Origin of the sequence: Allobosea vaviloviae (genome assembly GCF_001298265.1) — a bacterium.
Classification (GTDB): domain Bacteria; phylum Pseudomonadota; class Alphaproteobacteria; order Rhizobiales; family Beijerinckiaceae; genus Allobosea; species Allobosea vaviloviae_B.
Map to the genome: position 1 here is coordinate 162,207 of NZ_LGSZ01000040.1, position 55,224 is coordinate 217,430.

Annotated in this window: 59 protein-coding genes (1 of these 59 cut by a window edge); 46 read left to right on the plus strand and 13 right to left on the minus strand. The window is 66.9% G+C overall.

Annotated features, from left to right (window positions below; genetic code table 11):
- The 3 genes from AE618_RS12535 to AE618_RS29050 form a co-directional block, all read right to left on the minus strand.
- On the minus strand, positions 1 to 69 hold the beginning of the coding sequence (locus tag AE618_RS12535; protein ID WP_054209397.1) for a PAS domain-containing sensor histidine kinase. Its footprint begins 2,226 nt before the window's first position; 69 of the gene's 2,295 nt are visible here — the first part of the coding sequence; it begins with the start codon at positions 67 to 69; its stop codon lies beyond the left edge, outside the window.
- Positions 70 to 282: 213 nt separating this feature from the next.
- Positions 283 to 2,928 carry an aminopeptidase N gene (gene pepN, locus AE618_RS12540; protein WP_054209398.1) on the minus strand — a complete coding sequence of 882 codons (2,646 nt, stop codon included), beginning with the start codon at positions 2,926 to 2,928 and terminating at the stop codon, positions 283 to 285.
- A gap of 53 nt (positions 2,929 to 2,981) precedes the next feature.
- Positions 2,982 to 3,428: an IS5/IS1182 family transposase gene (locus tag AE618_RS29050; protein ID WP_054209399.1), complete on the minus strand. Its 447-nt coding sequence runs from the start codon at positions 3,426 to 3,428 to the stop codon at positions 2,982 to 2,984.
- A 194-nt stretch (positions 3,429 to 3,622) separates the two neighbouring features.
- Here AE618_RS29050 and AE618_RS12550 point away from each other — a divergent pair, with 194 nt between their 5' ends.
- On the plus strand, positions 3,623 to 4,999 hold the full coding sequence (locus AE618_RS12550; RefSeq protein ID WP_082365221.1) for a DcaP family trimeric outer membrane transporter: 1,377 nt from the start codon (positions 3,623 to 3,625) through the stop codon (positions 4,997 to 4,999).
- A gap of 87 nt (positions 5,000 to 5,086) precedes the next feature.
- Here the strand turns inward: AE618_RS12550 and AE618_RS12555 are convergent, their stop codons facing one another.
- Entirely contained in the window at positions 5,087 to 6,532 is a 1,446-nt protein-coding gene (locus tag AE618_RS12555) for a cation diffusion facilitator family transporter (RefSeq protein WP_054209401.1), read from the minus strand.
- Positions 6,533 to 6,669: 137 nt separating this feature from the next.
- Between AE618_RS12555 and AE618_RS12560 the strand changes: the two genes are divergently transcribed.
- The 27 genes from AE618_RS12560 to AE618_RS12690 all read left to right on the plus strand — a co-directional run bounded on the left by AE618_RS12560 (position 6,670) and on the right by AE618_RS12690 (position 31,060).
- Positions 6,670 to 7,119: a VOC family protein gene (locus AE618_RS12560; RefSeq protein WP_054209402.1), complete on the plus strand. Its 450-nt coding sequence runs from the start codon at positions 6,670 to 6,672 to the stop codon at positions 7,117 to 7,119.
- 55 nt (positions 7,120 to 7,174) lie between these two features.
- On the plus strand, positions 7,175 to 7,420 hold the full coding sequence (locus tag AE618_RS12565) for a type II toxin-antitoxin system VapB family antitoxin (RefSeq protein WP_156330241.1): 246 nt from the start codon (positions 7,175 to 7,177) through the stop codon (positions 7,418 to 7,420).
- A complete protein-coding gene (locus tag AE618_RS12570) occupies positions 7,420 to 7,851 on the plus strand; it encodes a type II toxin-antitoxin system VapC family toxin (RefSeq protein ID WP_054209404.1) in 432 nt (143 codons plus the stop codon). Before AE618_RS12565 ends, AE618_RS12570 begins: the two co-directional genes overlap by 1 nt.
- A complete protein-coding gene (locus AE618_RS12575) occupies positions 7,848 to 8,741 on the plus strand; it encodes a PfkB family carbohydrate kinase (protein ID WP_054209405.1) in 894 nt (297 codons plus the stop codon). Before AE618_RS12570 ends, AE618_RS12575 begins: the two co-directional genes overlap by 4 nt.
- Before the next feature lie 114 nt (positions 8,742 to 8,855).
- A complete protein-coding gene (locus tag AE618_RS12580) occupies positions 8,856 to 9,710 on the plus strand; it encodes an urease accessory protein UreD (RefSeq protein ID WP_054209406.1) in 855 nt (284 codons plus the stop codon).
- A 10-nt stretch (positions 9,711 to 9,720) separates the two neighbouring features.
- Positions 9,721 to 10,053 carry a hypothetical protein gene (locus AE618_RS12585; protein WP_054209407.1) on the plus strand — a complete coding sequence of 111 codons (333 nt, stop codon included), beginning with the start codon at positions 9,721 to 9,723 and terminating at the stop codon, positions 10,051 to 10,053.
- A complete protein-coding gene (locus AE618_RS12590; RefSeq protein ID WP_054209408.1) occupies positions 10,050 to 10,670 on the plus strand; it encodes an urease subunit gamma in 621 nt (206 codons plus the stop codon). Before AE618_RS12585 ends, AE618_RS12590 begins: the two co-directional genes overlap by 4 nt.
- 118 nt (positions 10,671 to 10,788) lie before the next feature.
- Positions 10,789 to 11,088, plus strand: a complete 300-nt coding sequence (locus AE618_RS28480; RefSeq protein WP_054209409.1) for an AbrB/MazE/SpoVT family DNA-binding domain-containing protein — start codon at positions 10,789 to 10,791, stop codon at positions 11,086 to 11,088.
- Positions 11,085 to 11,480: a PIN domain-containing protein gene (locus tag AE618_RS28485; protein ID WP_054209410.1), complete on the plus strand. Its 396-nt coding sequence runs from the start codon at positions 11,085 to 11,087 to the stop codon at positions 11,478 to 11,480. The genes AE618_RS28480 and AE618_RS28485 overlap by 4 nt, the downstream gene beginning before the upstream one ends.
- A gap of 9 nt (positions 11,481 to 11,489) precedes the next feature.
- On the plus strand, positions 11,490 to 13,226 hold the full coding sequence (ureC, locus tag AE618_RS12605; RefSeq protein ID WP_054209411.1) for an urease subunit alpha: 1,737 nt from the start codon (positions 11,490 to 11,492) through the stop codon (positions 13,224 to 13,226).
- Positions 13,227 to 13,300: 74 nt separating this feature from the next.
- On the plus strand, positions 13,301 to 13,552 hold the full coding sequence (locus tag AE618_RS12610) for a hypothetical protein (protein ID WP_054209412.1): 252 nt from the start codon (positions 13,301 to 13,303) through the stop codon (positions 13,550 to 13,552).
- A 116-nt stretch (positions 13,553 to 13,668) separates the two neighbouring features.
- Positions 13,669 to 13,977, plus strand: coding sequence for a putative quinol monooxygenase (locus AE618_RS12615; RefSeq protein ID WP_054209413.1), 309 nt, complete (start codon positions 13,669 to 13,671; stop codon positions 13,975 to 13,977).
- 26 nt (positions 13,978 to 14,003) lie between these two features.
- Positions 14,004 to 14,717 carry an urease accessory protein UreE gene (locus tag AE618_RS12620; RefSeq protein WP_054209414.1) on the plus strand — a complete coding sequence of 238 codons (714 nt, stop codon included), beginning with the start codon at positions 14,004 to 14,006 and terminating at the stop codon, positions 14,715 to 14,717.
- A gap of 29 nt (positions 14,718 to 14,746) precedes the next feature.
- A complete protein-coding gene (locus tag AE618_RS12625) occupies positions 14,747 to 15,421 on the plus strand; it encodes an urease accessory protein UreF (protein WP_054209415.1) in 675 nt (224 codons plus the stop codon).
- 87 nt (positions 15,422 to 15,508) lie between these two features.
- Positions 15,509 to 16,141: an urease accessory protein UreG gene (gene ureG, locus AE618_RS12630; protein ID WP_054209416.1), complete on the plus strand. Its 633-nt coding sequence runs from the start codon at positions 15,509 to 15,511 to the stop codon at positions 16,139 to 16,141.
- A gap of 22 nt (positions 16,142 to 16,163) precedes the next feature.
- On the plus strand, positions 16,164 to 16,745 hold the full coding sequence (locus AE618_RS12635; RefSeq protein ID WP_054209558.1) for a HupE/UreJ family protein: 582 nt from the start codon (positions 16,164 to 16,166) through the stop codon (positions 16,743 to 16,745).
- 69 nt (positions 16,746 to 16,814) lie between these two features.
- Complete coding sequence (locus tag AE618_RS12640; protein ID WP_054209417.1) at positions 16,815 to 17,399, plus strand: ANTAR domain-containing response regulator; 585 nt, start codon at positions 16,815 to 16,817, stop codon at positions 17,397 to 17,399.
- Positions 17,400 to 17,412: 13 nt separating this feature from the next.
- Positions 17,413 to 18,459: a CmpA/NrtA family ABC transporter substrate-binding protein gene (locus AE618_RS12645; RefSeq protein WP_054209418.1), complete on the plus strand. Its 1,047-nt coding sequence runs from the start codon at positions 17,413 to 17,415 to the stop codon at positions 18,457 to 18,459.
- Between the two features lie 307 nt (positions 18,460 to 18,766).
- Positions 18,767 to 20,101, plus strand: coding sequence for a CmpA/NrtA family ABC transporter substrate-binding protein (locus tag AE618_RS12650; protein ID WP_054209419.1), 1,335 nt, complete (start codon positions 18,767 to 18,769; stop codon positions 20,099 to 20,101).
- Between the two features lie 4 nt (positions 20,102 to 20,105).
- A complete protein-coding gene (locus AE618_RS12655; RefSeq protein WP_054209420.1) occupies positions 20,106 to 21,338 on the plus strand; it encodes an NAD(P)/FAD-dependent oxidoreductase in 1,233 nt (410 codons plus the stop codon).
- Between the two features lies 1 nt (position 21,339).
- A complete protein-coding gene (locus AE618_RS12660) occupies positions 21,340 to 24,045 on the plus strand; it encodes a nitrate reductase (RefSeq protein WP_054209421.1) in 2,706 nt (901 codons plus the stop codon).
- 41 nt (positions 24,046 to 24,086) lie between these two features.
- Positions 24,087 to 24,995 carry a nitrate ABC transporter permease gene (gene ntrB, locus AE618_RS12665; RefSeq protein ID WP_054209559.1) on the plus strand — a complete coding sequence of 303 codons (909 nt, stop codon included), beginning with the start codon at positions 24,087 to 24,089 and terminating at the stop codon, positions 24,993 to 24,995.
- A gap of 10 nt (positions 24,996 to 25,005) precedes the next feature.
- Positions 25,006 to 25,797, plus strand: coding sequence for an ABC transporter ATP-binding protein (locus AE618_RS12670; RefSeq protein WP_054209422.1), 792 nt, complete (start codon positions 25,006 to 25,008; stop codon positions 25,795 to 25,797).
- Positions 25,798 to 25,807: 10 nt separating this feature from the next.
- On the plus strand, positions 25,808 to 26,227 hold the full coding sequence (locus tag AE618_RS12675; protein ID WP_054209423.1) for a globin family protein: 420 nt from the start codon (positions 25,808 to 25,810) through the stop codon (positions 26,225 to 26,227).
- A gap of 21 nt (positions 26,228 to 26,248) precedes the next feature.
- Positions 26,249 to 28,048, plus strand: a complete 1,800-nt coding sequence (locus AE618_RS12680) for a NirA family protein (protein ID WP_054209424.1) — start codon at positions 26,249 to 26,251, stop codon at positions 28,046 to 28,048.
- 214 nt (positions 28,049 to 28,262) lie between these two features.
- A complete protein-coding gene (locus AE618_RS12685; protein ID WP_054209425.1) occupies positions 28,263 to 29,843 on the plus strand; it encodes a sulfite reductase subunit alpha in 1,581 nt (526 codons plus the stop codon).
- 74 nt (positions 29,844 to 29,917) lie between these two features.
- Complete coding sequence (locus AE618_RS12690; protein WP_054209426.1) at positions 29,918 to 31,060, plus strand: alpha-D-ribose 1-methylphosphonate 5-triphosphate diphosphatase; 1,143 nt, start codon at positions 29,918 to 29,920, stop codon at positions 31,058 to 31,060.
- On the opposite strand, the gene uxuA is transcribed toward AE618_RS12690, so the two are convergent.
- Positions 31,061 to 32,257: a mannonate dehydratase gene (gene uxuA, locus AE618_RS12695; RefSeq protein ID WP_054209427.1), complete on the minus strand. Its 1,197-nt coding sequence runs from the start codon at positions 32,255 to 32,257 to the stop codon at positions 31,061 to 31,063. It lies immediately after the preceding gene.
- Between the two features lie 117 nt (positions 32,258 to 32,374).
- Positions 32,375 to 33,070, minus strand: a complete 696-nt coding sequence (locus AE618_RS12700) for a GntR family transcriptional regulator (protein WP_054209428.1) — start codon at positions 33,068 to 33,070, stop codon at positions 32,375 to 32,377.
- A gap of 158 nt (positions 33,071 to 33,228) precedes the next feature.
- Between AE618_RS12700 and AE618_RS12705 the strand changes: the two genes are divergently transcribed.
- The 5 genes from AE618_RS12705 (at position 33,229) to AE618_RS12725 (ending at position 38,442) form a co-directional block, all read left to right on the plus strand.
- On the plus strand, positions 33,229 to 34,419 hold the full coding sequence (locus AE618_RS12705; protein WP_054209429.1) for an ABC transporter substrate-binding protein: 1,191 nt from the start codon (positions 33,229 to 33,231) through the stop codon (positions 34,417 to 34,419).
- Between the two features lie 85 nt (positions 34,420 to 34,504).
- Positions 34,505 to 35,572 carry an ABC transporter ATP-binding protein gene (locus AE618_RS12710; protein WP_054209560.1) on the plus strand — a complete coding sequence of 356 codons (1,068 nt, stop codon included), beginning with the start codon at positions 34,505 to 34,507 and terminating at the stop codon, positions 35,570 to 35,572.
- Positions 35,569 to 36,459, plus strand: a complete 891-nt coding sequence (locus AE618_RS12715) for an ABC transporter permease (protein WP_054209430.1) — start codon at positions 35,569 to 35,571, stop codon at positions 36,457 to 36,459. Before AE618_RS12710 ends, AE618_RS12715 begins: the two co-directional genes overlap by 4 nt.
- A gap of 4 nt (positions 36,460 to 36,463) precedes the next feature.
- Positions 36,464 to 37,294: an ABC transporter permease gene (locus AE618_RS12720; protein ID WP_054209431.1), complete on the plus strand. Its 831-nt coding sequence runs from the start codon at positions 36,464 to 36,466 to the stop codon at positions 37,292 to 37,294.
- Between the two features lie 116 nt (positions 37,295 to 37,410).
- The gene (locus tag AE618_RS12725) at positions 37,411 to 38,442 is read left to right on the plus strand and encodes a DNA topoisomerase IB (RefSeq protein ID WP_054209432.1); all 1,032 of its coding nucleotides are present in this window, start codon (positions 37,411 to 37,413) and stop codon (positions 38,440 to 38,442) included.
- A gap of 136 nt (positions 38,443 to 38,578) precedes the next feature.
- Here the strand turns inward: AE618_RS12725 and AE618_RS12730 are convergent, their stop codons facing one another.
- Positions 38,579 to 39,859: an NAD(P)/FAD-dependent oxidoreductase gene (locus AE618_RS12730; RefSeq protein ID WP_054209561.1), complete on the minus strand. Its 1,281-nt coding sequence runs from the start codon at positions 39,857 to 39,859 to the stop codon at positions 38,579 to 38,581.
- 259 nt (positions 39,860 to 40,118) lie between these two features.
- On the opposite strand from AE618_RS12730, the gene AE618_RS12735 reads away from it, so the two are divergent.
- From AE618_RS12735 to AE618_RS12750, 4 genes are all read left to right on the plus strand, one after another.
- A complete protein-coding gene (locus tag AE618_RS12735; protein WP_054209433.1) occupies positions 40,119 to 41,150 on the plus strand; it encodes a GSU2403 family nucleotidyltransferase fold protein in 1,032 nt (343 codons plus the stop codon).
- Positions 41,151 to 41,241: 91 nt separating this feature from the next.
- Positions 41,242 to 42,246 (plus strand): tRNA dihydrouridine(20/20a) synthase DusA, encoded by a 1,005-nt coding sequence (dusA, locus tag AE618_RS12740; protein ID WP_082365225.1) that lies wholly within the window; start codon positions 41,242 to 41,244, stop codon positions 42,244 to 42,246.
- 80 nt (positions 42,247 to 42,326) lie between these two features.
- The gene (locus tag AE618_RS12745; RefSeq protein ID WP_054209434.1) at positions 42,327 to 42,695 is read left to right on the plus strand and encodes an ArsR/SmtB family transcription factor; all 369 of its coding nucleotides are present in this window, start codon (positions 42,327 to 42,329) and stop codon (positions 42,693 to 42,695) included.
- 64 nt (positions 42,696 to 42,759) lie between these two features.
- Positions 42,760 to 43,164: an SRPBCC family protein gene (locus AE618_RS12750; protein ID WP_248310848.1), complete on the plus strand. Its 405-nt coding sequence runs from the start codon at positions 42,760 to 42,762 to the stop codon at positions 43,162 to 43,164.
- Positions 43,165 to 43,297: 133 nt separating this feature from the next.
- Here the strand turns inward: AE618_RS12750 and AE618_RS12755 are convergent, their stop codons facing one another.
- Complete coding sequence (locus AE618_RS12755; protein WP_054209435.1) at positions 43,298 to 44,539, minus strand: SMP-30/gluconolactonase/LRE family protein; 1,242 nt, start codon at positions 44,537 to 44,539, stop codon at positions 43,298 to 43,300.
- Between the two features lie 348 nt (positions 44,540 to 44,887).
- Here AE618_RS12755 and AE618_RS12760 point away from each other — a divergent pair, with 348 nt between their 5' ends.
- Together AE618_RS12760 and AE618_RS27980 are read left to right on the plus strand one after the other, a co-directional pair.
- Positions 44,888 to 45,721 carry a sulfite exporter TauE/SafE family protein gene (locus AE618_RS12760; RefSeq protein WP_054209436.1) on the plus strand — a complete coding sequence of 278 codons (834 nt, stop codon included), beginning with the start codon at positions 44,888 to 44,890 and terminating at the stop codon, positions 45,719 to 45,721.
- Between the two features lie 9 nt (positions 45,722 to 45,730).
- Entirely contained in the window at positions 45,731 to 45,874 is a 144-nt protein-coding gene (locus AE618_RS27980) for a hypothetical protein (protein ID WP_156330243.1), read from the plus strand.
- A gap of 4 nt (positions 45,875 to 45,878) precedes the next feature.
- Here the strand turns inward: AE618_RS27980 and AE618_RS12765 are convergent, their stop codons facing one another.
- Complete coding sequence (locus AE618_RS12765) at positions 45,879 to 46,076, minus strand: DUF1289 domain-containing protein (protein WP_054209437.1); 198 nt, start codon at positions 46,074 to 46,076, stop codon at positions 45,879 to 45,881.
- Positions 46,077 to 46,081: 5 nt separating this feature from the next.
- Entirely contained in the window at positions 46,082 to 46,966 is an 885-nt protein-coding gene (locus AE618_RS12770; protein ID WP_248310849.1) for an adenosylcobinamide-GDP ribazoletransferase, read from the minus strand.
- 84 nt (positions 46,967 to 47,050) lie between these two features.
- Between AE618_RS12770 and cobT the strand changes: the two genes are divergently transcribed.
- Entirely contained in the window at positions 47,051 to 48,070 is a 1,020-nt protein-coding gene (cobT, locus tag AE618_RS12775) for a nicotinate-nucleotide--dimethylbenzimidazole phosphoribosyltransferase (protein WP_054209438.1), read from the plus strand.
- Positions 48,071 to 48,222: 152 nt separating this feature from the next.
- A complete protein-coding gene (locus tag AE618_RS12780; RefSeq protein WP_248310850.1) occupies positions 48,223 to 48,726 on the plus strand; it encodes a hypothetical protein in 504 nt (167 codons plus the stop codon).
- A 10-nt stretch (positions 48,727 to 48,736) separates the two neighbouring features.
- On the opposite strand, the gene AE618_RS12785 is transcribed toward AE618_RS12780, so the two are convergent.
- The 3 genes from AE618_RS12785 to AE618_RS12795 form a co-directional block, all read right to left on the minus strand.
- Positions 48,737 to 49,378, minus strand: coding sequence for a peptidase S14 (locus tag AE618_RS12785; RefSeq protein WP_248310851.1), 642 nt, complete (start codon positions 49,376 to 49,378; stop codon positions 48,737 to 48,739).
- A 110-nt stretch (positions 49,379 to 49,488) separates the two neighbouring features.
- Complete coding sequence (locus AE618_RS12790) at positions 49,489 to 50,610, minus strand: D-alanine--D-alanine ligase family protein (protein WP_082365227.1); 1,122 nt, start codon at positions 50,608 to 50,610, stop codon at positions 49,489 to 49,491.
- Positions 50,611 to 50,704: 94 nt separating this feature from the next.
- On the minus strand, positions 50,705 to 52,222 hold the full coding sequence (locus AE618_RS12795) for a sensor histidine kinase (RefSeq protein WP_054209441.1): 1,518 nt from the start codon (positions 52,220 to 52,222) through the stop codon (positions 50,705 to 50,707).
- 86 nt (positions 52,223 to 52,308) lie between these two features.
- Between AE618_RS12795 and AE618_RS12800 the strand changes: the two genes are divergently transcribed.
- From AE618_RS12800 to AE618_RS12820, 5 genes are all read left to right on the plus strand, one after another.
- Positions 52,309 to 52,860: a thermonuclease family protein gene (locus tag AE618_RS12800; protein ID WP_156330244.1), complete on the plus strand. Its 552-nt coding sequence runs from the start codon at positions 52,309 to 52,311 to the stop codon at positions 52,858 to 52,860.
- 141 nt (positions 52,861 to 53,001) lie between these two features.
- Entirely contained in the window at positions 53,002 to 53,613 is a 612-nt protein-coding gene (locus tag AE618_RS12805; RefSeq protein WP_054209442.1) for a glutathione S-transferase family protein, read from the plus strand.
- Positions 53,613 to 54,095, plus strand: a complete 483-nt coding sequence (locus tag AE618_RS12810; protein ID WP_054209443.1) for a hypothetical protein — start codon at positions 53,613 to 53,615, stop codon at positions 54,093 to 54,095. The genes AE618_RS12805 and AE618_RS12810 overlap by 1 nt, the downstream gene beginning before the upstream one ends.
- A 14-nt stretch (positions 54,096 to 54,109) precedes the next feature.
- Entirely contained in the window at positions 54,110 to 54,580 is a 471-nt protein-coding gene (locus AE618_RS12815) for a hypothetical protein (protein WP_210166457.1), read from the plus strand.
- Positions 54,577 to 55,203, plus strand: a complete 627-nt coding sequence (locus tag AE618_RS12820; protein ID WP_054209445.1) for a uracil-DNA glycosylase family protein — start codon at positions 54,577 to 54,579, stop codon at positions 55,201 to 55,203. Before AE618_RS12815 ends, AE618_RS12820 begins: the two co-directional genes overlap by 4 nt.
- Positions 55,204 to 55,224 lie beyond the last annotated feature (21 nt).

The window sequence follows — 55,224 nt, forward strand, 5'->3', positions numbered from 1 at the left end:
CAGCGATCTCGCTACGCCCAGAATCGTGTCTGCGCGCACAGTTGCGCAACTCGCGTTGGCACGCGTCATGCCCGTCCCCCTTCGGATACTTTACCGTCAGCAGATCGGGAGACGTGCCGCATCCCCGCGAATCACGTTTAATAGAATCCGCGTGAGTCCCTTTGTCTAGCCTTGAGTTGAGTATCGTCGTGCGAATTCATCTTCAGGTTGCATGGCTGAGGGGGATGAATCCTGAGCGGGTAATGAAACGTTAACCTCGCGGACAGGTAACGGAATCGAGCCTCAGGCGAGGGCCCTTTCCGCGATGTCGGCGACGTCCCGGGAGAGGCCGGGTGTTTGCGCCACCATGGCCAGCTTCTGTTCCGCCAGCGCCTTGCGGGCGGGTTCCAGCATACGCCAGCTCTTGAACGAACCGAGCAGGCGCGAGGCGACCTGCGGGTTGGTTCGGTCGAGCGCGACGACCATGTCGGCGACGAAGGCATAGCCTTCTCCGTCGGGCCGGTTGAACTGGGTGAGGTTGGCGGCGAAGCCCCCGATCAAGGCTCGTACCCGGTTGGGATTGCCAAGCGAGAAGGCGGGGTGCTGCATCAAGCCCTTGACCCGGTCGAGCGTGCCGGCCTCGGCAATCAGCGCCTGCGCCATCAGCCATTTGTCGAGAACCAGCGGCTCGGCCGCATAGGTCTTGGCGAAGCGCGCGATCAGGGCCTCGCGGGCATCGCCGGGCACCAGGGTCATCGCCGCCAAGGCGGCCAGCCGGTCGGTCAGATTGTCGGCTGCTGCGAACTGCGCTTCGGCGAGACGCGCGCCGGCCTCCGGATCGGCCAGTGCGATCAGCCCCAGCGCCTCATTGCGCAGCGCGCGCCGGCCGGCGGAGGCCGCATCGGGGCGATACGCCGCCGATGTGCCCAGACGCTCGCGCAGCTCCATCAGGTGTGGGCGCAGTCGCAGGCCGATCTCGGCTGCGAGGCTGCGATGGGCGGCGTGGATCGCATCGGGATCGACGTCCCGGCCGATCTCCCGGGCGATGTCGGCAGGCACGGGCAGGCGCAGCACCTGCGCCGCGAAGGCAGGGTCGGCAGGCGCCTGGACGCGCAGGAAGCCGGCGAGCGCTTCGGCGAGCTCGCCCGCCGTCGCGATCAGGGCGTTGTGGCCGCCAGGCGAGCGCCCCGCGCTCACCAGCGCCCGGCTCGCCACGCTCTGCAGCGCCTGCCAGCGGTTGAAGGAATCGCTGTCGGCCGAGAACAGCCGCAGCAGATCGGCGTCCGCCAGATCGAGTTCCAGCCGCGCCGGCGCCGAAAAGCCGCGCAGCAGCGAGGGAATTGGCGGCTCGTCGACATCGCTGAACGCCACGCTGAGCGAGGGCTGGTCGAGCACGATCACCCCGTCGCCGGCATAGGCGGCCGAGCCGGTGACCAGCGGCAGGTCGCCAGCCTTGCCGACGAGGCCGAGCGCGACCGGCAAGACGACCGGCTGCTTGTCGGGCTGGCCCGGTGTCGGCGCCGTCGTCTGGGCGAGGTCGAGCGTATAGGTCCTGGCTGCGGCATCGTAGCGGCCCGAGGCGACGATCGTCGGCGTGCCCGCCTGCTCGTACCAGCGCGCGAACTGCGTCAGGTCCTTGCCGGAGGTCTCGGCGAAGCAGGCGAGGAATTCCTCGATCGTCGCCGCGGTGCCATCGCAGCGGTCGAAATAGAGATCCATGCCAGCCCGGAAGGCATCGTCGCCGACCAGGAGCTTGAGCATGCGGATCACCTCCGCTCCCTTCTCGTAGACGGTCGGCGTGTAGAAGTTGTTGATCTCCTTGTAGGCGCGCGGTCGGACGGGGTGGGCGAGCGGTCCCGCATCCTCGGAGAACTGCGTCGAGCGCAGCGTCCGGACATCGGCGATCCGCTTCACCGGCCGCGAGCGCTCATCGGCGGAGAATTCCTGGTCGCGGAAGACCGTCAGGCCCTCCTTCAGGCAGAGCTGGAACCAGTCGCGGCAGGTGATGCGGTTGCCGGTCCAGTTGTGGAAGTACTCATGCGCGATGATCGCTTCGATCGAGGCGTAATCGCCATCGGTTGCCGTCTGCGGGTCCGCCAGCACATATTTGTCGTTGAAGATATTGAGGCCCTTGTTCTCCATCGCGCCCATGTTGAAATCCGAGACGGCGACGACGTTGAACACGTCGAGATCGTAGTTGCGGCCGAAGACGCGTTCGTCCCAGCGCATGCAGCGCACCAGGCAATCCATCGCCCAGCCGGCACGTCCGGCCTTGCCCGGCTCGACATGGACGGCGAGCTCGACCTTGCGGCCATCGGCGGTGACATAGTCCTGGCGGACATGGTCGAGCGCCCCGCCGACGAGCGCGAAGAGATAGGCCGGCTTGGGGTGCGGATCGTGCCAGACGGCGAAATGACGCTCGCCGCCGGCCATCTCGCCGGCCGCCACGAGATTGCCGTTCGACAGCAGCACCGGCGCCTCGAGCTTCGCCGCCTCGAGCCGCACGGAATAGATCGACATGACATCGGGACGGTCGAGGAAATAGCTGATCCGGCGGAAGCCGTCGGCCTCGCATTGGGTGCAATATACCCGCGACGACCGATAGAGCCCCATCAGCTTCGTATTGGCGGAGGGGTCGACCTGGGTATCGATCGTCAGCGTGAAGCGCCTCTGCGGCGGCGCATGCAGCGTCAGCGCCTGTGCGGTCGCGCTGTAGGCGCTTTCGTCGATCAGCAGGCCGTCCAGCCTCAGCCCGCTCAGCGAGAGCTCGTCGCCGTCGAGAATGAGCGGCGCGCCCAGCCGTCCGGCCGGGTTGGGTCGCAGGCCCAGCAGCGCTCGCACCTGCGTCTTCTGGGGATGCAGGTTGATGTCGAGATCGACCGTGTCGATCAGCCAGTCCGAGGGACGGTAATCCTCGAGGCGGATCAGGGGGGTATCGTCGGCGCGCATCGGAATCCTGGGTCGTGACGCTGTCGGAGGCCGTGTGTAGCCCCTGGCCGATCTCACCGGAAGGGCGTTGGCACGGGAGCCTTGCGCGGGCGCTGCGTCAGCGGCCCGATGATGGCGAGGCGCTCGAACAGCCGCCGCGTCTCGGCGTCCGCCGCTTGCGGCCCGCACTCGAACGGCCGGACATGCTGCATCAGCGCGGCGAAGACGCCGCTGCGCGACCAGCGCTGGAAGCGCCGGTAGACACTGCCCCATTTGCCATAGCGGCCGGGCAGGTCGCGCCAGGGCTGCCCTGACGACGCGACCCAGAAAATCCCCTCGATGATGATGCGGTTGTTGCGCGGCGGCCTGCCGCGCTTCTCGGTCGCCAACGGCAGGCGCTGGCTCAGCCAGAGCCATTGCCGTTCCGACAGGATCGGCCCTCCCGCCTCGTCGAGTGATTCGGCCAGAGCCGCGATCTGAGGCGCCGATGCGGGCAGGTCGGTCCGGGCAGGCTTCAGCATGGCTGGCGAGCTCCATTTATTTGTCAACTTGAAGTCAGTATTCGGCGATTTTGATGAATGATTTTGTCAACACAAGAAAGTAACTATTTTGTGAATTTTGAGTGATGATCGTGTGTGACAGCGTCAAAAGCGCACGGGATAACTAATCAATAAATAAAGAATCGTTACGAACGTTTTTCGTGGAGGAATTCGGAATGTTTGTGCTGATAACAGGTAAGAAGAGTCTAGCAACCGCGGTGGTTGTCGGCGCTGTGCTCGTCGGCTCCGCAGCGTGTGCGAGTGCGCAGGACTCGACCGCGCAGCTGGAAAAGCTGATCCGCGAACAGCAGAAGCAACTGGACGCGCTACGGCGCGAGGTCGGCGCCATCAAGGGCCGGGAGGCACACCGCCCCGCCCCGGGCCAGCGCGGGACCGTCGCCGCCAAGGCTGCCGATGAGCCCTTTGTCCTGAAGGGCGGACTGCCGTTGAGCTGGCGTTTGCCTGGTACCGATGTCGACATCAAGATCGGAGGCAAGGTCAAGGCGGACGTGATCGGTCGCGTCGGCGGGCGCCAGTCCTCGGGCGCGCAGGATCTCTTTGCCGTAACAGGGATCGACACGCGCGGCACCCGCTTCGGGGACGATGCTTTTCGTATCCATTCCCGCGAAAGCCGGCTGAATTTCGAGATCAGCAAGAAGGACACGCCGCTTGGCCCATCGCGCGCCTTCATCGAGGGTGACTTCTTCGGAGCGGCTGGCAATCAGGTTGCGTCGAACTCCGACTCCTTCCGCTTGCGCCATGCCTTCGTCGAGGTCGGCCCGCTGCTGGCCGGGCAATGGTGGACGACCTTCAGCGACCCCTCTGCCTATGCCGAGACGCTCGATTTCCAGGGCTCCGGTGGTCAAGCCTTCATTCGTCAGGGGGTGGTCAGGCTCGAACACAAGTTCTCGAACGGCTTCTCCATCGCCGGGGCGATCGAGAATCCCGAGGGGCGCGTTCAGTTTGGCCCGGCGGCGCCGATCACATCGTCGCGCGATACGCTGCCCGACTTCGTCGGCCGGGTTCGCTATCAGGGCGCGCTTGGACATCTGCAGATCGCGGGCGTGGTGACGCGCATCAACGCTCCCAATGGCCTGGCGAGCGACGAGACCGGGTATGCCGGCACGGTCACGGGCCGTCTCAACCTGCCGCTCCTGGCACAGAAGGACAATCTGCGCTTCCAAGCGACCTATGCCAACGGCGCGACGCGTCATATCCAGGAGACGGCCGGCGTACTGCCGAGCGTGTTCTACAACCCCGCGACAGGGCAGTCGGAAAAGCAGAAGTCATTTGGCGGCTATGTCGCGTTCCAGCATTGGTGGACGAACGAACTGCGCAGCAACCTCGTCTACAGCTATGTCCGGGCCGACCTGCCGAGTTTCGCGCTCGCCAGCACGTTCAAGCACAGCCAGTACGCAGCCGCCAACTTGGTCTGGAGCCCATGGTCGGAGCTCGATCTGGGTATCGAGGGCCAATACGGCTTGCGTGAGGACCGGGACAATAGGCGCGGCCGCCAGACTCGCCTGCAATCGAGCGCGACCTATCGATTCTGATCGCATTCGCGCGTGAGGACGGCTTCTCCGTTTGCGCGAACGCCAAGCCGGCGCTGCATGCCCCCCGCAGCGCCGGCTTGGTCGTTGTCAGGCGACAGTTGTTTCCCGCGCCGGCTCGGCATGGCTGACGAGGCGGCAGACCTGCGGCCGCGCGATCCTGACCGCCCGCTCGATCTGATCGACGGCGGCGTGGACGGAGGCGACATCGAGCGCGGGATCGACTCGGCAATGATAGTTCACCACCAGGCCGTTGGGTGTCTGGCGCACCCTGACGCTGTGGATGTCGTGGATCGGCCCGTCGCATTTGGCGGTCTCGGTCGCCAGCGCCTTGCCGATGTCCTCGACGGTCTGCCAGGCCGCGTCATGGCCTGTGGGCGTCTCGGTCTCCATCGGCTCGATATGGGTTTCGACCTCGGTCTCGCCGCCGAACTCCGCCCGGATCGCCGCCTCCAGCCGGGTGGCGATCTCATGCGCCTGGCCGAGCGGCAGCTTTGAATCGACCTCCATGTCGAGGCTGACCGAGAGGCGCGGGCCGATGGAGTGGACGGTGACGTGGTGCACCGGGATCTTCAGCTTGAGCGCGATCAGCAGCACGCGCTCGAGCGCTGTCTCGTCATCGACCTGGACGGGATCGGTGGTGACCGCGATGTCGGCGCCGGGTTCGATGCGGTCGAATGCGGCGGCGAGTTCTTCGCGGATCGTCGCCACGCGCTCCAGTGGCAGGGTCCGCGAAACGCTGATCCCGATCTCGCCAAGCACCCGTCCGCCGGTCGGGCGAACCTTCAGCCAGTTGACGCCGGCCACGCCAGGCACTCCGTCGGCCGCCTCGCGCAGCCGCTCACTGACGCCCTGAGGCGCAGCGTCCAGCAAGGTGTCGATGGTGCGCCGCGCCAGCCTGTAGGCCGAGAGCGCGGTGAACGCGGCAATCGCGAAGGCGGCGATCGTGTCGGCCCGCGCAAGACCGTACCAGACACCCACCAGTCCAGCCAGAACCAGCGCCGAGCCGACGAAATCGGCAGAGAAATGCGTCGCCTCGGCCGACAGCGCTTCGCTGCCGGTCTCCTTCGCCACGCGTGTCAGGGAGCGCCAGCGAATGGCATCGACGATCATCGACAGCAGCATGATGCCGATGACCAGCGGAGTCACTTGCACCGACTCGATCAGCCCCGTCCACAGCCGGTTGCCGGCCTCCCAGAGGATCGCGCCGGCGAGCGTGAACAGGATCGCTGTCTCGACCAGTGCGGCCAGCGCCTCGACCTTGCCATGCCCGTAATGATGCTCGTCATCGGCCGGCTTGTCGGAGACACGCACGGCAAACCAGGTGAAAAGCGTCGAGCCGACATCGATCAGGCCCTGCAGCGCGTCCGTCAGCAGGGCGAGCGAGCCCGACAGGATCGCACCGACGATCTTGGCGCCGGCCAGCAGCAGGGTCGCCATCACCGAGAGGATGGCGGCGCGCTGCTTGATCTGGGCCATCTGGGCCTTGGTGGCGCGGGGCGGCGCGGTCTCGTGGCCGTGTTGCGTTGAGGTCATGGCCCGTCCTGCGCTCTTCCGTCTTGGAACCGTGTTCCGGAGCGGCGATGCTTTCGCCCGATTCAAGGGTAGGATCAACCGGTCGATCCCAACGATACCGGCTCAGGCGAGCCGAGCACTGAGAGGAATTCCCCACGATGCGATATCTCCACACCATGGTGCGCGTCACCGATCTCGATGCAGCGCTCGATTTCTACGTGACCAAGTTCGGGCTGGTCGAGACCCGGCGCATCGAGAACGAGAAGGGCCGCTTCACGCTGGTCTTCCTCGCCGCTCCCGACGAGGTCGACACCGTTCGCGGGCAGGGCAGCCGCGGCCGTCCGACGCTGGAGCTGACCTATAACTGGGACCCGGAAACATACACCGGCGGCCGCAATTTCGGCCACCTCGCCTATGAGGTCGACGACATCTACGCCACCTGCGACAAGCTGATGAAGGCGGGCGTCACGATCAACCGCCCGCCGCGCGACGGCAACATGGCCTTCATCCGCTCGCCCGACAACATCTCGATCGAGATCCTGCAGAAGGGCGATCCGAAGGCGCCTGCGGAGCCGTGGGCGAGCATGCCGAATACCGGGGCGTGGTGACAATTTGCGCCTGACAGCCTCCGTGATATCATATGCTGATATCACGGAGGGGATCATGGGCATTCTTGTGAGAGACGAGAAGATTGATCGTCAGATTCGGGAGCTGGCGGCCAAGTCGGGAACAACGCTTCAAGGAGCGATTGGTCGGGCCGTTGAGAATGAACTTAAGCGAATGGAGGCCCGACGCCAGCAGGTCGATAGAGCCTTCAGGCGCGCCCAGGAGCGCTTGGCTGCATTTCCGCTGGTTGATGACGGGCTGACGCACAAAGAGTTCTTTGACCGCGAATACGGCGACGCGTGATGTTTCTCGATGCGTCCGTCATCATCGCTGTGTTGGCCGGCGAGTCTGAGGCCATTGCTCTCAAGGCGGCGATGATTGATGCCGAGACCATGGCGACGTCGCAGGTTGCAATTTTTGAAGCGTCCTGCAGGCTGTCGAAGCTGCGGGGCCTGCCAGTTGCGGACGCCCACTTCGAGGTCCTCGATTTTCTCCAGATTCTCGCTGTTGAGACAGTTCATATCGATGACGATGTCGGAGCCGCCGCCCATGCCTGCGCTGCTCGGTATCATCACATCACGGGCCATCCCGCCCGCCTTAACATGGGTGATTGTTTCGCCTATGCGGCCGCCCGCACCTCAGGATTGAAACTCGCCTACAAGGGGAATGATTTCATCCATACCGATATCGACGGGGTCCGTTTTGGCCCCGACGATGTGCCGACGCGCCCATGACTGGCGTCTTCTGCCTGGGCATCTCGACGCTGGACTATGTCTACAGCGTCGAGACCATGCCGACGCGCGGCGAGAAGTACCGCTCGAAGGGGCTCGCCGTGGTCGGCGGCGGCTGCGCCGGTAACGCCTCTGTCGCCATCGCCCGCCTCGGCGGTCGCTGCTGGCTGGCGACGCGCCTCGCCGATGATCTCACGGGAGACCAGATCGTCGCCGACCTGACGAAGGAGGGCGTCGAGACGGGCTTTGCCCGTCGCGTCGCCGGCCTGCGCTCGCCAGTCTCGGCCATCCTGGTCGATGCGCAGGGCGAGCGCATGGTGATCTCCCACTCCGACCCCGACATGCCGGAGGATACCGATTGGCTCCCCACGGCGCTGCCGCCAGGAGCCGGCGCGGTGCTGGCCGATACGCGCTGGGGCGAGGGCGCTCTCGCCGCGCTGCGGTTGGCGCGTGCGGCTGGCGTCCCCGGCGTGCTCGATGGCGACCGCAAGCCGCCTCATCCCGATCTCGTGAGCACCGCGAGCCATGTCGCCTTCAGCGCCCAGGCCTTGGCCGAGCTTTCGGGGGAGGATGACCCGCGCACCGGCCTTGCCCGCATTGCGCGGGACGTTCCGACCTGGCTAGCCGTCACCCTTGGCAAGGAGGGGGTGCTCTTCGTCGAGAACGGCGAGGTCGCCCATATCCCCGCCTTCGCGGTCGAAACCGTCGATACGCTCGGCGCCGGCGATGTCTGGCATGGCGCCTTCGCGCTGGCGCTGGCGGAAGGGCAGGGCGAGCGCGCCGCGATCCGTTTCGCCTCCGCTGCCGCCGCAATCAAATGCACCCGCTTCGGCGGGCGGGCCGGCGCGCCTGGCCGCGACGAGGTGGCGGACTTCCTTGCCGTAGCCGGCTGATCGGCGCGTGGCGCAACGTGTTGCCTGAAATTTGGGCAGCGCCGGCCGCGCAGGCCCTTGCCCGGCAAACGGCTGCGCGGAAGATTGGCGGCGTTCTTCGTCTTGGGATTGTCCATGTTCGCGCCGCCCGTTCCGGCAGCCAGTGATCCGCTTCTTCCGGCCTATGTCCGCGCCGCGGGCGGCGTCCGGCTGCGCTTCGGACGCGTCGGCGCGCAGACGCACCGCCTGGACGTGGCCGAGTCCGGCGGTTATCGCGCCCGCTTCCCGACGACCTTCGACGCGACCAGCGAGGCCGTGCTGATCAACACCGGCGGCGGCATGGCTGGTGGCGACGCCATGCGCGTCGGCATCGATGTCGGCCCTGGCAGCGACGCCATCGTCACGACGCAGGCGGCGGAGAAGATCTATCGCAGCCAGGGCGCCAATACCCGCATCGAGACCACGCTGTCGGTCGCAGCGGCGGCGAGCCTGGCCTGGCTGCCGCAAGAGAGCATCCTGTTCTCCGGTGCGCGGCTTGCCCGCAGCCTGACGATCGATCTCGCCGCCGATGCCAGCCTGGTCGCCTCCGAGGCGGTCTTCTTCGGCCGCAGTGCCATGGGCGAGACGATGCTGCGCGGAGCGCTGCGCGACCGCTGGCGCATCCGCCGCGACGGCCGGCTGGTCTTCGCCGATGATCTGCGGCTCGAAGGCGCGATTGCCGAGACGCTGGCCCGGCAGGCGGTCGGGGCGGGCGCATGCGCCGCAGCGACGATCATCGTTGCCGGTCCTGATCTGCAGGACAAGCTCAAACAGGCCCGCGCCTGCGGTGACGAAGCCTCCGCCGGCACAGTCGAGATCGGTGCCGGCATCGTTGCCGACCTGCTGGTGATCCGCCTGCTCTCTCCCGATGCCCAGGCTCTGCGTCGCGTGCTCGTCACGCTGCTCGGGCATCTGACCGGCCGTGCGCTGCCGCGCACCTGGTCAACTTGAGGAGAGCATCATGCTGGCGATCCAGGGTCTGAAATGCATCTATGACACCGGCGCGCGGGGCTGGGCGATCGAACTCGTGCTCAGCGGCGAAGGCGAGGAGGCGGTGCGCCGCTTCGATGTCGACGGCCCCGACGATGCGGACATGCTGATCGAGGCCTTCGAGGATTCGACCTCCAGCGCCTTCGATCCGGCCACGGGCGAGATCGTGTTCGCCTATGAATATGCCGACTTCGCCGACGACGAGGAAGAAGACGAAGACGGCGACGGCGACGACGACGCCGAGGACGAGGACGAGGTTTCCGAAGACGAGACCTCCGGGGACGAAGAGAAGGCCAGGCAATGAATCTGACGCCGCGCGAAAAGGACAAGCTGCTCGTCGCCATGGCAGCCATGGTGGCCCGCAGACGACTCGAGCGCGGCGTCAAGCTGAACTACCCCGAGGCCGTCGCGCTCATCACCGACTTCGTCGTCGAAGGCGCGCGCGACGGCCGATCGGTCGCCGATCTGATGCAGGCCGGCGCGCATGTCGTTAGCGCCGACCAGGTGATGGAGGGCATCGCCGCCTTGATCCACGACGTCCAGGTCGAGGCGACCTTTCCCGACGGCACCAAGCTCGTCACGGTCCATGAGCCGATCCGCGGCGCCTCAGACGTGATGAAGCCCGGCGAGGTCACGACGCTGCCGGGCGACCTGATCATGAACGAGGGTCGCGAGAGCCTCTCGCTGACCGTCGCCAACACCGGCGACCGGCCGATCCAGATCGGCTCGCATTATCATTTCTACGAGGCCAATCCGGCGCTCGCCTTCGAGCGCGACAAGGCGCGGGGCTTCCGGCTCGACATCCCCGCCGGCACCGCCGTGCGCTTCGAACCCGGCCAGACCCGCGAGGTCAGGCTGGTCGCACTCGCCGGCAAGCGCGAGGTCTACGGGTTCCGGCAGGAGGTGATGGGAAAGTTGTAGGGGCCGGCCAACGCGTCGGGTGGAGCCGCAAATCCGTTCCCTCGATCCGCGAGTGATGCCGACAGCGCGCGAGACGCTCGATCTCTGATGGGTTATTGTGAGGAAGAGGAGGACAGAAATGCCGACCTTCGAAGCGACCGTGACGCCCGATGGAGATGTGCGGCTGCCGGAGGAACTCCGCCTCGAGTTGGGCATCGTCGCAGGCTCCTCGGTCGAATTTTTTCTGACGCTCGACGGTCAAGTGCATTTTCATGCCATTACCCGCCGCGCTGGCGATCTTGGCTCGTTTCTGCCGGACATCCGCAAGCCGCCGGTTTCGATCCGCGAGATGGACGATGCGATCGGCGAGGAAGTTGCCGAACGCGATCGGCGCTCGCGCGACGGCGCATCTGCGATGCGGAAGCCGGCAGCAGAATGATCGGCCTCGACACCAATTTCCTGGTGCGCCTTTTCGCGCGCGACGACGCCCGACAATTCGCGGCTGCGGCAAGGCTCGTTGATGAGGCGCCACGCCGCAGTCTGACTGTCGGTCTGATTGTGATCGTCGAACTCGTCTGGACGCTTCAGCGCGCCTATAGCTTCGACAAGATGCAAATCGAAATCGCACTCCAGCGGCTGACCGAGCACCCCAACCTCCTTCTGCCCCACCTGGATTTCGTCCGCGAGGCTGTCCATCGCTCCCGTGAAGCTGGCGCAGATATTGCTGATTGCCTGATTGGGTTGGTCAATCGCCAAGCCGCCTGCTCGACGACCATGACGTTCGACGTGAGGGCGGCGAAATCGGACCTCTTCACTCTTCTGCCGAGTTGAGCCAGACAGATGCCCTTCAATTACCCCCGCAATGCCTATGCCGCGATGTTTGGCCCCACCACCGGCGACACGGTCCGTCTCGGCGACACCGAACTCGTCATCAAGGTCGAGAAGGACTTCACCACCTATGGCGAGGAGGTGAAGTTCGGTGGTGGCAAGGTCATCCGCGACGGCATGGGCCAGAGCCAGGTCCGCAATGCCGACGGCGCGGTCGACACCGTCATTACCAACGCGCTGATCCTCGATCATTGGGGGATCGTCAAGGCCGATATCGGCATCCGCGCCGGCCGCATCTGCGCCATCGGCAAGGCTGGCAACCCCGACATCCAGGCCGGCTTCGGCAATTTCGATCCGACCGAGACGATCATCGTCGGCCCCGGCACCGAGGTCATTGCCGGTGAGGGCAAGATCATCACGGCCGGCGGCTTCGACAGCCATATCCACTACATCTGCCCGCAGCAGATCGAGGATGCGCTGATGAGCGGGCTCACCACGATGCTGGGCGGCGGCACCGGCCCCGCCCATGGCACGCTGGCGACGACCTGCACGCCCGGCCCCTGGCATCTCGGCCAGATGATCAAGGCCGCCGACGCCTTCCCGATGAACCTCGCCTTCGCCGGCAAGGGCAATGCTGCGCTGCCCGGCGCGCTCGTCGAGATGGTCGAGGCTGGCGCCTGCGCGCTCAAGCTGCACGAGGACTGGGGCACGACGCCCGCTGCGATCGACAACTGCCTCTCCGTCGCCGACGATTACGACGTCCAGGTGATGATCCACACCGACACGCTCAACGAGAGCGGCTTCGTCGAGGACACGATCGCCGCCTTCAAGGGCCGCACCATCCACGCCTTCCACACGGAAGGGGCGGGCGGCGGCCATGCGCCCGACATCATGAAGGTGGCGGGGCTGCCCAACGTCCTGCCCTCATCGACCAATCCGACGCGGCCCTTCACCGTCAACACGCTCGACGAGCATCTGGACATGCTGATGGTCTGCCATCACCTGTCGCCGTCGATCCCGGAGGATCTCGCCTTCGCCGAGAGCCGCATCCGCAAGGAGACGATCGCGGCCGAGGACATCCTGCACGATCTCGGCGCGCTTTCGATGATGTCGTCGGATTCGCAGGCGATGGGCCGCATTGGCGAGGTCATCACCCGCACCTGGCAGACTGCGCACAAGATGAAGGTGCAGCGCGGTTCGCTGCCGCAGGATGTCGGTACGGGCGCCGACAATTTCCGCGCCAAGCGCTATGTCGCGAAATACACGATCAACCCCGCGATCTCGCATGGCATCTCGCGCCATATCGGCTCGGTCGAGGTCGGCAAGCTCGCCGACCTCGTGATGTGGTCGCCGGCCTTCTTCGGAGCCAAGCCGGACATGGTGATCAAGGGCGGTATGATCGCGGCCGCGCCGATGGGCGACCCCAACGCTTCGATCCCGACGCCGCAGCCGGTGCATTACCGGCCGATGTTCGGCGCCTTCGGCAAGGCCGTGACCTCGACCTCGCTGGTCTTCGTCTCGCAGGCGGCGATCGCCAACGGGCTGCGCAACCGGCTCGGCACCGAGAAGGAGATGGTCGCGGTCGAGAACACCCGCGGCGGCATCTCCAAGAAGAGCATGATCCACAACGACGCCACGCCCGACATCCAGATCGACCCGGAAACCTATGCGGTCGTCGCGGACGGCGAATTGCTGGTCTGCGAACCCGCGAAGGAGCTGCCGCTGGCGCAGCGCTATTTCCTGTTCTGAAGGTCCAAGATCGACCTACGGAACAGCCTCCGCGGCACCGGCGTTCCGTCCCTGCCAGAACAGGGAGGTTCGCCATGGCCAAAGACGATGTCACCAAAGGACAGCAGCCCGAAGCGCTCGCCACTTTTGCCGCCAGCGCCCGAAACGATGGCAAGAAACCCGATGAGATCGGGTTGACCGCAACACCGGAAACGGGGCCGATTCCGGCATCGTCCGAGGAGAAGGCCGAGGCGGCGACGAAAGTCCTGCGCGAAGGCGTGCTCCAGCGCGATCAGGGTGCGGACGAGGCGATCGATGCGCTGCCGGATCGGACGCGGGATAGCTGAAGATCTTTGCCGGATGCCACGCTCGACGCATTTGTTTCCCGGCCTGATCCCGCATCCGCACTCGGCCCCGCTGCGTAGTCAGGCTTCATGCCTGCCGCGTATCGGAGCCTGCCTGCTTGTCCGAGCCTTTCATCGTCATCTCCCGCATCGAGGTCCGCCCCGATGCCTGGGAGCCCTTCGTCGCCGCTGCCGGAGACTGCATCGACGCGACCCGTCGCGAGCAGGGCTGCCTCGCCTATGAGATCCATGAGAGCCTCACTCAACCCGGCCGTTTCGTCTCCTATGAGAGCTGGGAGACGCGCGCTGACATCGACCGGAACCTGCGTTCGCCGCATACCGTCGCGTTCCGTGAGGCGACGAGGGCTTGCGTCACGGCGCCTCCGGTGATCGAAGTGATCGACCCGCGGTCGATCGACCGCCTCTGATTTGCTTCTGTCACGGACGTCCCATCATGCTTCGCGCCACCTCCGTCGTTCGCAAGGCCGCCGTCAGGCCAGACCGCGTCGTCGATACGCTGACACTCGACCATGACGACCGCAACCGCCGCCGCCTCGCTCTCACGGCCGATGGCGGCCTCGGCATCCTGCTTGATCTCGACAAGGCCACCGCGCTCGGCGACGGCGACGCCGTCAAGCTGGAGGACGGCCGGCTCGTGCTGATCAAGGCGGCGCCGCAGAGCCTGCTCGAGATTCGCGCCGAGAACCCGCTGCGGCTGATGCGCGTCGCCTGGCACATCGGCAACCGCCATACCCCGGCCGAGATCACGGCTGACGCGATCTATATCGAGAACGATCATGTGCTGGCCGAGATGGTGCGCGGCCAGGGCTGCGTGATGAGCGCCGTGAACAGGCCATTCCAGCCCGAGCGCGGGGCCTATGACCACGACCACGCCAATTGCGATCATCCGAGCCACGACCATGGCGGCCATTCGCATCATGACCATGGCCAACATGGGCATGACCACGGTCACGATCACGGCTCCCATGCCCATGACCATGGCCACGCCGCGGCGCAGGCCCATGGCGAGCACGCCCATAGCCATGCGGAAACCCATGCTCACGCGCATGGCGATGCCTGCGGCTGCGGGCATGATCATGGGCATCATGACCACGGCCACAAGCATGGCGCCGGGCACGGCCACAAGGGCCACACGCACGACCACTGAGCGCCCCTGCCAGTCCTGAGCGAGTCTGCATGGCGGCCCATCTGCCCCTGATGGTCTGGCTGTCGCCGTCCTTCCCGGTCGGTGCCTTCGCCTATTCGCACGGCCTGGAATGGGCCTTCGAGAGCGGCGACCTGCATGACGCCGCCACCCTGCGCGACTGGCTCGATGCGCTCGTCTCGCACGGCTCGCTACGCAACGATTTGATCCTCTTCGCCTGTGTCGCCCGCGCGATCGAGACCCGCGACGATGCCGCCCTGATCGAGGTTGCCGAACTCGCGCTCGCCTTGGCCAACTCCGCCGAGCGACGCCTGGAGACGGTGACGCAGGGCAATGCTTTCGTTTTGGCGCTGCGTGCGGCCTGGCCCTGCGCGGCGATCGAGCGCCTTAAGGCGGTCTGGGAAGGCGATATCGCCTATCCGGTCGCTGTCGCTGTCGCGAGCGCCGGCCACGCCTTGCCGATCCCGGCCGCGCTGGAGGCCTATGGCCTCGCCTTCGTCGCCAATCTGGTCTCGGCCTCGGTCCGGCTCGGCATCGTCGGCCAGACGGATGGGCAGAAGATCACCGCCGGTCTGGTCCCCGCTTTGCAAGAGGCGGCGAACGCGGCCGGCTCCGCCACGCTTGACGATCTCGGCGGCTGCACGCTGCGCTCGGACATCGCCTCGCTGCGTCACGAGACGCAGTATTCGCGGCTGTTTCGTTCATGATGGCGACGGTTGGCCCGCCGCCGCATTCGCCGCTTTGTCATGCCGTCGCGGCCGGCTAGGCTGGCGGTTACTCAAGGGATTCTGATTATGTCGCGCTCTCCCCATGGCCCGCTCCGCGTCGGCATCGGCGGCCCCGTCGGCTCTGGCAAGACGGCGCTGATGGAGGTGCTCTGCAAGCGCATGCGCGGCACCTATGACATCTGCGCCATCACCAACGACATCTACACCAAGGAAGATGCGCGACTTTTGACGGTCGCCGGTGCGCTGCCGCAGGAGCGCATCATGGGCGTCGAGACCGGCGGCTGCCCGCACACCGCCATCCGCGAGGATTGCTCGATCAACCTCGCCGCCGTCGAGGAGATGCGGGGCAAATTCCCCAACCTCGACATGATCCTGATCGAATCCGGCGGCGACAATCTCGCCGCCACCTTCTCGCCGGAACTGGCAGACCTGACGATCTACGTCATCGACGTCGCCGCCGGCGAGAAGATCCCGCGCAAGGGCGGGCCGGGCATCACCCGCTCGGACCTGCTGGTCATCAACAAGACCGATCTCGCCCCCCATGTCGGCGCGGATCTTGCAGTCATGGACCGGGATTCCAGGACGATGCGGGGCAAGCGTCCCTTCGTCTTCACCAATACGAAGGCCGGCGAGGGCGTCGATGCGGTGATCGATTTCATCGAGACCGCGGGCGGATTGAAAACTGCTTCGGCAGCGTAACCAGGAAGGACAGGAGATGACCATGCAGGCGGTTGTGAAGCGGATGGGCGTGGCTCTGCTGGTCGCGGTCATGGCAGGACCTGCGCTGGCTCATACGGGTGTCGGCGCCGTGTATGGCTTCCAGGCCGGTCTGCTGCATCCCCTGCTGGGTGCGGATCATGTCCTGGCCATGGTCGCGGTCGGCCTCTGGGCCGGGCTGGTCGGCGGCAGGGCGCGCCTGGCCTATCCGCTCGCCTTCGTGGCGATGATGGTCGTCGCCGGCCTATGGGGCATGTCGGGGGCGGCCCTGCCGGGCGTCGAGATCGGCATCGCCGTCTCGGTCATCGTTCTCGGCCTTGCGATCGCCCTCAGGGCCACCCCGCCTCTGGCCGCGGGCGCGGCCGCCTGCGCCATCTTCGCGATCTTCCACGGCCATGCCCATGGCGCCGAACTGCCCGATGGAGCGGGTGCGTTCAGCTACGCGGCCGGTTTCGTGCTGGCGACGGTGGCGCTGCATGGCGCGGGCCTGGCAGCCGCCGGTGCGCTGGCGCAGCGCGCGCCGCTCCTGGCGCGGGTCGCCGGTGGCGGGCTGGCGCTGGCCGGCCTCGCCATTCTCGCCAGCTAGGATTGACGTCCAGCCGCGGCAACCGCGTGGTACGCGACGGGCTGAGTGGCGGCTACTGCACCGGGGATCATGAGGCCCGATCTGAAAATCCTGATCGTCGATGCCAACCCGGTGCGTGCGGCCATCATCGACGAGGGCCTGCGCGAGGCTGGCTTCACCGATCTCGTCCGCATCGGCGCGACGCACGGGCTTGTCGCCGCGATCGAGACACATGACCCCGATGTCGTGGTCATCGATCTGGAGGATCCCAGCCGCGATGCGCTGGCCGATATGTTCCTGGTCAGCCGCCATGTGAAACGGCCGATCACCATGTTCGTCGACCAGTCGGACTCCGCCTCGATCGAGGCCGCGGTCGAGGCCGGTGTCTCCGCCTATATCGTCGACGGGCTGAAGAAGGAGCGCATGCAGCCGATCCTCCAGACCTGCATCAGCCGCTTCAACGCCTTTCGCAAGCTGCGCGAGGAGCTCGACGAGGCCCGTTCCCAGCTCGAGGAGCGCAAGCTGGTCGATCGCGCCAAGGGCATTGTCATGCGCATGAAGAACCTGTCGGAGGACGAGGCCTATGCCCTGCTGCGACGCACGGCGATGAACGATAAGCGCAAGCTCGTCGATATCGCGCGCTCCATCATCACGGCCGCCGAGGTGCTGAAATGACCGAGGTGCTGACATGACCCTGCACCTGCGTGTCGGCTTCATGCCGCTGGTCGACTGCGCTCTCGTCGTCCTGGCGAAGGACGAAGGCTTCGCCGAGGCCGAGGGGCTCAACCTCGAACTGGTGCGCGAGGTCTCCTGGTCGAATCTGCGCGACAAGCTCAATGTCCGCCTGTTCGATGCCGCCCATATGCTGGGGCCAGCAGCGATTGCCGCGACGCTCGGCGTCGGCGGGGTCAGGGCGCCGATGGCGGTGCCGCTGGCGCTCAATCTCGACGGTGCGGCCATCACCGTCTCGGTTCGCCGCTATGAGGAACTGGCGCGGCTGGCCGATGGCGACATGGCCGATACGACCGTCTCGGCTCGCGCGCTTGCGGCCATGGTCGCGCGGCGAAAGGCGTCGGGCCTGCCGCCGCTGACATTTGCGGCGGTCTTCGGCTTCTCCAGCCACACCTATCTGCTCTGCGAATGGCTCGCCAAGTCAGGGCTGGTGCTTGGCACTGACATCCGCTTCGAGGTCGTGCCGCCGCCACAGACGGTCGAGGCCCTGACCAGCGGGCGCGTCGACGGCTTTTGCGCCGGCGCCCCATGGAACGCCGCGGCGGTGTCGGCCGGTGTCGGCGCGATGGTCCACAGCAGCACCGATCTCAGGCGCAACTGCACCGACAAGGTTCTCGCCTGGCAGGCTGACGATCTCGAGCGCCGCCCCGCAGCCGTTCGCAAGCTCACGGCCGCGATCCTGCGGGCCAGCGACTGGGCCTGCGACCCCGCCAACATCCCGCGCTTCGCCAGGCATCTTTCGGCGCATGACCGGCTGGCCCTGCCGGTCGATCTCCTCGAGCCCGTGCTACATTTCAATCTGGTGCAAGGCGCCGGCCGGCCGCCTCGGCAGGTCGAGCGCTTCATCCGCTTCGATCGTGCCGCGTTGCGGCCCGAACCGGCCCATGCCGACTGGATCCTGGCCGGGATGGAGCGCGCCGGCCAGATCGTTCGCACACCCGATATGAGCGAGCAGGCGAGGGCGGTTTTCCGCCCTGCCTATTTCCCAGGCGGCGACGACTGATCGCCAGGGTTGCATCCTTTTTGTGCGGCCGTGGCCGTTTTGTGCGCCGCGGCATGGCCTCTCGTCGTCGTCGGCTCGGCCCGGGTCGCGGGCTAACGTATTACAATTCCAGCATCTGGTGGCCGCCTCCCGTCTTGGCATGATCCTTGATTGGTTGAGAGCAACGCGGCCAACGCTGCCCGCGTCATCCTCCGAACCGGAATGCACAGCAACGCCGCTGTCGAAACGTGCCTGCGGGCGCATTTCGCGCGGCGTTTTTCGTGTTCGGCGGCTGGCGGGCCTTCACTTTCACACCGAGAGGCGATCGATGACCAGGACAATCGACACGAAGACAGTCGGCAACAAGCCCAAAGCGCACTCCATCAATGCCGGCCGCCGCCGGCTGCTCAAGCTCTCTGGCGCGGCCGCCTTGCTGAGCGCTGCCAGGCTGGCGCTGCCGTCGGGCGCCTTCGCGCAGGCGGCCGGCCCCGAGGTCAAGGGCACGCGGCTGGGCTACATCGCGCTGACCGATGCGGCTCCCCTGATCATCGCCAAGGAAAAGGGTCTCTACGCCAAATACGGCCTGCCCGACATGGACATCGCCAAGCAGGCCTCCTGGGGGGCGACGCGCGACAACATGGCGCTCGGCTTCAAGGCCAACGGCATCGATGGCGGCCATATCCTGCGTCCGAAGACGCATCTCTACGCCACCGGCAAGGTGATGCAGAACGGCCAGCCGCTGCCGATGTACACGCTGCTGAACCTGAACCAGGACGGCCAGGCGATCTCGGTCTCCAACGAATACAAGGACCTCAACGTCCAGAAGGATGCTTCGCCGCTGAAGCAGGCCTTCGAGCGCAAGAAGGCCGCCGGCAAGGAACTCACCGCTGCGATGACCTTCCCGGGCGGGACCCATGATCTCTGGATCCGCTACTGGCTCGCCGCCGGCGGTATCGACCCCGACACCGACATCAAGGTCATCGTCGTGCCGCCGCCGCAGATGGTGGCGAACATGAAGGTCGGCACGATGGACTGCTTCTGCGTCGGCGAGCCCTGGAACGAGCAGCTCGTCAACCAGAACATCGGCTACACCGCGCTGACCACGGGCGAGCTCTGGGCGCGCCATCCCGAGAAAATCCTCGGCATGCGCGCCGATTTCGTCGACGCCAACCCGAAGGCGACGCAGGCCATCCTGATGGCGGTGATGGAGGCTCAGCAATGGGCCGACAAGATGGAGAACCGTCAGGAGCTCTCCGAGATCGTTGGTCGGCGCCAGTGGTTCAACGTGCCGGTGACCGACATCAACAAGCGGCTCCAGGGCGACATCAACTACGGCAATGGCCGCGAGGCCAAGGGCACCGACCTCTACATGAAGTTCTGGGGCCAGGGCGGCACCGTTTCCTATCCCTGGAAGAGCCACGACACTTGGTTCGTTACCGAGAACATCCGCTGGGGCAAGTTCGACCCGAATTTCGACATCAAGGCCCTGGTCGACAAGACCAACCGTGCCGATCTCTGGCGCGAGGCGGCCAAGACGCTCGGCGTCGCCGATGCCGTCTCAGGGGATTCACGCGGCGTCGAGACCTTCTTCGACGGCGTGAAGTTCGATCCGGCCGCGCCGATGGACTACCTCAAGGCCCTCAAGATCAAGCGGGTCGCCTGATCCAATGGCCGAGCCCCTGATCATCGTCGGGAAGGGTATGGCCGCAACGCGGCTGGTTGACGAGCTCAGCCAGCGCGCGCTCGGGCGCTATGCCATCGCGGTGATCGGGGCGGAAGACCGGCTGGCCTATAACCGGGTGCTGCTGTCGCCGCTGCTGGCGGGCGAGATCGCGGAGCCCGACATCGAGCTGAAGCCCGCCGCCTGGTGGAAGGCGCGCGGCGTCTCGACGCTCTATGGCCGCGCCGTCTCCGCCATCGACCGCGCGGCCAAGACGGTCGCGCTCGAAGGCGGCCTGAACCTGCCCTATGGCAAGCTCGTCCTTGCGACCGGATCGAAGCCGCTGAAGCCGCCCTTTCCGGGCGGCGACCTGCCTGGCGTCGCGACCTTCCGCGACACCGCCGATGTCGGGATGATGCGGGCCTATGCCGGGCGCGGAGCGAAGATCGTCGTCATCGGCGGCGGCCTGCTCGGGCTCGAGGCGGCTTACGGCCTCTCCAGGGCCGGCGGACAGGTGACGCTGCTGCATCTCGTCGATCGGCTGATGGAACGCCAGCTCGATGCCGAGGGCGCCGCCCTGCTGGCCTCGGCGATCCGCGCGCTCGGCATCACCGTTCGTCTCGGCGCGGCCACCAAGGGCTTCGTCGGCACGGACAAGATCGAAGGCGTCGAATTGTCGGACGGGGAGGTGATCCCGGCCGATCTCGTCGTCATAGCCATCGGCGTGCGCCCCAATGCCGATCTCGCCAGGGCGGCGGGCGTCACCGTCAACCGCGGTATCGTCGTCGATGACGGCATGGGCAGTGACGACGACAGCATCTTCGCCATCGGGGAATGCGCCGAGCATCGCGGCAGCGTCTACGGACTGGTCGAGCCGGCCTATGACCAGGCGCGCGTGCTGGCGACGCGGCTGGCGGGCAAGCCTGCCGTCTATCAGGGCTCGCTGCTTTCGACCAATCTCAAGGTCAGCGGCGTCGGCGTATTCTCGGCCGGCGAATTCGAAGCCGGCGAGGGCGCCGAAACCGTCGTCCTGCGTGATCGCCTCGGTGGCATCTACCGCAAATTCGTGCTGCGCGACGGCAGGCTCGTCGGCTGTGTCCTCGTCGGGGATACGCAAGGCGCGCTGTTCTATCTCGGCCTGATCCGCTCCAGGCAGGACATCTCCGCCATCCGTGCCGATCTGCCCTTCGGCGAGCCCTATTGCATCGGCGATGCCTGCCGCGTCGGGGAGGCTGCCTGAGATGCGCAGCGATGCAAACCTTCCCGGTCCCGGCGTTCCCGATGGCTCGATCCGCACGACCTGCCCCTATTGCGGGGTCGGCTGCGGCGTGCTCGCCACGCCCGACGGCCGGGGCGGGGCTGCGATCGCTGGCGATCCCGCCCACCCGGCCAATCTCGGCCGGCTCTGCTCCAAGGGCTCGGCGCTGGCCGAGACCCTGGGGCTGGGCTCGCGCGTGCTGCACCCGCTGCGGCGCAACGATGCCGGTGGTTATGACCGCGTGAGCTGGGACGTCGCGCTCGACGAGGTGACTGATGGCCTGAAGACGATCATCGAACGCGACGGGCCCGACGCGGTCGCGTTCTATCTCTCGGGCCAGCTTCTCACCGAGGACTACTACGTCGCCAACAAGCTGATGAAGGGCTTCATCGGTTCAGCCCATGTCGACACCAATTCGCGGCTCTGCATGTCCTCGACGGTCGCCGGCCACAAGCGCGTGCTCGGCTCCGACACGGTTCCCGGCAATTACGAGGATCTCGACTCCGCCGATTTGATCGTGCTCGTCGGCTCCAACACGGCCTGGTGCCATCCGGTCCTGTTCCGGCGCATGCAGCAGAACCGGGCGCAGCGCGGCGCCCGCATCGTCGTCATCGACCCGCGCGTCACCGCGACGGCGGAGGACGCCGATATGATGCTGGCCATCAAGCCCGGCTCGGATTCGGTGCTGTTTGCCGGCCTGCTCGTGCATCTCGACGCCAATGGCCTGACCGATGCGACCTATCTCGCCCGCCATGTCTCGGGCTACGACGAGGCGCTTGCCAATGCCCGCGAACTCGCCCCGACGGTTGCCAGCGTGGCCGAGCGCACGGGCCTGACGCCCGTCGCGATCACCAGCTTCTACGAATTATGGGGCGCCACGCCCGCCGTCGTCACGGCCTGGAGCCAGGGCGTCAACCAGTCGGCGCAGGGCACCGACAAGGTCGCCGCGATCCTGCACTGCCATCTCGCCACCGGCCGCATCGGCCGTCCCGGCGGTGGGCCGTTCTCCCTGACCGGCCAGCCCAATGCCATGGGCGGGCGCGAGGTCGGCGGGCTCGCCAACATGCTGGCGGCCCATATGGGCTATTCGCCGGCCGAGATCGACCGCCTCAGTCGCTTCTGGCAGGCACCGAACATGGCCCGCCACGAAGGCCTGAAGGCCGTCGCCATGCTCGACGCGGTCGCGCAGCAGCGCATTAAGGCGCTTTGGGTGATGGCGACGAACCCGGCCGTCTCGCTGCCGCGCGCCGATCAGGTCAAGGCCGCGCTCGGCAGCCTCGATCTCTTCGTCGTCTCCGAGAACGTGCTGTCCAACGATACGCTTTCGGCGAAGCCGCATTTCATCCTCCCAGCCGCAGCCTGGGGCGAGAAGAACGGCACCGTCACCAATTCCGAGCGCCGCATCTCGCGCCAGCGCGCCTTCCTCGACCTGCCCGCCGAGGTGAAGCCGGATTGGTGGATCGTCTGCGAGGTCGCCAAACGCCTCGGCTTCGTCGAGGCCTTCACCTATGGCGGCCCCGACGAGATCTATGCGGAGCACGCCGCGCTCTCGGCCTTCGAGAACGCCGGCACCCGCGATTTCGACATCGGCGCCCATGCCGGGTTGCCGAAGCGGGCCTATGACGCGCTGAAGCCGGTGCAGTGGCCTGCGCCGGCCGGCCAGCCGCTCGGCACGCCGCGCCTGTTCGCGCAAGGCGGTTTCTTCACCGGCGATGGCCGCGCCAGGATGGTGCCGCTCGCGGTGCCTGCGCTGGCGTCGGCGACGAGCGAGGCCCTGCCGCTGCTGCTCAACACCGGGCGCGTTCGCGACCACTGGCACACAATGACGCGCACAGGGCTCAGCCCGCGCCTCAGCGCCCATGCGTCCGAGCCCTGCGTCCACGTCCATCCAACGGATGCGGCCCGCTTCGGCCTGATCGAAGGCGGCTTCGCCCGCATCGCCAATGCCTTTGGTGCGGTCGTGCTCAAGGTCGGGTTCGACGCAGGCGTTCCGCCGGGCTCGCTCTTCGCGCCGATCCACTGGTCCGCCGAGACGGCGTCGCATGCCCGCATTGGCGCCGCGGTCCAGCCGGCTTGCGACCCCTTCTCCGGCCAGCCCGAGATGAAGGCGACGCCGTCCTCGATCGCGCCCGTGGCCTATGCCTCGCAGGGCTTCGTGCTCTCGCGCGACGGCTTTGCCCTGCCCGAGGGAAGCTGGTGGTCGAAGCTTGCGGTCGAGGGCAGCGAGGGCCGCCTCTTCGCCACCGACGCGACCTCGGCCGAACTGATGGAAAGCATCCGCGCCGCCTTCGGCGAGGACGGCCTGACCGAGATGATCGACAGCGAAGGCGGCGTCTATCGCTGCGCCGTGATCAGGGACGGCGCGCTGATCGCCGCGCTTTTCATAGCTCCGGCCGGGCGCGCGCCGCTCTGGGACACGGTCAAGCTCGCCTTCGCCGATGCCGGCGCCATGCCGGAGAACCGCCTCGCCTTGCTGGCCGGCCGCAGCCTCGACGGCGCGGCCGATCCCGGTCCGACCGTCTGCGCCTGCTTCGGCGTCGGGCTGAACGCGATCCGCGCTGCTTTCGCCGGCGGCGCGGCGACGCCCGAGGACATCGGCCGCCAGCTCAGGGCCGGAACCAATTGCGGCTCATGCCTGCCTGAAATCCGCCGGATCGGCGCGCAGTCACGCAGCCCGGTGGCGGCATGACCATCAACGCATTCGAACGCATCAACCAGAGGAGAACCGGCATGGGTCGGGCTGTCTTGAAGGAAGTGCCGGCGGGAGCGAAAGTCGTCGCGCTGCCGGGAGCCAATCCGGGCGTCGTGTCGCTTCCGGCCGCGGCAAGCAAGCCGCTATCGGCGCGCCTTGCGCCCTGGCTGACCTCGCTTCTCGTCAACATCGTGCCGCCGTTGATCACGGTCGCGCTCATCCTGCTGTTCTGGCAGCTCGCCGCGCATGGCCCGCAATCCTCGCTGCCGACGCCGACCAAGATCTGGGCCGAGGCGAAAGACCTCATCGTCGAACCGTTCTTCTGGAACGGCTCGCAGGATATCGGGCTCGGCTGGCGCATCCTGGTCTCGCTCCAGCGCGTCGCCATCGGCTTCAGCCTGGCGGCGATCGTCGGCGTGCTGCTCGGCGCGCTCGTCGGCCAGTCGGTCTGGGCGATGCGGGGCCTCGATCCGGTGTTCCAGGTGCTGCGCACCGTGCCGCCGCTGGCCTGGCTGCCGCTCTCGCTCGCGGCCTTCCGCGACAGCCAGCCCTCGGCGATTTTCGTGATCTTCATCACCGCGATCTGGCCGGTGATCATCAACACGGCGGTCGGCATCCGCAACATCCCGCAGGACTACCGCAACGTCGCGCGGGTGCTGCGGCTGAACCAGGTCGAGTTCTTCTTCAAGATCATGGTGCCCTCGGCGGCGCCCTACATCTTCACCGGCCTGCGGATCGGCGTCGGCCTGTCCTGGCTCGCCATCGTCGCGGCTGAGATGCTGACCGGCGGCGTCGGCATCGGCTTCTTCATCTGGGACGCGTGGAACTCCTCGCGCCTGTCCGACATCATCGTGGCGCTGATCTATATCGGCGTCGTCGGCTTCTTTCTCGACCGTCTCGTCGCCTTCGTCGGCACCATCGTCACCCGCGGCACCTTGACCAACTGAGGAGGATGCGATGAGCTATCTCAAGATCGATCATGTCGACAAAACCTTCCAGCGCGGCGCGGCCTCGACCAACGTCCTCAAGGACATCAGCCTCGAGATCGAGAAGGGCGAATACGTCTCGGTGATCGGCCATTCCGGCTGCGGCAAGTCGACCCTGCTCAACATCATCGCGGGGCTGACGCCGATCAGCGCCGGGGCCGTCCTGCTCGAGGGCCGCGAGGTCAAGGACCCTGGCCCGGAGCGCGCCGTGGTCTTCCAGAACCACTCGCTGCTGCCCTGGCTCACCGTCTACGACAATGTCGCGCTGGCCGTGAACAAGGTCTTCGGCGGCCGCAAGTCGAAGGCCGAGCGGCATGACTGGATCATGCACAATCTCGACCTCGTCCAGATGGCTCACGCCAGGGACAAGCGCCCGGCCGAGATCTCCGGCGGCATGAAGCAGCGCGTCGGCATCGCGCGCGGCCTGGCGATGGAGCCCAAGATCCTGCTGCTCGACGAGCCGTTCGGCGCGCTCGACGCCCTGACCCGCGCGCATCTGCAGGATTCGATCATGCAGATCCACGCGACGCTGGGGAACACCATGATCATGATCACCCATGATGTCGACGAGGCCGTGCTGCTCTCGGACCGCATCGTCATGATGACCAACGGTCCCTCCGCCCGCATCGGCGACGTGCTCGACGTCAGGCTCGACCGCCCGCGCAAGCGGCTCGATCTGGTCTCCGACCGGACCTACATCGCCGCCCGCGAGGCGGTGCTGAAGTTCCTCTACGAACGCCATCGCTTCGTCGAAGCGGCGTGAGGAGCAGCCCATGACCCCCAATCAGGTTTCCGAGATCAAGGCGAGCTTCTCCAAGGTCGCCCCCATAGCCGAGCAGGCCGCCGCCTTGTTCTACGGCCGCCTGTTCGAGATCGCCCCCGAAGTGCGCCCATTGTTCAAGTCGACCGATATGAAGGAACAGGGGCGCAAGCTGATGGGCACGCTCGCCGTCGTGGTGAAGGGGCTGGAGGATCTACCGGCCCTGATGCCGGCGGTGAATGCGCTCGCCATCAAGCACAACGGCTATGGCGTGACCGCGGCTCATTACGCGCCAGTCGGCGCGGCACTGCTCTGGACGCTGGAGCAGGGGCTGGGCGAGGGCTTCACGCCCGCCGTCAAGGATGCCTGGACGACCGCCTATGGCACGCTGTCCGGCGCGATGATCGCCGCAGCCGGCCAAAGCACGGCCTGAGCCGTCAGCCAGAGCAAGATCATGAGCGACGATTTCACCCCCGACCAGAAGCGCTATCTTGAGGGCTTCATGTCCGGCATGCAGTCCGCCCGCACGGCGCGTGGGCTCGGGCCGCTCGGCGGTACGCCCGGCACGAGCGGCTCGGGCAAGCCGAGTGGCCCGGACAAGGAGCATCTGGAAGCGCAGGCGACAACCGTCGCGGCCGGCGGCAAGCTCGCCGAACAGGAAAAGTGGAAGGCCGCCGAACATCCCTTCGACGCTTATGCCCGCTTCAAGGACCAGGCCAATGCCGGCCTCTACCCCAAGCCCGAAGACAATTTCCGCTGGCGCTATCACGGGCTGTTCTATGTGGCGCCTGCCCAAAACAGCTATATGTGCCGCCTGCGCATCCCCAACGGCATCCTGAAGGCTTGGCAGTTCGCCGGCGTCGCCGACCTCGCGGACACGCTCTGCGGCCCCTACGCCCACGTCACCACCCGCGCCAATCTGCAGGTGCGCGAGATCCCGGCGCAAAACGCCCCGCTGCTGCTGGAGGGCCTCGCCGATCTCGGCCTGACCGCCAAGGGTTCCGGCGCCGACAACATCCGCAACGTCACCGGCTCGGCCACCGCCGGCATCGACCCCCATGAACTGCTCGACACCCGCCCCCATGCCCGCGCCTGGCACCACCACATCCTCAACGATCGCTCGCTGTACGGCCTGCCGCGCAAGTTCAACGTCGCCTTCGACGGCGCCGGCTCGATCGCCACGCTGGAGGACACCAACGACATCGGCTTCCAGGCGATCGAGGTCATGGAAGGCGGGAGCTTCGAGGGCGCTGCCGTAGAGCCCGGCATCTGGTATCGGCTCACGCTGGGCGGCATCACCGGCCACAAGGATCTCGCCCGCGACACCGGCGTCATCGTCGCGCCATCCGATGCCGTGGCCGTCGCGGACGCGATCGTGCGCGTCTTCACGGCCAGCGGAAACCGCACCGACCGGGCGAAGTCGCGCCTGAAATACGTGCTCGACAGCTGGGGTTTCGAGACATTCCTGAGTGCCGTCGAGGAGAAGCTCGGCCGCAGGCTGGTCCGGCTCGATACGGCTTTCGTGCAGCCGCGTCCTGTCTACGACCGGCTCGCCCATATCGGCGTGCATCCGCAAGCCCAGCCGGGCCTCAACTGGGTCGGCGTGGCGCTGCCGGTCGGCAAGCTGACCGTCCAGCAGATGCGCGCCATCGCCGCGATCGCAAACAGCTGCGGCGACGGCGACATCCGCCTGACCGTCTGGCAGAACCTGCTGATCTCCGGCGTGCCGGACGACAAGGTCGAGGATGTCGTCGCGAATCTACAGGCGATAGGCCTGTCAGCCGAAACCTCGATCCTGCGCGCCGGGCTGATCGCCTGCACCGGCGCGACTGGGTGCAAATTCGCCGCCGCCCACACCAAGGAGGATGCGCTGGCGATCGCCGCCCATTGCGAGCCGCGCATCACGCTGGATACGCCCGTCAACATCCACCTGACCGGCTGCCACAACTCCTGCGCCCAGCACTATATCGGCGATCTCGGCCTGATCGGCGCCAAGGTGCCGGTGAGCGACGAGGGCGACACGGTGCCGGGCTATCATATCTTCGTCGGCGGCGGCTTCGGCGTCGAGGGCGGCATCGGCCGCGAATTCCGCACCGACGTGAAGGCGGAGGATGCGCCGGCGCTGGTCGAGGCGATCCTGCGAACCTGGCAGGAGCATCGCGCCGCGCCCGACGAGAGCTTCGTCGCCTTCGCCCGCCGCCACGAGATCGCGGCGCTGCAGGCGCTGGTCGCACAGACGGGAGAGGCGGCGTGACGCTCCATGTCTCGATGACCCACTTCGGTGCAAGCAGGGCGTGTTCCCTCCCCCCGCTTGCGGTGGGGAGGGCTAGGGAGGGGGGCCGTAAAGCCAGAGCTTTGTCCTGCATCATCCCGCCGAGCGACACTGCCCCCCACCCCAACCCTCCCCACCGCAAGCGGGGGGAGGGGGCGCGTTGCGGCTCCTCTGTCTCAGTCGGAAAGGTCGCCCCGTGACCGTTCAGACCGCAAATCCGATCGTCCAGGTCCTACCCGAGACCGCGCCCTTCAGCGAGGAGCAGCGCTCCTGGCTGAACGGCTTCTTCGCCGGGCTGCTCTCGCTCGACAATGCCGGGGTCACCGCCCTGTCGCCGGCGGAGAACGCCGCCGTGATGGGGCCGGCCGATGACGGCGCGCCCTGGCACGATCCGTCGCTGGAGTTGCCGCAGCGCATGCAGTTGGCGGAGGGCAAGCCGCTGCCGCGCAAGCTCTTCGCCGCGATGGCCCAGCAGGATTGCGGCCAGTGCGGCTATGTCTGCGAGACCTATTCCGCCGCCATCGCCGAGGGCAAGGAGCCACGCCTGAACCTCTGCGCGCCCGGCGGCAAGGACACGCTGCGCATGCTCAAGACGCTGGTGGAGGAGGGCGGCTCGACGCCTGCCGCCGCCACCGAAGCAGCGCCCGCTGCCGCGCTCGGTCCGCTCGGCCGCTGCCGCGAGAACCCGGCGCTGGCGACCTTCCTGTCGCGCCGCAAGCTCAATGGCGAGGGCTCGCAGAAGGAGACCTGGCATGTCGAGTTCGACCTGTCGGAATGCGGGCTCGACTATATCGTCGGCGACGCCTTCGGCATCGTCGCGCAGAACGATCCGCGCCTGGCCGATGCCGTCATCGCGCTTCTCGGCGCGCGTCCCGACGCAGATGTCGGCGGTAAGCCCCTGCGCGAGGCGCTGATCTCCGACCTCGCGCTCGGCCCCGCGCCGGACGCGCTGTTCCAGCTCATCTCCTATGTCACCGGCGGCGAGACCCGCGCCAAGGCCAAGCGTCTGGCGGCGGGTGAGGACCCCGACGGCGATCTCGACCGGCTCGACGTGCTTGGCACGCTGCACAAGTTCGGGCAGGCGCGGCTCTCGGCGGAAGCCTTCGTCGAGGCGCTCGAACCGCTCCAACCGCGGCTCTATTCGATATCGTCCTCCTGCATCGCGACGCCCGGCCGCATCTCGCTGACGGTCGACACGGTTCGCTACAAGATTGGCACCCGCCCGCGCTGGGGCGTCGCCTCGACCTTTCTCGCCGAGCGCGTCCAGCCCGGCGACAAGGTGCCGGTCTATGTCCAGCGCGCCCATGGCTTCGGCCTGCCGCAGAACCCTGAGACCCCGGTGATCATGTGCGGCCCGGGCACCGGCGTCGCGCCGTTCCGAGCCTTCCTGCATGATCGCAGGGCGACGAAGGCGCCGGGCCGGAACTGGCTCTTCTTCGGCCATCAGCGCCGCGCCGCCGATTTCTTCTACGAGGACGAATTGTCCGCTATGAAGGAGGAGGGCGTGCTGACGAACCTCACGCTCGCCTGGTCGCGCGATGCCGGCGAGAAGATCTATGTCCAGGATCGGATGCGCGAGCGCGGCGCCGAACTCTTCGCCTGGCTGGAGCAGGGCGCGCATTTCTACGTCTGCGGCGATGCCAAGCGCATGGCCAGGGATGTCGAACGGGCGATGGTCGATGTCGTCGCGCAGCACGGCAATCGTTCGCCCGACGAGGCGGTCGCCTATGTTGCCGGGCTGAAGAAGGCCGGGCGCTATCAGGCGGATGTCTACTGAGACACCCGCTTCCGTCATCGCGCCGTCATGATACCACGCCAACCGCCAGGGCTTGAACGGCGACGGAGACGGGCGTGAGACTGCATATCACCGGCGGCAAGGTGCTCGCCGAAGATTTCCTCGAAGCCGGCCTGAGCACTGACGGTTCCTCCATTCTGGCCCTCGACGCGCCGGCTCCGGCCAACGCGCTGCATCTCGACGCCACCGGCATGCTCGTCCTGCCCGGCATCGTCGATATCCATGGCGACGCCTTCGAGCGCCACATCATGCCGCGCCCCGGCGTCTCCTTCGACATCGAGATCGCGCTGCGCGACGCCGACAGGGCGATGCTCGCCTGCGGCATCACCACCGCCTGCCATGGCGTGACTTGGTCCTGGGAGCCCGGCCTGCGCGGTGCCGGCAATGCCCGCGCGCTCGTCGCCACGCTGGAACGGCTGAAGCCCGTGCTCGGCGCCGATACGCGCTTCCACCTGCGCCACGAGATCTTCAACCTCGACGCAGAAGCCGAGGTGATCGACTGGCTCGCGACCGGGCGCATCGGCGTGCTCGCCTTCAACGACCACACGCCCGGCATCTTCAAGGCGGCCGTCCGCCCCGGCAAGATCGCCAAGATGGTCGAGCGCACCGGCCTGTCCGAGGCCGCCTTCATCGCGCTGGCAGGAGAGGTCTTCGGCCGCGAAGGCGAGGTGCCCGCCTCGGTCGTGCGGATCGCGGCGGCCGCGCGTGCTGCCGGCGTGCCGATGCTCTCGCATGACGACATGTCGCCACAGATGCGCCGCGACTACCGCGCGCTCGGTGTCGGCGTGGCGGAGTTCCCGCTCGATGTCGAGACGGCGCGCGAGGCTTCGGGAGCGGGCGAGGCCATCGTCTTCGGCGCGCCCAATGTCGTGCGCGGCGGCTCGCATCTCGGCTGCCCCGGCGCGGAGGAGATGGTCCAGGCCGGCCTCTGCACCATCCTCGCCTCTGACTACTATTATCCGGCGCTGACGCTGGCGCCGTTCATCCTGGCCCGCAACGGCTCGGCCGCCTTTGCCGATGCCTGGCGTCTGGTCTCGCGGGCGCCGGCCGCTGCGCTCGGCCTCGACGATCGCGGCGAGATCGCGCCGGGCCGCCGCGCCGATCTCGTCCTCGTCGAGGAGGGGGCGCAGCCGCGCGTCGTCGCGACGATCGTCGGTGGGAACCTGGTCCATCTCGCGGACCAGCGCATTCTCGGCTGATCAGGCGTCGAAGCCGCGCAGCGAGCTCACGGCCGTCATCACGCCGCGCAACTCCGCAAGGCCGCGCAGGCGCCCGACCGCCGGATAGCCGGGGAACGAGCCCTTGCCGATATCGTCGAGCAGGGCATGGCCGTGGTCGGGTCGCATCGGGATCTGCCAGTGCGCCAGGCCTTGAGCCTTGCGGCGCTGCTCCTCGGCCAGCAGGACATCGACCAGCGCGACCATGTCGGTGTCGCCGCCGAGATGCTCGGCCTCCATGAAGGAACCGTCCGCGTCCTTGGCGACGTTGCGCAGATGCGCAAACCAGATCCGGTCCGCGAAGCGCCGGGCGATCGTCGGCACGTCGTTCTTCGGGTTCGCGCCGAGCGAGCCCGAGCACAGGGTCAGCCCGTTCGACGGCGAATCGACGGCGCCGAGGATGAAAGCGATGTCGTCCTCGTCCGAGCAGATGCGCGGCAGGCCGAAGAGCGGGCGTGGCGGGTCGTCGGGATGGATGCACATCCGGATGCCGACCTCTTCGGCCGTCGGGATGATCGCCTCGAGGAAACGCTTGAGATTGGCCCGCAGCGCCGCATGGCTCATGCCGCGATAGCGCTCCAGCATGCGCTTCAGGCCCGGCACGTCGTAGCGGTCATAGGCGCCCGGCAGGCCCGCCATGATGTTGGCGAGCAGCCGGTCGCGATCGGCTTCCGAGGACCGATCGAACCAGGCCTTGGCCCGGTCCATCACATCGGCCGAATGCCCGTCCGCCGCGCCAGGACGCTTCAGCATGAAATGGTCGAAGGCGACATATTCGTGGATGTTGAAGCGCAGCGCCGTGCCGCCGCCCGGCAGGCGGTAGGCCAGCTCGGTGCGCGTCCAGTCCAGCACGGGCATGAAGTTGTAGCAGATCACCTCGAGCCCGCAGGCCGCAAGGTTGCGCAGCGACTGGCGGTAGTTCTCGAACACCGGCTCGAGGTCGCCTTCGCCGATCTTGATGCTCTCATGCAGCGGCAGGCTCTCGACCACATTCCAGCGCAGGCCCAGGCTCGGATCGGCCGCGATGATCGCCTTGCGCGCCTCGATCTCGTCCACGCTCCAGACCACGCCATAGGGGATCTGATGGAGGGCGTTGACGATGCCGCGCGCGCCCGCCTGCCGCGCCTGCGCAAGCGTCACCACGTCGTCTGGTCCGAACCAGCGCCAGCTCTGTTCCATCAGAGCGCCCGTTCTGTCTGAGCATGGGTCATGGTCGGATATCCTCCAAAGTTTCTTGTTGTGGGCAGGGCTTGGTTTGTGGGCAGAGCCTGGTTTGTGGGGTAGGGGCTTTGGCCGTCAATCCAGGCGGGCGGGGGTAGCGCTGCCGGCGAAGGCGTCGACCTGGTCGCGCGCGATCGTCTCGATGGCGTCGAAAACGGTGCGCAGATGCGTGCGCATCGCCGCTTCTGCGCGGGCCTCATTGCCGGTGATGACGCAGTCCATGATCTCGCGGTGCTGGGTCAGGATCATGGTCGGCCAGGAGGCGCTTTCAAGCGACAGGCAGCGGACGCGGTCGAGCTGCGCTTTGACGCCCTCGATCAGGCTCCACACCGACGGGTGGCCGGCAAGCTTGGCGAGCTTGGCATGGAACGCCTCGTCATGACGAAAGAAGCTGGCCCTGTCGCCGCTCGCGAGGTCGCGTTCCTGCTGGCGCACATTCTGCTCAAGGGCTGCCTTGCCGGCATCATCGGCATGGCGCGCGGCGAGCGCGACCGTGCGGCATTCCAGCGTCTCGCGGACGAACTGGCTGTCATGTACGGCGGCGAGATCGATCGGCGCGACGAAGGTTCCGACCTGGGGCACGACCATCAGGAAGCCTTCCTCGACGAGGCGCTTGAAGGCCTCTCGGACCGGCGTCCGGCTCACTCCGAAGCGCACCGCCATGCGCGCCTCCGACATCGCCTCGCCCGGGCGCAGCACCGCCGCGAGGATGTCTCCTCGCAACAGGCGGTGGATCTGTTCGGTGCTCTGACGGACTGCGGGAAGGGCCATTGCCAAGCTCTGGTCGACTAGTATACTAGGATACCGACTAATCCGGGGCCGCGTCAATCGGCCTGCGTCCCGGACCTGTTGAGACGGCATCCTGAAACGGCGCCGGCGGCTCGATCAACAACAAAGCGGAAAATCCGCACAGCTTTGGAGGAGAGGTCATGGTCCACAACACAATCAATCGGCGTGTATTCATCGGCGGCGTCGCTGGCCTCGCGGGTGCCGCGTATGCGCCCTCGGCCTTCGCCCAGCAGCTCAAGCTGCCGACATCCCCCGTCGTCCTGTCGATCGTCGATGTCGCCGGCAATCTCGCTTTGACGCAGAAGGCGATCGAGAACTACCGCAAGGCCAAGCCCAATCTGGTCTCGCGCATCGTCTTCACCAAGGCGCCGTCGCCGGAACTGCCCGGCAAGATCAAGGCGCAGCAGGATGCCGGCCGCGTCGACATCGACATGGTGCTGACGGGCACGGATGCGCTGTCGGCCGGCGTCGACCAGAAGCTCTGGGTGCCGCTGCTGCCGCAACTCGCCGGCAGCCTGCCCAAGCTCGACGAGATCTATCTCGAAGGTGCCGCCAAGATGCAGGCGCTGGCCAGCGGCCAGGGCGTCGTCGTGACCTATTATCCGTCCGGCCCGCTGCTGGAATACATGCCGGCCAAGGTCAAGAACGTTCCGACCACCGCCCAGGAACTGCTCGACTGGACGCGCCAGAACAAGGACCGCTTCATCTATCCGCGTCCGGCCAATTCCGGCCCCGGCCGCACCTGGATGATGGGGCTGCCCTATCTGCTCGGCGACAGCGACCCCAAGGACCCGGTCAAGGGCTGGGACAAGACCTGGGCCTATCTCAAGGCCCTGGGCGAGAACATCGAATACTATCCCGGCGGCACCGGCGCGGTGATGAAGGAGCTCGGCGACGGCTCCCGCGACATGACCGTGACGACGACGGGCTGGGACATCAACCCGCGCGTGCTGGGCGTCGTGCCGAAGGAGGCCAAGATCGCCGCGCTGAAGGGCTTCCATTGGGTCACGGACGCGCATTACATGTGCATCCCCAAGGGCGTCTCGGACGAGAAGCTCGCGGTCCTGGTCGACCTGATGAACTTCCTCCTGACCAAGGAGCAGCAGGCCTACACCTATGACGAGGGCTATTTCTATCCGGGTCCGGCGGTGAAGGGCGTCACGCTCGACATGGCCCCGGCGGAAAGCCAGGCGGCGATCAAGGAGTTCGGCCGGCCCGAATACGAGAAGCTGATCGCCGACAACCCGCTTGAGACGCCGCTCGACCCCGACAAGATGGTCGTCGCGTTCCGTCTCTGGGACGAACAGGTCGGCGGCGCCAAGCGCAAGTAAACGCTCCATGCGACCCGACCGGCGGCCTCATGCAGGCCGCCGGTCGGATTTTTGATCGAGACTCCAGCACGCGGTCCCCATGACGATTCACGCAGCCTCCTTTCGCGAGCTTCGGCTCGACCGCCTGAGCCGGGATTTCGGCACGCACAACGCGCTGAAGGACGTCTCGCTGACGATCCAGCAAGGCGAGTTCATCGCGCTTCTGGGACCCTCCGGCTGCGGCAAGTCGACCACGCTGAACATCATCGCCGGGCTTCTGCCGGCGACGGGCGGCGGTATCTGGCTCGACGACAAGCGCATCGACCCACTGCGGCCCGAAGAGCGCGGCTTTGGCATGGTCTTCCAGAACTACGCCCTGTTCCCGCATATGAGCGTGAACAAGAACATCGGCTTCGGCCTCAAGATGCGCGGCACGCCCAAGGCCGAGATCGAGCGCCGCGTCGCCGAGGCCGTCGGGCTGGTCCGCCTCCAGGGTCAGACCGAGAAGCTGCCCGGCCAGCTCTCCGGCGGCCAGCAGCAGCGCGTCGCCATCGCGCGCGCCATCGTCGTCGAGCCGCCGCTGGTCCTGATGGACGAGCCGCTCTCCAACCTCGACGCCAAGCTGCGCCTCGAGATGCGTGCCGAAATCCGCCGCATCCACAACACGCTGGGCGCCACCACGATCTACGTCACTCACGATCAGGAAGAGGCGCTCTCGCTCGCCGACCGGATCGTTGTGATGCGCGATGGCCAGGTCCGCCAGGTCGGCATTCCCGAGGATCTGTTCTCGCGGCCCGACCATCTCGACGTCGCCGAGTTCATGGGCTTCCGCAACAAGATCGCCGGCAAGGCCGCCTCGGTTTCTGGCGAGCATGCCACGGTCGCGATCGACGGCGCAGCCATCCTCGGCCGCGCCCGTAACACCATCGCGCAGGGTGCAGCCGCCCATCTCGCGATCCGTCCCGAGGACCTGCACCCCGTCGCCGCCGGCAGCGTCGGCCTGAAGGCGCAGGTGATCTCGACGGAGTTCCGCGGCCGCGAATTCGTCGGCTTCGCCCGCATGGCCGATGGGACGGACCTGTCCTTCCTCGCCCATGACAAGCTGGCGCCGGGTTCGGAGGTCACGCTGGCTGCCGAGCCCGACCGCGTCCTCGTCTATGGGGCAGCGGCGTGAGCGACACAGCCTCTTCCATCCCGCTGAGCCAGCGGCTCGCTGCGCGCGGCCTCGACGGGCTGACGCTGCTCGTCGTCCCCGCGATCCTGTTCTCGCTGGCGCTGTTCATCTACCCGTTCTTCTACGGGCTGTTTTTGTCCTTCAACCCGAAGGCGGGCGGCGCCCTGGCCAATTACCAGCGCTTCTTCTCGGATTCCTTCCTCTATGGCACGATCGCGACGACGCTCTGGCTGGCCCTGCCGGTGACGGTCCTGACCCTGCTGATGGCGATCCCGATCGCCTTCCGCGTCCGCACGATGAAGCATCAGCGCCTGCTGACCACCATCCTGGTGATCCCGATCACGCTGGGCACCGTGCTGGTGGCGCAAGGGCTTTTGAACTATCTCGGGCCGCAGGGCTGGTTCAATCGCGCCCTGCTGACGATGGGCCTGATCTCGACACCGGTGAAGCTGCTGCACAATTACTGGGGCGTGATGATCTCGCTGGTGATCACCGGCTTCCCCTTCACCTTCCTGCTCACGTTGTCCTATCTCTCCGGCGTCGATCCCGCGCTCGAGCAGGCCGGCGCGACGCTCGGTGCGGGTCCCTGGCAGCGCTTCAAGCACATCCTGCTGCCGCTGCTGCTGCCGGGGCTGGCGATCACCTTCTGTCTCTCCTTCGTGCAGGCCTTCTCGGTCTTCCCCTCCGCCGTATTGCTCGGCGCGCCGGCGGGACCGACGCGCGTGATCTCGATCGCGGCCTATCAGGCGGCCTTCGAGGAGTACGATTATTCGATGGCCTCGGCGGTGGCGATGATCATGGGCGTGGTCCAGCTCTCGATCGTCGTCGCGGTTCTGGCGGCGCGTGGGCTGCTTTATCGCGGCCCTGCCGGCGGCGGAAAGGGTTGACGCCATGGTCAAGGACACCCGCCTCTCGGCCCGTCTCTGGGCCTTCGCCAACTGGGCCGTGATCGGCTTCTTCATCCTGAACCTGTTCGGGATGATCGCCACCGTCGTGACCAGTTCCTTCGCCACGCGCTGGCTCGGCACCTGGCTTCCTGCCGGCTGGACGACGCGCTGGTACTCCTCCGCCTGGGACGAGTTCCAGCTCTACGACGTGCTCTCCGTCACCTTCCAGATCGTCTTCCTGGTCGTCTTCCTCTCCGGCCTGATCGGTGTGCCCGCAGCCTATGCGCTGGCGCGCCGCGACTTCCCCGGCAAGAAGCTGGTGATGCTGCTCTTCCTGCTGCCGCTGCTGGTGCCGCCGATCACCTTCGGCATCCCGCTGGCGACGGTGCTCTATCGCGCGGGGCTGGCCGGCCAGATGTCGGGCGTCGTGCTCGCCAATCTCGTGCCGACAGTGCCCTTCGTCATCCTGGTGATGATCCCCTTCATCGAGCAGATCGACACCAAGATCGAGGCCGCGGCGCGCGTCTTCGGCGCGAACACCTTCAAGCTCTTCATCTACATCCTGCTGCCGCTGCTGGCGCCGGGCATCCTCGCGGCGCTGCTGCTGGTGCTGGTGCGCACCATCGCCATGTTCGAGCTGACCTTCCTCACGGCCGGCCCGACCAGCCAGACGCTGGTGGTGGCGCTCTATTACGCGGTCTTCGCCGCCGGTGTCCGCGCGGTGCAGTCGATCGACGCCATGGCGGTGATCTACATGGTGACGACGCTGCTCTGGCTCCTGATCGCCCTGCGCTTCGTCAACCCGACGCAGATCGTCGCCCGCGCCAAGCGGTAAGCGTCTCGCATTGCAGCGGAAAGAAACACGCCCCCGTCCGGAACCGGACGGGGGCGTTTGCGATTGAATCCGGGCAGCGCGGATGGCGTTCCATTCGCCGCCCGGAGTTATCAGTCATGGCGCGCGTGATCTTCGACGATGTCGTTTCGACCCCGCCCCCGCCGTCCCGGCTGAAGCGCAGCTCGGCAGCGACTCTGACGATCACCCGCCGCAAGTCGGGCAAGGGTTTCAGCTATCGGAATGCCGATGGCGAGCGCATCACCGATGTGGCGACGCTGGCCCGCATCCGCTCGCTGACGATCCCGCCGGCTTATTCAGATGTCCGCATCGCGGCCGATCCGCGCGCCCATCTCCAGGCGGTCGGACATGACGAGGCCGGCCGCATCCAGCATCGCTATCATCCCGATTGGGACAAGGTCCGCGAGCGCCGCAAGCTCAAGCGGCTTGGATGCCTGATCAACGCGTTGCCGAAGCTGCGGGCTGCCATCGCCCGCGATCTGAAAGACCGCAAACTCAGCCGCGACAAGGCACTGGCCTGTGCCGCCGCCATCATCGACCGCTGCCATATCCGCGTCGGCAATGAGAGCTATGCCAAGGCGAATGGCAGCCATGGCGCCTCGACGCTGCTGAAGCGCCACGTCACCATCACCGGCAGCCGCGTCGAACTCGCCTTCAAGGGCAAGAGCGGCAAGCAGATCGCCTGCGCGCATGAAGACCCGGCACTGGCCCGCGCCCTGACCCGCGTCATGACGTTGAAGGGCAGGCGCGCATTCCAGTACCAGCGCGAGGACGGCACTGTCGGCGAGCTCAGGGCCTCCGACATCAACGCCTATCTCAAGCGCGTCTCCGGGCTGCCCGTCAGCAGCAAGGATCTGCGCATGCTGGCCGCCAATGCCGCGGCCGCCGAGCTGCTGCTGGCGGGCGAGATCGTCGCGACCGAGACCGGCCGGAAGCGCCAGCTCGCCGACATCATGCGCGCCATCTCGGAGCGGCTGGTCAACACGCCCGCCGTCGTGCGCAAGAGCTATGTCCACGAGATCGTGCTGCGCGCCTACGCCACCGGCCGCCTCAAACGCTGTTACGACAAGTCCAAGGCACGCGGCGCCTGCTCGCGCATCGAGCGGGCGCTGGGTCTGCTGGCGGCTTGAGTCGCTATTGAGCCGTCCCGACGGCCGGTGCCGTCATTGCGAGCGAAGCGAAGCAATCCAGAGGGACCGGGTGAGGCCCTGGATTGCTTCGCTCTGCTCGCAATGACGGTGAAGGGCTTGCCTCACGAACTGCGCATCACGGCTTTCGCTCCGGCGCCTTGCGGCCCTGCGTGATCAGCCTGGCGCTGTGCTGGCCGGAGATGAAGGTCCAGAACCAACTCCAGGCGACGGCGACGCGGCTGCGGGCACCGATCAGGAAGAAGATGTGGGCGATGCCCCAGATCCACCAGGCGATCCAGCCGCGCAGTTGCAGCCAGCCGAGATCCACCACTGCCGCGCTCTTGCCGATGGTGGCGAGATTGCCCTGGTGGCGGTAGCGGAACGGGCCAGGGGCGGTCTTGCCCGCAAGCCGCGCGCGGATGACCTTGGCGACATGGGCGCCCTGCTGCTTTGCCGCCGGCGCGATTCCGGGCACAGGCTTGCCGTCGGCGGTCATCAGTGCGGCAGTGTCGCCGATGACGAAGATATCCGGCCGGCCCGGCGCGTTCAGGTTGGCATCGACGCTGGCCCGTCCGGCCCGGTCGGCGGCGATGCCGAGCCAGGCAGCGGCCGGCGAAGCCGCGACGCCAGCCGCCCAGACCACGGTGCGGCAGCCGACCGACTCCGTCCCGATCGTCACCCCATCCGCGCGGATATCCGACACCGGCCGGCCGAGCAGCACCTCGACGCCGAGCTTTTCGAGCGCGGCCTGCGCATAATCCGACAGCGAAACCGGAAAAGCCGGCAGAACCCGCGCGCCAGCCTCGATCAGCAGCACGCGCGCCTCGCGGGTGTCGATGTTGCGGAATTCGCGCCAGAGGATTTGCTTGGCGAGTTCGGCGATGATCCCGGCGAGTTCGACGCCGGTCGGCCCGGCGCCGATCACGGCGAAGGTCAGCAGCGCCTGGCGTGTTGCGGGGTCGGTCTCGCGCTCGGCCTGCTCGAAGGCGAGCAACAGGCGTCGTCGGATCGTCGTCGCATCCTCGAGCGTCTTGAGCCCCGGCGCGAAGGTCTCCCACTCGTCGCGGCCGAAATAGGAGTGTCGCGCGCCGGTGGCCAGAACCAGCGTGTCATAGGGCTGGGCGCCGCCGTCAGCGAGCAGCACGCGCTTGCCGTCCGCATCGACGCCCGAGACCTCGGCCAGCAGCGTGGTGACATCGGCCCGCTCGCGAAACAGCCGCCGGATCGGCCAGGCGATCTCGGAGGTGGCAAGGATCGTGGTCGCGACCTGGTAGAGCAGCGGCTGGAACAGATGGTGGTTGCGCTGGTCGATCAGCGTGATCCGAAGGCCAGCGCCAGCGAGATCGCGCACGAGTTGCAAACCGCCAAAGCCCGCGCCGACGACGACGAGATGGTGGGTGTCTGGAGAAGCTTGCATCGTGGTCATGGAGGGGACCTTCGCAAGCTTTTTGGCTGTCGGAGCGGCTTCGGCGATCATCTTGCCCAGACCACAGACGCACGCAAGGCGGTACAAGACATGGGGGCTTGGCTGGCCCGTGCTGGCTGTTGCGTGCCAGCATAGCGACGATCTTTGCGCGCCTGCAGAGGGCCGGTATGGACCGGCGCATCGCAGGATGACATCGGATCCGATTTCGACGTATACACAGTTTCTGGAAACTGTGTATACGGATGCGCCGATGCGTCGCTTGTCTCTCTCCGTACAGACGATCTATGCCGACCTTGTGCAGAAACTCTCGCCGAATGCGCCTCTGCCAGGGTCGATTTCGGTCAAGATCGTCCGGGGTGTTGAACGGCTGTATGCAAGCGAGCGCCACGGCGCAACGCGCATCCAACGCTATCTCGGGCCGGCACATGACCCTGCCATAGTGGCCATCGCAGACACGATCCGCCGCGAAGAGGACATTGCCAAGCAGCGTCGCAAGAACATCACCATGCTGAAGTCGGCGGGCGTGCAGGGGCCTTCCCAGGATGTGGGCCGTGTCCTGGAGGTGATGTCCCGTGCCGGCCTGTTCAGGACGGGGATGGTGCTCGTCGGCACGATCGCCTTCCAGACCTATCCCATATTGCTCGGCTATGACCTCAGCGGCTCCGGCATGATGACGCAGGATGTCGATGTCGTCGCTGCAAGCGTCAAGGCTTCGATCGGCGCGTCGGTCATTGGTAGCGACGATGATGACGGAATTGCTCAACCTCCGGCAACTCTCGACATGCTGGGCCTGTTGAAACGCGCCGACCCCTCCTTCGTCGGCGTGCCCAATCTCGACCGTAAGACCTACCCGAACAAGTTCACCGCCGCGAATGGTCTCGATGTCGAGCTTCTGACTCCTGTCCGGAAACGGGATGAGGACAATCCCGTTGCGCTGGCAGGACTGGGCGCCTCGGCCCTGCCCCTGCAGTATCTGGAGTATCTCGTGCAGGATGCCGTTCCCGCCGTCGTCCTGCATGGCGCGGGCGTGCCGGTCCTCGTTCCGCAGCCTGCTCGCTACGCGGTCCACAAGCTCATCGTGGCCCAATTGCGAGAGGCCCACTCCAGCAAGGCAGGCAAGGACCGTGTGCAGGCCAAGGTGTTGATGGACGCACTGGATGATGGCGACCCGGACGCGCTGGAAGATGCTCTCGATGATGCGCTGTCGCGCGGGCTTTCATGGCGCAAACACATCGAGGCCGGGCTGGGGCAGATCGGGCGTGCGGCGCGGCTTGCGGACTGAGCGACCGCATGGACGCGTGGACCGTTCGCAGCCTGTCGACGCCCGCGTCCATGGGGATGCGCGCCGCCGCGTTTTCCGCTAATCAGCCGCGATGACTGCCCTTTCACCCGAACGCCTGCGCTTCTCCGTCGCGCCCATGATGGATTGGACCGACCGGCACTGCCGCGTCATCCATCGCCTGATGTCGCGCCGCGCCCGGCTCTACACCGAGATGGTGACGGCGCAGGCCGTGATCCGCGGCGACCGGCAGCGGCTGATCGGTTTCGACGCGCTCGAGCATCCCGTCGCGCTCCAGCTCGGCGGCAATGATCCGGCGCTTCTGGCTCAGGCAGCGCGGATCGGTGCCGATTTCGGCTATGACGAGATCAACCTGAACTGCGGCTGCCCCTCCGACCGTGTCCAGGGCGGGGCCTTCGGCGCCTGCCTGATGCGCGAGCCGGCGCTGGTCGGCGATTGCGTCGCGGCGATGAAGGCGGCCGTCTCGATCCCGGTCACGGTGAAATGCCGCATCGGCGTCGATGACCAGGACCCGGAAGCGGCACTCGATGCGCTGACGGCGTCGGTGGCGGCTGCCGGCGTCGATGCGCTGGTCGTCCATGCACGCAAGGCCTGGCTCCAGGGCCTCTCGCCCAAGGAGAACCGCGAGGTTCCGCCGCTGGATTACGAGCGCGCATACCGGCTCAAGAGCGCCCATCCCGATCTGCCCGTCGCGATCAATGGCGGCATCCGCGCGCCCGAGGAATGGGCCGGCCACCTCGCCCATCTCGACGGTGTCATGGTCGGCCGCGAGGCCTATCAAAACCCCGAGACCCTGCTGCAGGTCGATCCGCTGCTGTTCGGCGAGGCGGCGCCGGTCGCCGACGCCTTTGCCATGCTGGAGGCGCTCGAACCGCATCTCGCCGTCTGGCTGGAGTCGGGCGGACGGCTGCATGCCTTTACCCGTCACCTCGTCGGGCTGTTTCCGGGTCGGCCCGGCGCGCGTCAGTTCCGCCGGCACCTGGCCGAGCATTGCGTCGCGGTCGGCGCCGGCATTGCCGATCTGCGCGCCGCCGTCGACCATGTCGCGCGCCACGATCGCGAGAGCGTCGCAGCCTGACGGCCGGCCGCGACGACGCCTCCGAGTGACCCCCCATTTTCGCGATTGACGGGATGACGCTCGCGCCTTAACTCAACTATATGGTTAGGTTTCAAGAAGCGCAGCTCGATCGCACTTTCTCTGCCTTGTCTGATCCGACGCGTCGGGCGTTGCTCGCGCGCCTCGAGGAGCAGGATGCCGTATCCGTCAGCGAACTCGCGCAACCTTTCGCGATGTCGCTGCCGGCGGTGATGAAGCATCTCGACGTTTTGTCGGATGCCGGGCTGATCACGCGGACGAAGACGGGCCGCACCGTCTCCTGCCGCCTCAATGCCGATCCGATGGAGGAGGCGATGGGCTGGCTCGCACGCTACCAGCGGTTCTGGACGCAGCGCCTCGACGCATTGGAGGGGATGCTGGAGGAGCGGCGCCGCAGCCGCGAGCCCGATGGTGGCGCCGGCAATGTCTGACGGGCACACCACGGACCCCGCCCGCGCCTTGGACGGGAAGGCCGAAACGGCACCAAGTCTGACGATGAAACGGCGGCTGAACGCCTCGGCGGCCGAAGTGTTTCAAGCCTGGACCGATCCGGCATTGCTGATGCGCTGGTTCGGGCCGGAGAATGTCAGGACGACAGAGGTCGCCGTCGATCCTCGCATCGGCGGCGCATACCGCGTCGTGATGCTGGAGAACACCGGCGAGCGCCACGAGATCTCAGGCAGCTACTACGAAGTCGTCGAAAACGAGCGACTGGCCTTCAGTTGGTCATGGGTCACGACGCCTGAGCGCGTCTCGCGCGTCACAGTCACCTTCAAGCCCGATGGCGACGGCACCATCCTGACGCTGCTTCACGAGAAGCTTTTCGACGAGCAGGCCGTCAAGGGCCACACCCATGGCTGGACCGGCTCGCTCGGCAAGCTGGAGGCCTTGTTCAGCTAGAGAGGATCGCCCCCGTCATCCCGGGCGGAGCGGAGCGGAGACCCGGGATCCATTCCGGAAGGGTTCAGGAATGGATCCCGGATCGGCGCCGCTGCGCGGCTTGTCCGGGAGGACAGCGTGAGTTTGCGAAACCTCAGCCCGGCCCGGCGCCCTGCGTGCCCAGATAGAGCGCGTAGATCGACTGGCTCGCGGCCATGAACAGCCGGTTCCGCTTGGGTCCGCCGAAGGTGATGTTGCCGCAGACCTCGGGCAGGCGGATGCGGCCGATCAGCTTGCCGGCGGGGTTGAAGACGTTGACCCCGCTATAGCCGACATTGCGCCCGGCATTGGACGAGGCCCAGAGATTGCCCTCGACATCGCAGCGCAAGCCATCGGGTCCGCAATTGATGCCGTCGATCATGCAATCGGAAAAGCGCTTGCCGTTGCTGAGCTTGTTGTCGGCGCCGACGTCGAAGACATGGATGTCGCCCTTGCCGCCCGGCCCGGTATCGCCGGGTCCCTTGCCGGTCGAGGCGATGTAGAGCTTCTTGAAATCGGGCGAGAAGCACAGCCCGTTGGGGTCGGGCACCTGCGATTCCGGCACGACGAGATCGAGCCGCCCGCTCGGGTCGAGCCGATAGGTGTTGGTCGGCAATTCGCGTTTGGCGAAGCCGATGCCCGGCAACTGGCCGAGCCTGGGATTGATCTTGCCATTGGCGTTGCTGGGGCCGCCGGGCGCATCGGGGGCGCCCTCGTAGAGCTGTCCGCCATAGGGCGGATCGGTGAACCAGTAGCTGCCGTCGGGGTGCGCTGCGATGTCGTTGGGCGAGTTCAGCTTCTTGCCCTCGAACGAGTCGGCCAGCACCGTCGCCGAGCCGTCGAGTTCGTAGCGCACGACCCGCCGGTTCAGATGCTCGCAGGAGAGCTGCCGTCCCTGGAAGTCGAAGCTGTTGCCGTTGCTGTTGCCCGATGGCGAGCGGAAGACGCTGACATGTCCGTCATCCTCGATCCAGCGCATCTGCCGGTTGCGCGGGATGTCGCTCCAGACGAGGTATTGCCCCTGAGCGTTCCAGGCCGGCCCCTCGACCCATAACCCCCCGGTCCAGATGCGTTGGATCGCCGCATTGGGCTGGGCCAGGCCGTTGAAGGAGGGGTCCACGGCAATCACGTCTGGATCCCAGAAATACGTCGTCGGTGCGCCGCGCCGGCTGAAGTCGCGTGGAGGAGTGGTGATCGTGGTCGGTGGCGCGACGGGGCTTGCCGCCGTTTGGGCGAGGGCGGCGTTGGCCGTGGCGGCCACGGCTCCAAGGCCGGCCGCGCGGATCAGCATGCGTCGGGACAGCGCCGCGGATGGCGCCTGGTCGGGATTTCGGTCGTGAGCAGATGGGTCTGTCATCGTATTCCTCCCTGATGTGTTGTTGTTTGCGCCGGTGTGTCCCGGTCGTTGGCCTCGGCTGGCTGTCTTGGCTCTCCTCGTCCTGCGCCGTACGCGGCGCGTAGCGGATGCTAGCGGACAGATCAGGAGCGGGACAGGCCTGGGCGCGACGCGATGGCACAGGGTCGGTCGTGCGGCCGGAGCATGCGGCCACTTCGGCCACGGCACCGGTCTTGCAGTCCCGGCAGCGGTCATCGTCGTCGTGCGGGCATGGGAAGAACGCGCTGCTGCATGACCGCCCCGCCATGGCGTCCTTGCTCCTGCACCCGAAATCGCCCACAGGAGCGCTTCCTTCTCTCGGATCATGTTATGTTTGCTGGATTTCCCGTCGAGGATCTTGTTTTCCTCGCCGTTTCGCTTGTTGTCGCGGGCGCGCTAACCGGCCTGTTGGCGGGTGTTTTCGGTGTCGGTGGCGGCGCGCTGGTCGTGCCGGTTCTCTATGAGGTCTTTCGCGTGATCGGCGTGCCGGAGGATGTCCGCATGCCGCTCTGCGTCGGCACATCGCTCGCCGTCATCATCCCGACCTCGATCCGCTCCTTCAACGCTCATCGCGCCAAGGGCATGGTCGACATGTCCATCCTGAAGATCTGGGCGGTGCCGGTCGTGCTCGGCGTCATCCTGGGAAGCTACATCGCCCGCTTCGCCCCGCCCGACCTGTTCAAGATCATCTTCGTGATCGTCGCGGTCTTCAGCGCGCTGCGCCTGCTCTTCGCGGCCGATCGCTGGAAGCTCGGCGCGCAGATGCCCGGCAAACTGCTGATGAGCATCTATGGCGCCGTCATCGGCGTGCTGTCGGCGCTGATGGGCATCGGCGGCGGCCAGCTCTCCAGCCTGTTCATGACCTTCTATGGCCGACCCATCCATCAGGCGGTGGCGACCTCCTCGGGGCTCGGCGTCATCATCTCGATCCCTGGCGCGCTCGGCTTCATCTATGCCGGCTGGCCCAAGATGGCCGTGCTGCCGCCTTTGTCGCTCGGCTATGTCTCGCTGATCGGATTCCTGCTCTTCGTCCCGACATCGGTCTGGACGGCTCCGATCGGCGCGCGCCTTGCCCACCGCCTGTCGAAGCGAAAGCTGGAGGTGGTGTTCGGCCTGTTCCTGCTGACGGTGGCGGGGCGGTTCGTCTGGTCGCTGGTCGCCTGACGAGGCGTGTTGACGGCCGATGCCGCCAATCCCGAGCGTCTGCGCTCCTATGAATGCCTCGGTGCCGTGGCGCAGACGGAGAAGGTCTTCTATCGGTTGACGGGCCAAGCTCTTGCGGCGGCGGCACAGGCCTCGTCGCGATCGCAGGCGTAACGGCTCAGTCCGAGCGTGCCGCCTGCCGCTCCTGCAGCCGCGCCATGATCGCCAAACGCTCCGCCTCGCTCAGCGAGCCCCAGCGCGCGATTTCGGCCATGGACCGTCCGCAGCCCTCACAGAGCTTGCTGACAGGGTCGAGCATGCAGGCCTTGATGCAGGGCGAGGAGATCGCGTTTGACGAGACGGTGTTCGAGGACATCGTGCTCATGGACCGCCGATACCCAAGACCAGCGCGAAGCCGAGATACAGCGCGATCTCGTCCAGCTGCTGCGTCGCGCCCGCGATGTCGCCGGTCTGGCCCCCGATCAGCGCTAAGCACAGGCGCCTGACCAGCGCGGCGTTGGCGGCCGCCAGGAAAAAGCCCAGCGCCAGACCAAAGAGCGGCAGGCGTAGCCCGATGGCCAGCGCGAGCGCGAGGCTTGAACCGATCGCGTAGGCGAGAAGTGCGGTCTTCACCGACGGCCGTCCGACAGCGGCCGAGGCGCCGTCAGGCCGGGCCGGCGCGGTCATCGCGAGCAGACGCACGCCGGACAGGCGCGAAACCAGCGCCGCAATGATGAAAGCGCCGGTTGCCGCAAGAGGCCCCAGGCGATCGAGGATCAGCGCCAGCGCCGCGACCCGCACCAGCAACGCAAGCCCCATTGCCAGCGCGCCATAGCTGCCCAGCCGGCTGTCCTTCATGATCTCCAGCCGCCGCTCGGCGTTGCGCCCGCCGAACAGCCCGTCGGCGCTGTCGGCGAGCCCGTCCTCATGCAGCGCCCCGGTCGTCACCGCGAGCGTCGCCACAGCGAGTGTGGCCGAGAGAAGCCCGCCGAGGCCTGCTATGCCGGCTCCCAGCAGCACGAGCGCGGCGGGCAGGGCGATGACCAGCGCGGCGAAGGGCAGGGCGCGCGGCACGCTGCGGAAATCGGGCGGTGCATGCGGGTCGGTCTCGCCCGGCAGCGCCGGCACCGGCAGGCGCGAATAGAACCGCACGCAAATTGCGGTCGCGACGAGCCAGCCCGGCCATACAGGCTCGGCCGGTGCCGACGGCGGTTCCGCTGGCGACACCTCCGCCATGCCGCCTTCGCTGTCCTCGATTGTCTTCATGCGCCGCAGCCTATAGCAGCAGCGGCACCAGGCCAGCCATCCCGACGGCGCGGCCATTTGCCCGTTTCCGCATGAGATTTCGCCATGGCCGCTTCAGGACTGCCCTTCGACGACATCCGCGAGCTCATCGCCGCGATGCCCGGCCCCGACATGGCGGCGGCCAACACCGTGCGCGCCCGCGACACGGAGCTGACCAAGCCGGCCGGCAGCCTCGGCCGCATGGAGGAGATCGCCGAATGGCTCGCCGCCTGGCAGGGCAAGGGCAAGCCTACGGTCGATCGCCCGCTCGTCTGCGTCTTCGCCGGCAATCACGGCGTCGTCGCGCAAGGCGTTTCGGCCTATCCGCAGGCGGTGACGCGCCAGATGCTGGAGAACTTCGCCGCCGGTGGCGCCGCGATCAATCAGATCTGCGCCGCCTTCGATCTCGGATTCAAGGTCTTCGACCTCGCGCTCGACCTGCCGACGGGGGATTTCACGCAAGGGGACGCGCTGGACGAGCGCGCCTGCGTCGCCACCATGGCCTTCGGCATGGAGGCGCTGGTCGGCGGCACGGATCTGCTCTGCCTCGGCGAAATGGGCATCGGCAACACCACCTCGGCGGCGGCGATCTACGCCGCGCTCTATGGGGGCGGGGCCGCCTTCTGGTGCGGGCGCGGCACGGGCCTCGACGATGAGGGTTTCAAGCGCAAGATCGCAGCCGTCGAGGCAGGGCTTTCGCTCCACGCTGCCCATCTCAAGGACCCGCTCGAAGTGCTGCGGCGCCTCGGTGGGCGAGAGATTGCCGCGATCGGTGGCGCCATCATCGCCGCCCGCTCGCAGCGCATCCCGGTGATCCTCGACGGCTATGTCGTGACCGCCGCCGCCGCGATCCTGCACGCGCTCGATCCGTCCTCGATAGACCACTGCCTCGCCGGCCATCTCTCGGCCGAGGGCGCCCATGCGCAGGTGCTCGCCCGTCTTGGCAAGGTGCCGCTGCTGGCGCTCGACATGCGCCTGGGCGAGGGCTCGGGCGCAGCGCTGGCCGCAAGCCTCGTCAAGGCCGCCGCCGCGATCCATTCGGGCATGGCGACCTTCGCGCAGGCGGGCGTGGCGGGGAAGGCTTAGGCCAGGGAGCGGGGGCGCAACCTTTCGGCGGGGCTGACGTTGTCAGGCCGAACGGATCGCGACGGATCCCCATCTCCTGCAGGTTGAGCATGTCCCATAACGACGAACTGATCGCCACGATCGCCGATAAGCGCGGCGTCAGCGCTGATGCCGTGACCACGGCTCTGGCGGCGCTGACGCGGGGCAATGGCACGATGGCCCAGTTCTCCCACGCCGATTTCGGCGGGATGACGCAGTGGTCCAAGGGCGGCATGAGCATGGTCGGTGACATGTTCAACAGCGGCATGAAGGCCAAGCTCGACGGCGTCATGTCCGATCTGGCGGCGGCCCTTCAAAGTGGAAAAATCGAGCAGGCGCAAAGCGATAAGCGTCCGTCCGCCGATGGGGATGCGTCGCCGAAGGCTGACCACGGCGGACCGGAGTGGCCCGAGGAGTTCGGCTCGCCGTCGTCCTCGGGGAGCCAGAATAATATGCGCTACGCCTTCTTCCCGCAAAAGCAGCGCCTGATCATCGAGGACGGTGGCAAGCGCACCGTCTACGACACCGGCACCCACGCGATTTCCGGCGTCTCTCAGCAGCAGAGCAGCGGCCGCGATCTCAGCTTCACCAGCCAGCACGGTCTGGTCAGGCTGGCCGACCTGAAAACCGTCGCTTGATCGGCCAGTCTCAGAGCACGTCCCGGATCAGCCCGAGCCGCTTGGCTTCCAGGGCCTCGATGTACCAATTCTCGGGAGCGCGCCGGAGCACGTCCTCCATCGTGACCTGCGAGCCCCGGATCAGGTTCTCGAAGCCCTCGTTCTGGATGGCAATGGATTGCTCGATCTCGTGGAGCTTGGCCTTGAGGCCGGCGATGCATGTCGTCAGCGGCCCCTCCACGACAAGCTTGTCCTTCATCTTGCGCTCGTGGATCATCAGCCGCGTGCCGCGCGTCAGATACCGGTTGTCCCGGCTGAAAAAGCTCATGAAGGTCGCGCCGGCCGAATAGATCGCGGCCTTTCCCAGGAAAACGAACCGGCGATCGGGCTCCGTCTCGCTGTGGAACCTCACATCCTCGCCCATCATGCGCGCCACCTCGGGGTCGCCGCCAAGCGTGCTCAGCTCGACGACGACAAGCCCATCCGTGGGCCCGGCGGCGAGCTGGTCCCGGAAGCTGCCATACATCGCGTAGTCGACAGTGCCTGCGAGAAGGATCGCGGGATTGGCGAAATCGGTCCCCCTGAGGAGGTCGCCGCTGCCCTCCGCCGGCTCCAATCCGTCCGCCTGCCGATTCTGCTCGTCCAGGTGCTCTTTCGCCGAAGCCGTGGTCATGTCGCTCTCGCTGTTTGCCGCCGGTCAGGCAACGTTGCGAGGCCTCTGCTGTTCCGGCGAAATCGGCGCGATCCGCGAAAGGTGACGACAGGCTCAGGAACGATCCGGTCCTATCCTTCGTAACTCGTCTTCAGCCCGGCCCGCTCGGCGTGGCGCTCCTGCGCCAGCTCGATCAGCCGCGTCAGCAGCGCGGGGTAGGGCAGGCCCGAGGCCTCCATCATCTTCGGATACATGCTGATGGCGGTGAAGCCCGGCAGCGTGTTGATCTCGTTGAAGTAGAACTCCCCGCTCTGCCGGTCGAGGAAGAAATCGACCCGCGCCAGCCCGCTGCACTCCAGCGCGACGAAGGCGTCGATCGCCAGTTGCCGGACACGTTCCATCTGGGCCGCGTCGAGCTTCGCCGGCAGATCGACAGTCGCGCCGTCGCTATCGATATACTTGGCCTCGTAGGAGTAGAATTCGTGCTGCGGGCCGGCATTGAGCTCGCTTGCGACGCTCGCCACCGGAGGATCGCCGTCGAGCACCGCGATCTCGATCTCGCGCGCGTCGATGCCCTGTTCGATCAGCACCTTGACGTCGTAGTCGAAGGCATCCATCAGCGCGGCATCGAGCGCCTCCCAGCTCTTGACCTTATGGACGCCGACGGAGGAGCCCATGTTGCAGGGCTTGACGAAGACAGGCAGCGTCAGCGCCATCCGCGCCGCCTTCGTTGAGCCTGCGGGATCGCGCCGGTAGTCGCGCCGTGACAGGGCAAAATAGGGCGCCATCGGCAGCCCTGCGAGAGCCGCCAGACGCTTGGCGATGTCCTTGTGCATGGAGACGGCCGAACCCAGCACGCCGGAGCCGACATAGGCGGCTCCCGCAAGCTCGAGCAGACCCTGCACCGCTCCGTCCTCGCAGAGCGGGCCGTGGATCACCGGAAAGACCACGTCGACCGGAGCGATGGCACCGGCTGCGTTGTCGGCGGGGAGGATCGCAGTCCGGCCATCCGCCGCCGGCTCCAGGCGGATCACAGGCGAATCGGTGGGAATCGGCAGGCTCTCCGTGTTGGCCGCCTCGATGCGGCGCAACTCGTGGCACTGCCAGCGGCCGTCCTTGTCGATGCTCACAGGCACGGGCTCGAACCGCTCCCGGTCGAGATAGCGCAGGACGGACGCGGCCGATTTCAGCGAGACCTCATGCTCGCCCGATTTTCCGCCATAGAGCACGGCGACGCGCGTTTTCCGGTTCATGATCCAAGCGTCCGATGGGGTTGGCTGGCGAATCGCCCGCGGGCACGGGCGATCATGGATGTCTTCAACAGCTGGGGCCAGATTCGGGCAGAACTCAAGCTGCCCGCGTCCCCGGTTCGGGCAGGGCCGCGAGCGTATCCATCACCCGCACCGGCGGCAGGGTGACCGTGACCTCAGTGCCGGCGCGCGGCTTCGACTTCAGGCTGAAGCCGCCGCCATGCAGGTCGATCAGGCCCTTGACGATCGGCAGGCCCAGGCCGGAGCCCTGTTCCGCCGTCTTGATCGCGAGCGAGCCGCGCCCGAAGGTCTGCAGCACGATCGGGATTTCGTCCTCGGGAATGCCCGGGCCGGTGTCGGTGATGGAAACGTATTGGCCGCCATTGGCGGTCCAGCCGACCTTGATGGTGATCTCACCGCCCTGGGGCGTGAACTTGATCGCGTTGGATAGGATGTTGAGCACCACCTGGCGGATCGCGCGCTCGTCGGCCCAGACCTTCGGCAGGTCGGGCTCCACCGCCTCGCGGATCGTCTGGCTCTTCGCCTTTGCACGCAGGTTGAGCATGTGCCGGCAGTCCTCGGCGATGTCGGCGAGCGACAGCGCTTCCTCATGCAGTTCGTACTTGCCGGCCTCGATGCGGGACAGGTCGAGGATCTCGTTGATCAGCTCGAGCAGATGCTGGCCCGAGCCGTGAATGTCGGCCGAGTACTCCTTGTAAGCGGCATTGGCATGCCCGCCGAAAACCTCGTTCTTCATCACCTCCGAGAAACCCAGGATGGCGTTGAGCGGGGTGCGCAGCTCGTGGCTCATCGTCGCCAGGAATCGCGATTTGGCGAGGTTGGCCTCTTCCGCCTTGCGCCGGGCCTCGTCGGAATTGGCGTTGGCCGTCTCGAGCTCGGCGATCAGCGCATCTTTCTCTGCCCGAAACGCGATGGTCGAGACCGAACTCACGTAAAGTCGATTGGCGAGGAACACGAAGAACAACTGCGCCGACGCAGCCATCACGGCAGTCGTCAGGCTGTCCATGTCGGTACGCCCCCAGAAGAAGGCGGCGATGCCGATCATGATCGGGACGATGCCGGCATAGACGGCCATCGGGATCGAAGCCGCCAGCATCACCGTCAGGGCGCTGACGATGAGCAGGGTCGTGGTGACGAAGACCTTCGCGCCGGGCGCATCGATCTGCGCAAACAGCACGAGCATCAAGGCCCAGGAGATGCCGTGGAGCCCTTCTGCGATGGCAAAGGCCCGCCGCCATGGCCTGATCGGGGTCTCGTTCGTCGCCTGAGTCAGAAAGCGTCGGCTGAGAACAACGATGATCATCGTCGCCAGCAGCACGGCCCCGACCCAGGGCGTGACCTTGTAGACAGGCACCCACAGGCAGGCCGCCGCAGCGATGGCAAGCGCCAGAACGAGCGTACCGACCGAGCCGTTCATCCGGTACTCGGCGAAAACGCGCAGCAATTCGTTGTCGAAAGCCCGCTCGAGCCCGGTTGAGGAGGTCAGCCGCTCACGCACCGATTTGACCTCGCGGGTGACGAGCTTGCGGCGCGCGAGAGCGGTCGGGTCTGGCCCGCGCCCGCGCTGCACCTGTTCGGCCGTCAGTTCCGCCATGGTCTAGGGACGCAAGTCTCTCTTCCTGCGCGCGGGATGCGCGATGGGCTCGCCATCATGGTCGGCAAATCGTTAAGCTCTTCCTGATGGCGCGCTTTGGATTCAACCCGTCGAAATTCGGTCCCCTCGGCTGGCGGCGCGTCAGCCGGCCCGTCGATGTCGTCGTAGCCCTTGGAATCATTGGCTTGCTGGCGATCGCGGGGGCCGTCTTGCAGTATCGCCTCGGCCCGGCGCGGACGCTGGTAGGGGCGGCCCGCGTCATCGACGGCGATTCCCTGCGCCTGGCCGGCGAGGAATTGCGGCTCGAGGGGCTCGATGCGCCCGAATTCCGCCAGATCTGCACCGATCAGGCCGGCCGGTCGGTGGATTGCGGCCGTTCGTCGCGGCGCGCGCTGGAGGCGCTGGTCATGCGCGGCATCGTCACCTGCGAAATCGGCAAGGTCGACCGCTATGGCCGCGGCCTCGCCCGATGCCGGCAGGGCGAGACCGACATCAACGCGACGATGGTGCGGGACGGGCATGCCGTCGCCTATGGCGGCTATCGGGCCGAAGAAGCGGAAGCGAAAGCGGCCGGCCGCGGCATCTGGGCGTTCCAGTTCGAACGCCCCGAGACCTGGCGGCGCCGGCAGGGACGCTGACGGACGAGGTTCCGTGCCATACAACCATCACGAAAGGCCTTGAGAAGCAGGAAAGGCCTGGAGAGGCAGGAAAATCCTAGAGAGGATTGACCATCCGGCCCCCGGCATGGTCGGGTCCCGCCTAGGACGGAGAGGATATCGATGAAGCTCTATGATGGCGGGCGCGCGCCCAATCCGCGACGGGTCCGTATCTTCTTTGCCGAGAAGGGCGTCGCCTTGCCCGAGATCGTCCCGATCGATATCGCGAAGAAGGAGCATAAGAGCGAGGCTTTCACGAAGCTCAATCCGGCCCAGCGCCTGCCGGTGCTGGTGCTCGATGACGGCACGGCGATCGCCGAGACGATCGCAATCTGCCGCTATGTCGAAAGCCTGTATCCGCATCCGCCCTTGTTCGGCCGGGATGCCAGGGAGCAGGCTCTGGTCGAGATGTGGAACCGGCGCACCGAACTCGGTCTTTTTGCCAGCGTCACCGCCGTGTTCCGCCACAGCCACCCTTCGATGGCGGAGCTCGAGGACCAGGTGCCGGAATGGGCCGAGGCCAATCGCGAACTGATCGACGATCATCTCTGGATCCTAGAGCTGCAGCTCGCCGGAAATCCCTATCTCTGCGGCGAAGCCCTGACCGTCGCCGACATCACCGCTGGCATCGCGATCGACTTCATGAAACCCTCGCGCATTCCGTTGCCGGAGGATTTTGTCCATATCCGGCGCTGGCACGGCGAATTGTCGGCCAGGCCGAGTTGGAAGGCGTGATGCGCACCGTCGTTCTGGTCCTGGCGGCGCTGGCTGCGCTGCCGATGCCGGTGCGGGCGGTCGAACACCTCGACGGCGAGGCGATCAAGCGCGCCTTCGAGGGCAACACCGTCAGCGGCCGTTACACCAATGGCGGCTTCTTCACCGAGTTCCACGACCCCGACGGCCGGGCCCTCGGCCATAATGGCTGGCAACCCAACCGGGACGCCTGCTGGACCACGAAGGCCGATCAGGTCTGTTACTATTACGGGCCGCAGAGCGACCGCACCGTGCATTGCTTCACCGTGGAGCTCAGCGGCGGTCTGTATGTGCTGCGCAATACCGGGAACGCGCAGATCAATGCGCTGGCCTCGGTGGAGCCGGGCAATCCGCGCAAGCACGGCGACAACGGGCAATCCTGGTATTGCGACGGACTGATCTCGAAGGCGCCCGCCCTGCCGGCATCTCCGCTGATGTCGCGTCGGCGCCTTGCCGCGCGCTGATGCAGCCGCGAGGCTTGGCATGGCTGGCGCTGGTGACGGCGCTGTTTGGCGGTGCTGCCGCTTCGGCTGCGGAGCGGCTGGACGGCGAGGCGATCAAGCGCGCCTTCGAGGGCAACACGGTCGCCGGGCGCTATTCCGGCACCAACCAGCCCTTCAGCGAATATCACCACCCCGATGGCCGGGCGATCGGCCATAACCGCGGCCTGCCCAACCGCGATGCCTGCTGGACAACGACGGACGATGCCGTCTGCTACTACTACGGACCTCAGGAGACCCGCCGGACCTACTGCTTCACGGTCGAGCGCAGCGAGCGGCTCTACGTTCTGCGCAGCCGGCCGAGCGGCCGCATCAACGGGGTGGCGACGGTCGAGCCGGGCGACGCGACGGGCGGCATCGGCGCCGACATGCCGGCCTGGACCTGCGACGGGCTGATCTCGCGCGCGCCAGGTGGCGCGGCAAGTGGCCGGCAGTTGGCGATGCGATGACGGACCCCGCCGCGCTCGACACGGTTCTGCGCGAATTGCGGGCCTGCCGCCTCTGCCGCGACGCGCCGCTCCATCTGCCTCCGCTGCCGCATCAGCCGCGCCCCGTCATCCAGGCCTCCGCGACGGCGCGGCTCTGCATCGCCGGCCAGGCGCCCGGCACCCGCGTCCACGCCAGCGGCCAGCCCTTCACCGATCCCTCCGGCGTGCGCCTGCGCAATTGGCTCGGGCTCGACGAGACGGTGTTTTACGATGCCGCGAGGGTGGCCATCGTGCCCATGGGGCATTGTTTCCCCGGCCTCGACGCGAAGGGCGGCGACAAGCCGCCGCGCCGGGAATGCGCTCCGACTTGGCGAACACGCGTCTTCGCGGCGATGCCGGCCGTCGAACTCGTCCTGGCGATCGGGCGCTACGCGCAGGCCTGGCACCTCGGGCCGGGCGAGGGCGCCAATCTGTCGGAAACGGTCGCCAACTGGCGCGCGATCCTGGCGCGGCCGGGGAGCCCGCGCATCCTGCCGCTGCCGCATCCGTCCTGGCGCAACAACAGCTGGCTGAAGCGCAATCCCTGGTTCGATGAAGAGCTCGTGCCGGTTCTGCGCCAGGAGGTCGCGCGCCTCGTGGTTTAGCGGTGAGATCGAGCCACTATG

Bases quoted from the DNA above. Each gene is read 5' to 3' on its own strand.
- ureG (WP_054209416.1), top strand. From the start codon at position 15,509: ATGTCGCGCTCTCCCCATGGCCCGCTCCGCGTCGGCATCGGCGGCCCC.
- ntrB (WP_054209559.1), top strand. From the start codon at position 24,087: ATGGGTCGGGCTGTCTTGAAGGAAGTGCCGGCGGGAGCGAAAGTCGTC.
- AE618_RS12570 (WP_054209404.1), top strand. From the start codon at position 7,420: ATGTTTCTCGATGCGTCCGTCATCATCGCTGTGTTGGCCGGCGAGTCT.
- AE618_RS12735 (WP_054209433.1), top strand. From the start codon at position 40,119: ATGCGTCGCTTGTCTCTCTCCGTACAGACGATCTATGCCGACCTTGTG.
- pepN (WP_054209398.1), bottom strand. From the start codon at position 2,928: ATGCGCGCCGACGATACCCCCCTGATCCGCCTCGAGGATTACCGTCCC.
- dusA (WP_082365225.1), top strand. From the start codon at position 41,242: ATGACTGCCCTTTCACCCGAACGCCTGCGCTTCTCCGTCGCGCCCATG.
- AE618_RS12795 (WP_054209441.1), bottom strand. From the start codon at position 52,222: ATGGCGGAACTGACGGCCGAACAGGTGCAGCGCGGGCGCGGGCCAGAC.
- AE618_RS12750 (WP_248310848.1), top strand. From the start codon at position 42,760: ATGAAACGGCGGCTGAACGCCTCGGCGGCCGAAGTGTTTCAAGCCTGG.
- AE618_RS12670 (WP_054209422.1), top strand. From the start codon at position 25,006: ATGAGCTATCTCAAGATCGATCATGTCGACAAAACCTTCCAGCGCGGC.
- AE618_RS12585 (WP_054209407.1), top strand. From the start codon at position 9,721: ATGCTGGCGATCCAGGGTCTGAAATGCATCTATGACACCGGCGCGCGG.
- AE618_RS12765 (WP_054209437.1), bottom strand. From the start codon at position 46,076: ATGTCCTCGAACACCGTCTCGTCAAACGCGATCTCCTCGCCCTGCATC.
- AE618_RS12675 (WP_054209423.1), top strand. From the start codon at position 25,808: ATGACCCCCAATCAGGTTTCCGAGATCAAGGCGAGCTTCTCCAAGGTC.
- AE618_RS28480 (WP_054209409.1), top strand. From the start codon at position 10,789: ATGCCGACCTTCGAAGCGACCGTGACGCCCGATGGAGATGTGCGGCTG.
- AE618_RS12810 (WP_054209443.1), top strand. From the start codon at position 53,613: ATGCGCACCGTCGTTCTGGTCCTGGCGGCGCTGGCTGCGCTGCCGATG.
- AE618_RS12640 (WP_054209417.1), top strand. From the start codon at position 16,815: ATGAGGCCCGATCTGAAAATCCTGATCGTCGATGCCAACCCGGTGCGT.
- ureC (WP_054209411.1), top strand. From the start codon at position 11,490: ATGCCCTTCAATTACCCCCGCAATGCCTATGCCGCGATGTTTGGCCCC.
- AE618_RS12580 (WP_054209406.1), top strand. From the start codon at position 8,856: ATGTTCGCGCCGCCCGTTCCGGCAGCCAGTGATCCGCTTCTTCCGGCC.
- AE618_RS12760 (WP_054209436.1), top strand. From the start codon at position 44,888: ATGTTTGCTGGATTTCCCGTCGAGGATCTTGTTTTCCTCGCCGTTTCG.
- uxuA (WP_054209427.1), bottom strand. From the start codon at position 32,257: ATGGAACAGAGCTGGCGCTGGTTCGGACCAGACGACGTGGTGACGCTT.
- AE618_RS12575 (WP_054209405.1), top strand. From the start codon at position 7,848: ATGACTGGCGTCTTCTGCCTGGGCATCTCGACGCTGGACTATGTCTAC.
- AE618_RS12720 (WP_054209431.1), top strand. From the start codon at position 36,464: ATGGTCAAGGACACCCGCCTCTCGGCCCGTCTCTGGGCCTTCGCCAAC.
- AE618_RS12565 (WP_156330241.1), top strand. From the start codon at position 7,175: ATGGGCATTCTTGTGAGAGACGAGAAGATTGATCGTCAGATTCGGGAG.
- AE618_RS12680 (WP_054209424.1), top strand. From the start codon at position 26,249: ATGAGCGACGATTTCACCCCCGACCAGAAGCGCTATCTTGAGGGCTTC.
- AE618_RS29050 (WP_054209399.1), bottom strand. From the start codon at position 3,428: ATGCTGAAGCCTGCCCGGACCGACCTGCCCGCATCGGCGCCTCAGATC.
- AE618_RS12550 (WP_082365221.1), top strand. From the start codon at position 3,623: ATGTTTGTGCTGATAACAGGTAAGAAGAGTCTAGCAACCGCGGTGGTT.
- AE618_RS12745 (WP_054209434.1), top strand. From the start codon at position 42,327: ATGGTTAGGTTTCAAGAAGCGCAGCTCGATCGCACTTTCTCTGCCTTG.
- AE618_RS12725 (WP_054209432.1), top strand. From the start codon at position 37,411: ATGGCGCGCGTGATCTTCGACGATGTCGTTTCGACCCCGCCCCCGCCG.
- AE618_RS12560 (WP_054209402.1), top strand. From the start codon at position 6,670: ATGCGATATCTCCACACCATGGTGCGCGTCACCGATCTCGATGCAGCG.
- AE618_RS12645 (WP_054209418.1), top strand. From the start codon at position 17,413: ATGACCCTGCACCTGCGTGTCGGCTTCATGCCGCTGGTCGACTGCGCT.
- AE618_RS12620 (WP_054209414.1), top strand. From the start codon at position 14,004: ATGCTTCGCGCCACCTCCGTCGTTCGCAAGGCCGCCGTCAGGCCAGAC.
- cobT (WP_054209438.1), top strand. From the start codon at position 47,051: ATGGCCGCTTCAGGACTGCCCTTCGACGACATCCGCGAGCTCATCGCC.
- AE618_RS12770 (WP_248310849.1), bottom strand. From the start codon at position 46,966: ATGAAGACAATCGAGGACAGCGAAGGCGGCATGGCGGAGGTGTCGCCA.
- AE618_RS12730 (WP_054209561.1), bottom strand. From the start codon at position 39,859: ATGCAAGCTTCTCCAGACACCCACCATCTCGTCGTCGTCGGCGCGGGC.
- AE618_RS12660 (WP_054209421.1), top strand. From the start codon at position 21,340: ATGCGCAGCGATGCAAACCTTCCCGGTCCCGGCGTTCCCGATGGCTCG.
- AE618_RS12555 (WP_054209401.1), bottom strand. From the start codon at position 6,532: ATGACCTCAACGCAACACGGCCACGAGACCGCGCCGCCCCGCGCCACC.
- AE618_RS28485 (WP_054209410.1), top strand. From the start codon at position 11,085: ATGATCGGCCTCGACACCAATTTCCTGGTGCGCCTTTTCGCGCGCGAC.
- AE618_RS12785 (WP_248310851.1), bottom strand. From the start codon at position 49,378: ATGACCACGGCTTCGGCGAAAGAGCACCTGGACGAGCAGAATCGGCAG.
- AE618_RS12790 (WP_082365227.1), bottom strand. From the start codon at position 50,610: ATGAACCGGAAAACGCGCGTCGCCGTGCTCTATGGCGGAAAATCGGGC.
- AE618_RS12805 (WP_054209442.1), top strand. From the start codon at position 53,002: ATGAAGCTCTATGATGGCGGGCGCGCGCCCAATCCGCGACGGGTCCGT.
- AE618_RS12590 (WP_054209408.1), top strand. From the start codon at position 10,050: ATGAATCTGACGCCGCGCGAAAAGGACAAGCTGCTCGTCGCCATGGCA.
- AE618_RS12650 (WP_054209419.1), top strand. From the start codon at position 18,767: ATGACCAGGACAATCGACACGAAGACAGTCGGCAACAAGCCCAAAGCG.
- AE618_RS12755 (WP_054209435.1), bottom strand. From the start codon at position 44,539: ATGACAGACCCATCTGCTCACGACCGAAATCCCGACCAGGCGCCATCC.
- AE618_RS12705 (WP_054209429.1), top strand. From the start codon at position 33,229: ATGGTCCACAACACAATCAATCGGCGTGTATTCATCGGCGGCGTCGCT.
- AE618_RS12820 (WP_054209445.1), top strand. From the start codon at position 54,577: ATGACGGACCCCGCCGCGCTCGACACGGTTCTGCGCGAATTGCGGGCC.
- AE618_RS12800 (WP_156330244.1), top strand. From the start codon at position 52,309: ATGGCGCGCTTTGGATTCAACCCGTCGAAATTCGGTCCCCTCGGCTGG.
- AE618_RS12700 (WP_054209428.1), bottom strand. From the start codon at position 33,070: ATGGCCCTTCCCGCAGTCCGTCAGAGCACCGAACAGATCCACCGCCTG.
- AE618_RS12610 (WP_054209412.1), top strand. From the start codon at position 13,301: ATGGCCAAAGACGATGTCACCAAAGGACAGCAGCCCGAAGCGCTCGCC.
- AE618_RS12635 (WP_054209558.1), top strand. From the start codon at position 16,164: ATGCAGGCGGTTGTGAAGCGGATGGGCGTGGCTCTGCTGGTCGCGGTC.
- AE618_RS12625 (WP_054209415.1), top strand. From the start codon at position 14,747: ATGGCGGCCCATCTGCCCCTGATGGTCTGGCTGTCGCCGTCCTTCCCG.
- AE618_RS12655 (WP_054209420.1), top strand. From the start codon at position 20,106: ATGGCCGAGCCCCTGATCATCGTCGGGAAGGGTATGGCCGCAACGCGG.